Source organism: Puerhibacterium sp. TATVAM-FAB25 (assembly GCF_046535855.1).
In the GTDB taxonomy this organism is placed as follows: Bacteria; Actinomycetota; Actinomycetes; order Actinomycetales; family Cellulomonadaceae; genus Puerhibacterium; species Puerhibacterium variabilis_A.
In genome coordinates, this window is the sequence record NZ_JAXUAK010000003.1 from 229,632 (window position 1) to 286,804 (window position 57,173).

At 76.6% G+C, this 57,173-nt stretch carries 48 protein-coding genes and 1 tRNA gene (2 of these 49 cut by a window edge); 20 read left to right on the plus strand and 29 right to left on the minus strand.

From position 1 onward, the window contains the following. Positions 1–412 carry the 5' portion of an aldehyde dehydrogenase gene (gene adh / locus U5M74_RS05085; RefSeq protein ID WP_410906737.1) on the minus strand. Its footprint begins 1,112 nt before the window's first position, so the window shows 412 of its 1,524 coding nt (coding positions 1–412); the start codon lies at positions 410–412; its stop codon lies beyond the left edge, outside the window. 151 nt (positions 413–563) lie between these two features. After that, on the minus strand, positions 564–1,895 hold the full coding sequence (locus U5M74_RS05090; RefSeq protein WP_410906739.1) for a transcriptional regulator: 1,332 nt from the start codon (positions 1,893–1,895) through the stop codon (positions 564–566). Positions 1,896–2,156: 261 nt separating this feature from the next. Here U5M74_RS05090 and U5M74_RS05095 point away from each other — a divergent pair, with 261 nt between their 5' ends. Then, a complete protein-coding gene (locus tag U5M74_RS05095; RefSeq protein WP_410906740.1) occupies positions 2,157–3,074 on the plus strand; it encodes a sulfurtransferase in 918 nt (305 codons plus the stop codon). Between the two features lie 41 nt (positions 3,075–3,115). Next, complete coding sequence (locus tag U5M74_RS05100) at positions 3,116–3,577, plus strand: SufE family protein (protein ID WP_410906742.1); 462 nt, start codon at positions 3,116–3,118, stop codon at positions 3,575–3,577. 111 nt (positions 3,578–3,688) lie between these two features. Here U5M74_RS05100 and U5M74_RS05105 read toward each other — a convergent pair whose 3' ends face one another. The 4 genes from U5M74_RS05105 to eda all read right to left on the minus strand — a co-directional run bounded on the left by U5M74_RS05105 (position 3,689) and on the right by eda (position 7,086). After that, the gene (locus U5M74_RS05105) at positions 3,689–4,120 is read right to left on the minus strand and encodes a zf-TFIIB domain-containing protein (RefSeq protein ID WP_410906744.1); all 432 of its coding nucleotides are present in this window, start codon (positions 4,118–4,120) and stop codon (positions 3,689–3,691) included. Between the two features lie 104 nt (positions 4,121–4,224). Next, on the minus strand, positions 4,225–5,211 hold the full coding sequence (locus U5M74_RS05110; protein WP_410906746.1) for a bile acid:sodium symporter family protein: 987 nt from the start codon (positions 5,209–5,211) through the stop codon (positions 4,225–4,227). Positions 5,212–5,298: 87 nt separating this feature from the next. Then, entirely contained in the window at positions 5,299–6,405 is a 1,107-nt protein-coding gene (locus tag U5M74_RS05115; protein WP_410906748.1) for a PfkB family carbohydrate kinase, read from the minus strand. 3 nt (positions 6,406–6,408) lie between these two features. Next, positions 6,409–7,086 (minus strand): bifunctional 4-hydroxy-2-oxoglutarate aldolase/2-dehydro-3-deoxy-phosphogluconate aldolase, encoded by a 678-nt coding sequence (gene eda / locus U5M74_RS05120; RefSeq protein ID WP_410906750.1) that lies wholly within the window; start codon positions 7,084–7,086, stop codon positions 6,409–6,411. An 82-nt stretch (positions 7,087–7,168) separates the two neighbouring features. On the opposite strand from eda, the gene U5M74_RS05125 reads away from it, so the two are divergent. From U5M74_RS05125 to U5M74_RS05135, 3 genes are read left to right on the plus strand one after another with little or no spacing between them, the layout of a single operon-like run. Further along, on the plus strand, positions 7,169–7,945 hold the full coding sequence (locus tag U5M74_RS05125; RefSeq protein WP_410906752.1) for an IclR family transcriptional regulator: 777 nt from the start codon (positions 7,169–7,171) through the stop codon (positions 7,943–7,945). Next, on the plus strand, positions 7,942–8,337 hold the full coding sequence (locus U5M74_RS05130) for a universal stress protein (protein WP_410906754.1): 396 nt from the start codon (positions 7,942–7,944) through the stop codon (positions 8,335–8,337). Before U5M74_RS05125 ends, U5M74_RS05130 begins: the two co-directional genes overlap by 4 nt. A 52-nt stretch (positions 8,338–8,389) precedes the next feature. After that, positions 8,390–9,805 (plus strand): alanine/glycine:cation symporter family protein, encoded by a 1,416-nt coding sequence (locus tag U5M74_RS05135; protein ID WP_410906756.1) that lies wholly within the window; start codon positions 8,390–8,392, stop codon positions 9,803–9,805. A 75-nt stretch (positions 9,806–9,880) separates the two neighbouring features. Here the strand turns inward: U5M74_RS05135 and U5M74_RS05140 are convergent, their stop codons facing one another. The 5 genes from U5M74_RS05140 to U5M74_RS05160 all read right to left on the minus strand — a co-directional run bounded on the left by U5M74_RS05140 (position 9,881) and on the right by U5M74_RS05160 (position 15,330). Continuing rightward, positions 9,881–10,756, minus strand: coding sequence for an ABC transporter substrate-binding protein (locus U5M74_RS05140; RefSeq protein ID WP_410906758.1), 876 nt, complete (start codon positions 10,754–10,756; stop codon positions 9,881–9,883). A gap of 83 nt (positions 10,757–10,839) precedes the next feature. Beyond that, positions 10,840–11,334: a DUF1918 domain-containing protein gene (locus tag U5M74_RS05145; protein WP_410906760.1), complete on the minus strand. Its 495-nt coding sequence runs from the start codon at positions 11,332–11,334 to the stop codon at positions 10,840–10,842. 85 nt (positions 11,335–11,419) lie between these two features. Then, entirely contained in the window at positions 11,420–13,171 is a 1,752-nt protein-coding gene (locus U5M74_RS05150; RefSeq protein WP_410906762.1) for a putative bifunctional diguanylate cyclase/phosphodiesterase, read from the minus strand. A gap of 102 nt (positions 13,172–13,273) precedes the next feature. Beyond that, on the minus strand, positions 13,274–14,212 hold the full coding sequence (locus tag U5M74_RS05155; protein WP_410906764.1) for a sigma-70 family RNA polymerase sigma factor: 939 nt from the start codon (positions 14,210–14,212) through the stop codon (positions 13,274–13,276). Continuing rightward, positions 14,209–15,330, minus strand: a complete 1,122-nt coding sequence (locus U5M74_RS05160; protein ID WP_410906766.1) for an FAD-dependent oxidoreductase — start codon at positions 15,328–15,330, stop codon at positions 14,209–14,211. Before U5M74_RS05160 ends, U5M74_RS05155 begins: the two co-directional genes overlap by 4 nt. A gap of 202 nt (positions 15,331–15,532) precedes the next feature. Between U5M74_RS05160 and U5M74_RS05165 the strand changes: the two genes are divergently transcribed. After that, positions 15,533–15,715 (plus strand): antitoxin, encoded by a 183-nt coding sequence (locus U5M74_RS05165; RefSeq protein WP_410906768.1) that lies wholly within the window; start codon positions 15,533–15,535, stop codon positions 15,713–15,715. A 94-nt stretch (positions 15,716–15,809) separates the two neighbouring features. On the opposite strand, the gene U5M74_RS05170 is transcribed toward U5M74_RS05165, so the two are convergent. The 3 genes from U5M74_RS05170 to U5M74_RS05180 are packed head-to-tail and all read right to left on the minus strand — an operon-like array spanning position 15,810 to position 17,857. Then, a complete protein-coding gene (locus U5M74_RS05170; protein WP_410906770.1) occupies positions 15,810–16,433 on the minus strand; it encodes a hypothetical protein in 624 nt (207 codons plus the stop codon). Beyond that, positions 16,430–17,287, minus strand: a complete 858-nt coding sequence (locus U5M74_RS05175) for an NAD-dependent epimerase/dehydratase family protein (protein ID WP_410906772.1) — start codon at positions 17,285–17,287, stop codon at positions 16,430–16,432. The genes U5M74_RS05170 and U5M74_RS05175 overlap by 4 nt, the downstream gene beginning before the upstream one ends. Positions 17,288–17,335: 48 nt before the next feature. Continuing rightward, positions 17,336–17,857, minus strand: a complete 522-nt coding sequence (locus tag U5M74_RS05180; RefSeq protein ID WP_410906774.1) for a GtrA family protein — start codon at positions 17,855–17,857, stop codon at positions 17,336–17,338. Positions 17,858–18,350: 493 nt separating this feature from the next. Between U5M74_RS05180 and U5M74_RS05185 the strand changes: the two genes are divergently transcribed. Beyond that, a complete protein-coding gene (locus U5M74_RS05185) occupies positions 18,351–20,738 on the plus strand; it encodes an FUSC family protein (RefSeq protein ID WP_410906776.1) in 2,388 nt (795 codons plus the stop codon). Between the two features lie 103 nt (positions 20,739–20,841). On the opposite strand, the gene U5M74_RS05190 is transcribed toward U5M74_RS05185, so the two are convergent. The 3 genes from U5M74_RS05190 to U5M74_RS05200 all read right to left on the minus strand — a co-directional run bounded on the left by U5M74_RS05190 (position 20,842) and on the right by U5M74_RS05200 (position 25,650). Further along, positions 20,842–20,918, minus strand: a tRNA-Met gene (locus tag U5M74_RS05190). Between the two features lie 221 nt (positions 20,919–21,139). Further along, positions 21,140–24,166: a UPF0182 family protein gene (locus U5M74_RS05195; protein WP_410906778.1), complete on the minus strand. Its 3,027-nt coding sequence runs from the start codon at positions 24,164–24,166 to the stop codon at positions 21,140–21,142. A 344-nt stretch (positions 24,167–24,510) separates the two neighbouring features. Then, positions 24,511–25,650 carry a PDZ domain-containing protein gene (locus U5M74_RS05200; RefSeq protein WP_410906780.1) on the minus strand — a complete coding sequence of 380 codons (1,140 nt, stop codon included), beginning with the start codon at positions 25,648–25,650 and terminating at the stop codon, positions 24,511–24,513. Positions 25,651–25,798: 148 nt separating this feature from the next. Between U5M74_RS05200 and U5M74_RS05205 the strand changes: the two genes are divergently transcribed. Further along, positions 25,799–27,316 carry a zinc-dependent metalloprotease gene (locus U5M74_RS05205; RefSeq protein WP_410906781.1) on the plus strand — a complete coding sequence of 506 codons (1,518 nt, stop codon included), beginning with the start codon at positions 25,799–25,801 and terminating at the stop codon, positions 27,314–27,316. 32 nt (positions 27,317–27,348) lie between these two features. On the opposite strand, the gene U5M74_RS05210 is transcribed toward U5M74_RS05205, so the two are convergent. Next, on the minus strand, positions 27,349–27,954 hold the full coding sequence (locus U5M74_RS05210) for a M48 family metallopeptidase (protein ID WP_410906783.1): 606 nt from the start codon (positions 27,952–27,954) through the stop codon (positions 27,349–27,351). 171 nt (positions 27,955–28,125) lie between these two features. Here U5M74_RS05210 and U5M74_RS05215 point away from each other — a divergent pair, with 171 nt between their 5' ends. Further along, a complete protein-coding gene (locus tag U5M74_RS05215) occupies positions 28,126–29,214 on the plus strand; it encodes a ThiF family adenylyltransferase (RefSeq protein WP_410906785.1) in 1,089 nt (362 codons plus the stop codon). A gap of 3 nt (positions 29,215–29,217) precedes the next feature. On the opposite strand, the gene U5M74_RS05220 is transcribed toward U5M74_RS05215, so the two are convergent. The 3 genes from U5M74_RS05220 to U5M74_RS05230 form a co-directional block, all read right to left on the minus strand. Beyond that, on the minus strand, positions 29,218–29,625 hold the full coding sequence (locus U5M74_RS05220) for a WhiB family transcriptional regulator (RefSeq protein ID WP_410906880.1): 408 nt from the start codon (positions 29,623–29,625) through the stop codon (positions 29,218–29,220). A gap of 184 nt (positions 29,626–29,809) precedes the next feature. Continuing rightward, positions 29,810–30,034, minus strand: a complete 225-nt coding sequence (locus U5M74_RS05225; protein WP_410906787.1) for a hypothetical protein — start codon at positions 30,032–30,034, stop codon at positions 29,810–29,812. 145 nt (positions 30,035–30,179) lie between these two features. After that, positions 30,180–32,288: an ATP-dependent helicase gene (locus tag U5M74_RS05230; protein ID WP_410906789.1), complete on the minus strand. Its 2,109-nt coding sequence runs from the start codon at positions 32,286–32,288 to the stop codon at positions 30,180–30,182. 253 nt (positions 32,289–32,541) lie between these two features. Between U5M74_RS05230 and U5M74_RS05235 the strand changes: the two genes are divergently transcribed. Then, entirely contained in the window at positions 32,542–32,766 is a 225-nt protein-coding gene (locus U5M74_RS05235; RefSeq protein ID WP_069983276.1) for a mycoredoxin, read from the plus strand. Between the two features lie 95 nt (positions 32,767–32,861). Here the strand turns inward: U5M74_RS05235 and nudC are convergent, their stop codons facing one another. Beyond that, complete coding sequence (gene nudC / locus U5M74_RS05240) at positions 32,862–33,890, minus strand: NAD(+) diphosphatase (protein ID WP_410906791.1); 1,029 nt, start codon at positions 33,888–33,890, stop codon at positions 32,862–32,864. Positions 33,891–34,010: 120 nt separating this feature from the next. On the opposite strand from nudC, the gene U5M74_RS05245 reads away from it, so the two are divergent. After that, the gene (locus tag U5M74_RS05245) at positions 34,011–34,934 is read left to right on the plus strand and encodes a macrolide 2'-phosphotransferase (RefSeq protein WP_410906793.1); all 924 of its coding nucleotides are present in this window, start codon (positions 34,011–34,013) and stop codon (positions 34,932–34,934) included. 96 nt (positions 34,935–35,030) lie between these two features. On the opposite strand, the gene U5M74_RS05250 is transcribed toward U5M74_RS05245, so the two are convergent. Further along, entirely contained in the window at positions 35,031–38,447 is a 3,417-nt protein-coding gene (locus U5M74_RS05250; protein ID WP_410906882.1) for an ATP-dependent helicase, read from the minus strand. Between the two features lie 149 nt (positions 38,448–38,596). After that, positions 38,597–42,130, minus strand: a complete 3,534-nt coding sequence (locus tag U5M74_RS05255; RefSeq protein ID WP_410906795.1) for a PD-(D/E)XK nuclease family protein — start codon at positions 42,128–42,130, stop codon at positions 38,597–38,599. 258 nt (positions 42,131–42,388) lie between these two features. Here U5M74_RS05255 and U5M74_RS05260 point away from each other — a divergent pair, with 258 nt between their 5' ends. Continuing rightward, the gene (locus tag U5M74_RS05260; RefSeq protein ID WP_069983598.1) at positions 42,389–42,610 is read left to right on the plus strand and encodes a DUF3107 domain-containing protein; all 222 of its coding nucleotides are present in this window, start codon (positions 42,389–42,391) and stop codon (positions 42,608–42,610) included. A gap of 181 nt (positions 42,611–42,791) precedes the next feature. On the opposite strand, the gene U5M74_RS05265 is transcribed toward U5M74_RS05260, so the two are convergent. Continuing rightward, positions 42,792–43,511 carry a ferritin-like fold-containing protein gene (locus U5M74_RS05265; RefSeq protein WP_410906797.1) on the minus strand — a complete coding sequence of 240 codons (720 nt, stop codon included), beginning with the start codon at positions 43,509–43,511 and terminating at the stop codon, positions 42,792–42,794. A gap of 237 nt (positions 43,512–43,748) precedes the next feature. Here U5M74_RS05265 and U5M74_RS05270 point away from each other — a divergent pair, with 237 nt between their 5' ends. Both U5M74_RS05270 and U5M74_RS05275 read left to right on the plus strand, forming a co-directional pair. Beyond that, positions 43,749–45,389, plus strand: a complete 1,641-nt coding sequence (locus U5M74_RS05270) for a DEAD/DEAH box helicase (RefSeq protein ID WP_410906799.1) — start codon at positions 43,749–43,751, stop codon at positions 45,387–45,389. Positions 45,390–45,522: 133 nt separating this feature from the next. Then, positions 45,523–45,816 carry a DUF1905 domain-containing protein gene (locus U5M74_RS05275; RefSeq protein ID WP_410906801.1) on the plus strand — a complete coding sequence of 98 codons (294 nt, stop codon included), beginning with the start codon at positions 45,523–45,525 and terminating at the stop codon, positions 45,814–45,816. 35 nt (positions 45,817–45,851) lie between these two features. Here U5M74_RS05275 and U5M74_RS05280 read toward each other — a convergent pair whose 3' ends face one another. Beyond that, positions 45,852–46,487 (minus strand): MarC family protein, encoded by a 636-nt coding sequence (locus tag U5M74_RS05280; protein WP_069982294.1) that lies wholly within the window; start codon positions 46,485–46,487, stop codon positions 45,852–45,854. Beyond that, entirely contained in the window at positions 46,484–47,323 is an 840-nt protein-coding gene (locus U5M74_RS05285) for a PHP domain-containing protein (protein WP_410906803.1), read from the minus strand. Before U5M74_RS05285 ends, U5M74_RS05280 begins: the two co-directional genes overlap by 4 nt. Positions 47,324–47,432: 109 nt before the next feature. Between U5M74_RS05285 and U5M74_RS05290 the strand changes: the two genes are divergently transcribed. Together U5M74_RS05290 and U5M74_RS05295 are read left to right on the plus strand one after the other, a co-directional pair. Beyond that, the gene (locus tag U5M74_RS05290; protein ID WP_410906805.1) at positions 47,433–48,269 is read left to right on the plus strand and encodes an alpha/beta fold hydrolase; all 837 of its coding nucleotides are present in this window, start codon (positions 47,433–47,435) and stop codon (positions 48,267–48,269) included. A 69-nt stretch (positions 48,270–48,338) separates the two neighbouring features. Then, positions 48,339–50,018: an aminopeptidase P family protein gene (locus tag U5M74_RS05295; protein WP_410906806.1), complete on the plus strand. Its 1,680-nt coding sequence runs from the start codon at positions 48,339–48,341 to the stop codon at positions 50,016–50,018. Between the two features lie 471 nt (positions 50,019–50,489). On the opposite strand, the gene U5M74_RS05300 is transcribed toward U5M74_RS05295, so the two are convergent. Beyond that, the gene (locus U5M74_RS05300) at positions 50,490–51,383 is read right to left on the minus strand and encodes a general stress protein (RefSeq protein ID WP_410906808.1); all 894 of its coding nucleotides are present in this window, start codon (positions 51,381–51,383) and stop codon (positions 50,490–50,492) included. A gap of 150 nt (positions 51,384–51,533) precedes the next feature. On the opposite strand from U5M74_RS05300, the gene U5M74_RS05305 reads away from it, so the two are divergent. From U5M74_RS05305 to galK, 4 genes are all read left to right on the plus strand, one after another. Further along, positions 51,534–52,940 carry a magnesium transporter MgtE N-terminal domain-containing protein gene (locus U5M74_RS05305; protein WP_410906810.1) on the plus strand — a complete coding sequence of 469 codons (1,407 nt, stop codon included), beginning with the start codon at positions 51,534–51,536 and terminating at the stop codon, positions 52,938–52,940. 2 nt (positions 52,941–52,942) lie between these two features. Further along, entirely contained in the window at positions 52,943–53,455 is a 513-nt protein-coding gene (locus tag U5M74_RS05310) for a DUF1003 domain-containing protein (RefSeq protein ID WP_410906812.1), read from the plus strand. A gap of 53 nt (positions 53,456–53,508) precedes the next feature. Continuing rightward, positions 53,509–54,687, plus strand: coding sequence for an Mrp/NBP35 family ATP-binding protein (locus tag U5M74_RS05315; protein WP_410906814.1), 1,179 nt, complete (start codon positions 53,509–53,511; stop codon positions 54,685–54,687). Positions 54,688–54,838: 151 nt separating this feature from the next. After that, positions 54,839–56,095 carry a galactokinase gene (gene galK / locus U5M74_RS05320; protein ID WP_410906816.1) on the plus strand — a complete coding sequence of 419 codons (1,257 nt, stop codon included), beginning with the start codon at positions 54,839–54,841 and terminating at the stop codon, positions 56,093–56,095. An 80-nt stretch (positions 56,096–56,175) separates the two neighbouring features. Here the strand turns inward: galK and U5M74_RS05325 are convergent, their stop codons facing one another. Beyond that, on the minus strand, positions 56,176–57,173 hold the 3' portion of the coding sequence (locus U5M74_RS05325; RefSeq protein ID WP_410906818.1) for a Gfo/Idh/MocA family protein. 367 nt of this gene lie beyond the right edge of the window; 998 of the gene's 1,365 nt are visible here — the last part of the coding sequence; the start codon falls outside the window, past its right edge — the gene reads right to left on this strand; its stop codon occupies positions 56,176–56,178.

Below are 57,173 nucleotides of genomic sequence, written 5' to 3' on the forward strand. Positions count from 1 at the left end.
CCTCCTGGGCGCGGATCGCGCCGGCGAAGTAGCGGAAGTGGTCGATCGCCAGCGGGATGTCGGCGGCCAGCGTCTCGCGCACCGGCTTGCCGTTCTCCCAGGTCTCGGCGACCGCGATCTCCTCGAGGTGCGCCTCCATGCGGTCGGCGATCTTGTTCAGGATGTTCGCGCGCTCGGTGGGCGACGTGCGCCCCCACGCGCGGGCGGCGCCGTGCGCGGCGTCCAGGGCCCGCTCGATGTCCTCGGCGTTGCCGCGGGCCACCTCGGTGAAGGTCTGGCCGGTGATCGGCGTCGGGTTCTCGAAGTACTCCCCGCTCGCCGGCGGCACGTACTCCCCGCCGATCCAGTGGTCGTAGCGCGGCTTGTACTCGGCGATCGCCCCGGGCTGCCCGGGAGCTGCGTAGACGGTCATGCTGGCTGCCTCCTTGCAGTCGACGTCCGGCCGGCCGACGACGCCCGCCCCGTCCGGGATGCCGTCCGGGGCGTCGTCGCGCCGGGTGCGCTCACCGTACGGAGGGGCACGTTGCAACCCCGTTGCACGCCCGGGGCGACCGGCGGCGCGGTCAGCGCAGCAGCCGGTCGAGCACGTCGAGGTGGGCCCGCGCGCGCAGGGCCAGCGGGCTGCCCGGCGGCGCGAGCCGGGCCAGCCGGGCCCACGCCTCGTGGTCGTCGGCGCCGTCGTCGGTGCGCACCCACGCCTGCAGCACGCCGACCTCGCGGGAGGCGAGGACGGCGGCGCGCAGCTCGGCGGCGAGCTCGGCGCGCAGCCGCTCGACGCCGGGCGCGACCGAGCGCGGCAGCAGCGGCCCGGGGTACGCGGCGAGCGCGCGGCCGACGTCGCCGGCGGCGAGCGCCGCACGCACGTCGTCGGCGTCGGTGCGCGGGGACAGGGCGAGGCGGTAGGGCCGCGACTGCGCGAGCAGCGGGCCGGTGACGCGCCGCAGCCGCGACACCTCCGCGCGCACGCTGACGTCGGTGAGATCGCCGGGGTGCAGCAGGACGGCGAGCTCGTCCGCGGCGAGCCCGCGCGGGTGGGCGGCGAGCAGCACGAGGATCTCGGCGTGCCGCAGCGACAGCGGGCGCTCGCCGCCCGGCCCGCGCAGCACCGGGCGCGGCCCCAGGACGGCCAGCTCGACTCCCGGCCCGCCGAGGCCGCCGGCGGCGACCGCGCCGGACGCGCCCGGGCCGGCCCCGCCCGGCGCATGCCCCGTGCGCCGGGCCAGCTCGCGCTCGACGCCGGCCACGGTGGCCCGCACCAGCGACAGCACGACCCGCGACGCGGCAGCCCGCCCCCCGGTGACGTCCAGCACCCCGAGCAGCGACCCGTCGCGCAGGTCGCGGATCGGCGCGGCGGCGCAGCTGAGCCCCTGCACGGCGCGCGAGTAGTGCTCCGCCCCGATGACCTGCACCGGGCGGCGGGTGGCCAGCGCCGTGCCCGGCGCGTTGGTGCCCACCCGCTCCTCGCGCCACACCGCTCCCTCGACGAACCCGACCCGGTCCACGGCCGCGCGCGTGCGGCCGGCGCCCTCGACCCACATGAGCCGCCCGGCGTCGTCGGACACCGCGACCACCAGGCCGTCGTCGACGGCCGCCTCCACGAGCATGGAGCGCACCAGGGGCATGGCGCCGGCCAGCGGGTGGGCGGCGCGGTAGGCGTCGAGGTCGGCGGCGGGCAGGGTGAGCAGCGGGTCGGGGTCGTCCGGGTCGACGCCGGAGACGAGGCTGCGGCGCCACGAGGCCGCCACCACGGGGTCGACGCCCGCGGCGAGCTCGCCGGTGGCGAGGAACCGCTCGTGCGCGGCGCGCACCCAGCGGGGGTCACGCTGCACCGGGGGCGCGGGGTCGCGCGCGTCGTGCCGCCCGGGGGTGGTGCGGTGCTCGCCCGCGACCGCCATGCTGCCTCCTGACGTCGTCGTCCGGGGCTGTCGGTCGCCAGTGTATGCGCACGCCGGTGACCGGCGTCACACGGGCGCGGCCCGCCGGGTCACCAGCCGGCCGCGGCACGTCGCACCAGGTGACCGCGCCGGTCCTGCATGCTGAGATGTGCCCGCAGCCGGGAAGCCCACCGACCCCGATGTGGTTCGGTGAGAGGGAGCCCGACGGCGCGTCAGCGCGCGCCGGCGCTCGAGGACCTGAAGGACCACCAAGGAGGACGCATGCCCGCACCGCTCGACCCGACGCCGAGGCTCGCCGAGTACGCCCACCCCGAGCGCCTGGTGACCACGGCCTGGCTCGCGGAGCACCTCGACGACCCGGGCCTCGTGGTCGTCGAGTCGGACGAGGACGTGCTGCTCTACGAGACCGGCCACGTCCCCGGCGCGGTGAAGGTGGACTGGCACACCGAGCTGCAGCACCCCGTCGAGCGCGACTACCTCGACGGCGCCGGGTTCGCCGCCCTCATGAGCGCCAAGGGGATCGCGCGCGACACCACCGTGGTGCTCTACGGCGACAAGAACAACTGGTGGGCCGCGTACACCGCGTGGGTGTTCACGCTGTTCGGCCACGAGGACGTGCGGCTGCTCGACGGCGGCCGCAACCTCTGGACCGCCGAGGGCCGCCCGCTGGTGACCGACAAGCCCGAGCGCGAGGCCACCGACTACCCCGTCGTCGAGCGCGACGACCGCACCTTCCGCGCCTTCAAGGAGGACGTGCTGGCGCACCTCGGCCGCGGCCCGCTCGTCGACATCCGCTCGAACCCGGAGTACACGGGCGAGCGCATCGCCATCCCCGACTACCCCGAGGAGGGCGTGCTGCGCGGCGGCCACATCCCCACCGCCCGCAACGTCCCGTGGGCCACGGCGGTCGCCGCGGACGGCACGTACAAGCCGCGCGCGGAGCTCGAGGCGATCTACCAGGGCTCCCCCGCTGCGGGCGGGCTGGGCATCGCGGCCGACGACGCCGTCGTCACCTACTGCCGCATCGGCGAGCGCTCCAGCCACACCTGGTTCGCGCTGCACTTCCTGCTGGGCGTGGCGGACGTGCGCAACTACGACGGCTCGTGGACCGAGTGGGGCAACGCCGTGCGCGTGCCGATCGCCACCGGCACCCAGCCGGGCGAGGCGCCCGCGGCCTGAGGAAGAGCCCGAGGGAGAGCCCGAAGGAGAGACTGGAGACCATGAGCACCACCGAGACCACCACGTCCGAGCGGCTGCCCGCACCGCTGGCCGAGATCCGCGAGGACTTCCTCGCCCTGGGCGAGCGCGACCGGCTGCAGCTGCTGCTGGAGCTCGCCGGCGAGCTGCCCGACCTGCCGGCGCGGTACGCCGACGCGCCGGAGAAGCTCGAGCGGGTCCACGAGTGCCAGTCGCCCGTGTTCGCGTTCGCGGAGGTCGACGGCGACGGCGTGGTGCACTTCCACGCCACCGCGCCGGCCGAGGCGCCGACGACCCGCGGCTTCGCCTCGATCCTCGCCCAGGGCCTGACCGGTCTGACGGCGCAGCAGGTGCTCGACGTGCCGGAGGACTTCCCCCTCATGCTCGGCCTGACGAAGGCGGTGAGCCCGCTGCGCCTCAACGGCCTGGCCGGCATGCTCACCCGCGCCAAGCGGCAGGTGCGCGAGCAGCTCGCCGCGGCCTGAGGCGCGGGGACCGCGCCCGGTCCCCGCCGGTACGACGAGGGGCGCGCCCGTGCGGGCGCGCCCCTCGTCGCGTCGGCGGCCACCCCGCCGCCGCCCCTGCCGAGACGTCGCTCAGAAGTCGAAGAGGTCCCCGAGGAACGAGTCCTTCTTCTTGCGCCGCCGGTACTCGTCGTCGCGCCGGTAGCGGTCGTCGTAGCGCTTGTCGTAGCGACGCTCGTCGTAGCGCCGGTCGTCGTACCGCCGCTCGTCGTACCGCTTGTCGTCGTACCGCTTGTCGTCGTAGCGCCGGTAGTCGTCGCGGTCGCCGTACGACGGCGGCACCGGCGGCAGCGGGGAGACGGGCGCGCCGGGGACGACGGACGGCTCGGCGGGCCCTGCGGCCCCCCGCACCTCGGCGGCGATCTCGGCGTCCAGGGCGCGGTCGATGATCTTGTCGAGCTCGCCGCGGTCGAGCCACACCCCGCGGCACTGCGGGCAGTAGTCGATCTCCACGCCCTTGCGCTCGGACATCACCAGCACGGACTGGCAGCTGGGGCACTGCATGAGGGGGCTCCCGGGGGTCGCGTCCGGCACCTGACGTCCGTCCAACGCACGACGGCGGCCCCGGGTTCCGGCGGGCGCCGCCGAGGCGGCCACCCGGCGCGGGCTCAGCGGCGCAGCGCGAGCCGTCGGGCGATCACCGAGCAGACCACGAGCTGCAGCTGGTGGAACACGATCACCGGGACGGCGATGGTGCCGACCGCGGCGGCCGGGAACAGCGCGATCGCCATCGGCAGCCCGGTGGCGAGCGACTTCTTCGACCCGCACATGAGCAGCGCGACGCGGCGCTCGTCGTCCAGCCCGAGGCCCCGGCCGCCCCACCAGGTGGCCGCGAGCATCGCGGCGAGCAGCACGGCGGACACCCCGAGCAGCGCCACGACGGCCCACGGCGACATGTCGTCCCAGACGCCCTCGGCCGAGGCGTCGGCGACGGCGGAGAAGACGATGAGCAGGATCGTGCCGCGGTCGACGGCGAGCGTCAGCGGCCGGTGGGCGCGCACCCAGTCCCCCACCCAGCGCTGGAGCACCTGGCCGACGACGAACGGCAGCAGCAGCTGCAGCAGCACGCCGCCGATGCCGCCGATCCCGACGGCGGCCAGGTCGCCCGCGCCGCCCGACGAGCCGCCGCTGGTCATGAGCCACAGCGCCAGCAGCGGGGTGAGCACCATGCCGAGCGTGTTGGACACCGTGGCGCCGCAGATCGCGCCGGCGACGTCGCCGCGCGCCACGGAGGTGAACGCGACCGACGACTGCACCGTGGAGGGCAGCAGCCCGAGGTAGAGCACGCCGGCGGCCAGGCCCGCGCCGAGGAACGGCTCGCTGAGCACGGCGGCGACCCAGGCCAGGACGGGGAAGAGCACGAACGTGGCGGCGAGGATGCCGCCCTGCAGCCGCCAGTCGCGCAGGCCGCGCACCACGTCGCGGGTGGGCAGCCGGGCGCCGTAGAGGAGGAACAGCAGCACGACGGCGACGTCGCCGGCCACCCCCGTGACGTCGCGGACGCCCTCGGGGGCCGGGACCAGGAGGCCGACGAGCAGCACCACCACGATGGCGACGATGAACGGATCGACCCACTGGCCCACGACGCGACGCACGACTGGCGAGTCTAGGCCCGCGCGACGGCGCCGGCGCCCGCGCGGGCACCGGCGTCGTCGGGGGTCCGGCAGCGGCCGGCCGGGGCGTCAGCGCTGCACGCGCGCCGACCCGCCGCGGGCGAGCTTGGCGACCTCGGCCAGCGTCGCCGTCGTCGTGTCGCCCGGGGTCGTCATGGCCAGGGCGCCGTGCGCGGCGCCGAACTCGACGGCCTCCTGCAGGCTGTCGAGCTCCATGAGGCCGTACGCCAGGCCGGAGGCGAACGAGTCGCCGCCGCCCACGCGGTCGTAGATCTCCAGCGCGGGCCGGTGCGTGGCCTCGACGAAGCCCTCGGCGCGCGACCAGGCGATCGCGCCCCAGTCGTTGACCGTGGCGGTCCGCACGCCGCGCAGCGTCGTCGCGATGACCTGGAAGCTCGGGTACGACGCCGAGGCCTTCTCGATCATCGCGCGGAAGGCGCCGGTGTCCAGGTCGGTGAGGCTCTCGTCCACGCCCTCGACCTCGAAGCCGAGCGAGGCGGTGAAGTCCTCCTCGTTGCCGATCATCACGTCGACCAGGGACGCCAGGCGCTGGTTGACCTCCTGGGCGCGGGCCGGGCCGCCGATGCCCTTCCACAGCGACGGGCGGTAGTTGAGGTCGTAGGACACGACGGTGCCGTGCTTGCGCGCGGCGGTCATCGCCGCCTCGGCCACCGCGGCCGACGACTCCGACAGGGCGGCGAAGATGCCGCCGGTGTGGAACCAGCGCACGCCCTGGGAGAACAGCGCGTCCCAGTCGACGTCCTCGGGCTGCATCTGCGCGACCGCGGTGTTGCCGCGGTCGGAGACGCCCACGGCACCGCGCACGCCGAAGCCGCGCTCCGTGAAGTTCAGGCCGTTGCGCACGGTGCGCCCGATGCCGTCGTAGTCGCGCCACTGGATCCACGAGGTGTCCAGCCCGCCGGTGAGGACGAAGTCCTCGACCAGGCGCCCCACCTCGTTGTCCGCGAGGGCCGTGACGACGGCGCCGCGCAGGCCGAAGGCCCGGCGCAGGCCGCGCGCGACGTTGTACTCGCCGCCGCCCTCCCACACGTCGAACGTGCGGGTGGTGCGGATGCGGCGGTCGCCCGGGTCCAGGCGCAGCATGACCTCGCCGAGGGCGACGACGTCGTAGCGGCACTCGGCGGCCGGGCGGGTGGTGATCGACGGGTTGGTCACGGCTCAGACCTCCTGGCGGGCGGGGACGGCGACGGGCTCGCCGTCGCGCTGGGGGGCGGCGAGGGCCACGGCCTCGCGGGTGCGGCGGGTGATCTCGTCCCAGTCGCCGGCGGTGACGAGCGAGCGCTCGACCATCCAGGAGCCGCCCGCGGCGAGGACGGCCGGCAGGGCGAGGTAGTCGCCGAGGTTGGTGGCGCCGACGCCGCCGGTGGGCATGAACCGCACCCGCGGGAACGGCGCGCCGAGCGCCTTGATCGCGGCGGGGCCGCCGACGACGCCGGCCGGGAACAGCTTGACGACCTCGAGCCCGAGCGCGACGGCGCGCATGAGGTCGGACGCCGTGGCGACGCCCGGCAGGATCGGCACGCCGCGCTCCTGCGCCCGGCGCACGACCGGCTCGTGCAGGCCGGGCGAGACGAGGAACGTCGCGCCGGCGTCGACGACCTCGTCCACCTGCCGCTCGGTGACGACGGTGCCGGCGCCGACCAGCACGTCGGGGCGCTCGGCGGCGACGGCCGCCAGGGCGTCGAGCGCGCCGGGCAGGCGCAGGGTGATCTCGGCGACCGGCAGGCCGCCGGCCAGCAGGGCGTCGGCGAGCCGCAGCCCCTCCTCCGCGCCGTCGACGACGACGACGGGGACGATGCGCAGCGCGCCGATGCGCTCCAGGACGGGGGTGTCCATCGTGACTCCACTTCCTTGCGTTTCGCGATGGTGAACGTGTGTTGTATCGTGCGGAACGGACAGTAGCAGGAGGGAGCCGGCGATGACAGAGGCGAGCCCGATCGGGAGCGTCGACAAGGCGCTGACGACGCTGGACGCGCTCGCCCGGGCGGGCGCGGCGGGCGCGCCGCTGGCGGCGCTGGCGGACGAGGTCGGCGTGCACAAGACGACGCTGCACCGCACCCTCGCGGCCCTGCGCCACCGCGGCTACGCCGAGCAGACCCCCGACGGCCGGTACCGCCTCGGGGCCGCCGCCGTCGCGCTCGGCACCACCTACCTGCACGAGGAGAACCTGCCCGGGCTGCTCCGCCCCGCCCTGACCGCGCTGTGCGCCGAGGTGGGCGAGCTGGTGCACCTCGGGGCGCTGGCGGGGCGGGAGATCGTCTACCTCGACAAGGTCGAGCCGCAGCGCGCGGTGCGCGTGTGGTCCGCCGTCGGGCGCCACCGCCCCGCGGCGACGACGGCGCTCGGCCGCGCCTGGCTCGCCGCGCTGGAGGCGGCCACGGCGCCGCTCGACGCGGCCGAGCTCGCGCGGTACGCCGACGGCGTCACCTCGCCCGAGCGGCTGCGCCGCAGCCTCGACGCCGCCCACGACCGCGGCTTCGCCGAGGAGGACGAGGAGAACGAGGCGGGCATCGCCTGCGTCGCCGTCGCCGTCCTGCGCGCCGGGCGCCCCGTGGCCGCGGTGAGCATCACCGCGCCGGCCGAGCGCCTCGCGGGCGACGACCGGCGCGCGCGGGCCGTCGCCCTGCACGCGTCCGTGGCCGCCCTGCTCCCACCAGGCCTCTCGCTGGCCGGTCGTGAGAAGGTGAGCGCATGACGGTGCTCGTGGCCTGCAACACGTCCGCGCACGGCGAGGCCGCCCTGCGCGCCGGCATCGCCGAGGCGGTGCGACGGCGGCTCCCGCTCGCGGTGCTCGTCCTCGACCCGCCGCCCGGCGGCGAGGCCACCGTGCCGTCGCCGCTGGCCGAGGCGCTCGCCACGGTCCCGGAGGACGTGGTCGTCGAGTCGGTGACGTTCCGGCGCGAGGAGGACGAGCCGGCGGACGCGATCCTCGACGCGGTGGACGCGATCGCCGCCACGCTGGTGGTGGTCGGCTCGCGCAAGCGCTCGAGCGACGGCACCTTCATGATGGGCACGACGACGCAGCGGGTGCTGCTCGACGCCCCGGCCCCCGTGCTCGTCGTCAAGGACGTGTACGACACGCCCTGACCGCACGGGCGGTGTGGTGCCGGTCACGCCCCGAGGGTTACGGTGACCCGCCATGGAGAGACTTGCCGAGGCCGTCGCCACCGTGGGCTCCTTCGTCTGGGGCCCGTTCCTGCTCATCCCCCTGCTGCTCGGCACCGGCCTCTTCCTGACGATCCGGCTGCGCGGCGTGCAGTTCCGCAAGCTCGGGCCGGCCCTGCGCCTCGGCCTGCTGCAGCGCCGGGAGAAGGACCAGGGCGGGCAGGGCGACATCTCGCACTACCAGGCGCTCACCACGGCGCTGGCGGCCACCGTCGGCGTCGGCAACATCGCCGGCGTCGCCACCGCGATCGGCATCGGCGGCCCCGGGGCCCTGTTCTGGATGTGGGTCACCGGCCTGGTCGGCATGGCCTCCAAGTACTCCGAGGCGTTCCTCGGCTCGAAGTTCCGCGTCGTGGACGAGCGGGGCGAGCAGCGCGGCGGGCCGCAGGAGTACCTCAAGCGGGCCATCCCCGGACCGTTCGGCAAGGTGCTCGCGGTGACCTTCGCCGTCTTCGCCGCGCTGGCCGCGTTCGGCATCGGCAACATGACCCAGACCAACACGATCGCCCACTCCCTCGACGAGACGTTCGGGGTGCCGCCGCTGGTCTCGGGCGTCGTCATCGTGCTGTTCGTCGGCGTCGTGCTGCTGGGCGGGATCAAGCGCATCGGCGCCGTCACCGCCTCGTTCGTGCCGCTGATGATCCTGTTCTACGTCGTGGCGGGGCTGGTGGTCCTCGCCGCCAACGTCACCGCGATCCCCGACGCCCTGGCGCTCGTGTTCACCGACGCGTTCACGGGGACCGCCGCGACCGGCGGGTTCGTCGGCTCCACGGTGGCGATGGCCCTGCAGTTCGGCGTGGCCCGCGGGCTGTTCTCCAACGAGTCCGGGCTGGGCTCGGCCGCCATCGTGGCGGCCGCCGCCAAGACGCACCACCCCGTGCGCCAGGGCCTGGTGTCGATGACCCAGACCTTCATCGACACGATCATCGTCGTGTCCTTCACCGGCCTGGTCATCATCACCTCGGGCGCCTGGCAGTCGGACGCCGAGGGCGCTGCCATGACCGCGGAGGCGATGTCCAGCGGACCTCTGGCGTCCGTGGGCGCCGCCGTCGTGGCCGTCGCCGTCGTCTTCTTCGCGCTGTCCACCGTGATCGGGTGGGCGTACTACGGCGAGCGCTGCGCCACCACGCTGTTCGGGATCAGGGCCTCGTTCCCCTACCGCACCGTCTTCACGCTGGTGTGCCTCGTCGGCGCGCTGTGGGAGCTGGACGTGGTGTGGGGCGTGGCCGACGTCCTCAACGGCCTCATGGCCCTGCCGAACCTCGTCGGCCTGCTCGTGCTGTCGGGGCTGGTCGCCCGCGAGACCAAGGCGTACCTGGCGCGCGACCCGAAGCTGACCGACCCGCCGTCGGCGCTCGAGGACCACGCGCCGCTGGACGTCGGCCGCTGACGCGGCGGTCCCGGCGGCGGACTGCGCCCTGCGCGCCGCCCGCCGCCGGCCGGGCGACCCGGCCCGTCGGCCGGGTCAGCCGAGCTCGGGGATGTCGTCCGACCTGAGCCACTCGGTGCGCAGCTGCGCGAGGGTGCCGTCCGCCTCGAGCGCCTCCACGGCCTGCGACACGCACGGCGTCAGGGCCGAGCCCTCGTCCATGACCAGGCCGAGCTGCTCCGGCTCGCCGACGGTCGGCAGCGTGCCGACCACCTGCGTGCCGGGGAAGTACACGGTGGACGCGGCGACGCCCTGGTCGACGTCCATCACCATCGCGTCGACCTGCCCGGCCGACAGCGCCTGCATGCCGTCGCCCGCGGCGTTGAACGGCACCACCTCGACGGCGTCGCCCCACGCGGCCTCCGCGGCGTCGAGCGAGGTCTGGGCCGCGGTGACGCCCACCTTCGCGCCCTCGAGGTCCGCGAGGGACGCCGCGTCCGCGTACCGGCCGTCGTCCGCGACGATCACGCCCTGGCGGCTGGTCAGGTACGGGCTCGAGAAGTCGACCACCTGCTCGCGCTCGTCGGTGATCGTGGTCTGGTAGGCGGCGAGGTCGAACGGCTTCTCGGCCGGCGCGATGATCTGGTCGAAGGTGACGTCGGCCCACTCCACCGCGTCGCGCTCGTAGCCGAGCCGCTCGGCGACCGCATACACCAGGGCCGACTCGAAGCCCTCGCCGGAGTCCTTCTCCCCCACGTACCAGGGCTCGTAGGGGTCGCCGGCGCCCACCGTGAGCACGCCGTCGGTGAGCGTGGGCAGGGCGCCGGGCTCGCAGGTGGCGGAGGCCGACGGCGACGCGCCGGCGCCGCCGTCGGCGGTGCCGTCGGTGGTGCCGTCGGCCGAGCAGCCGGCGAGGGCGAGGGCCGAGGCCGCGGCGGCGACGAGCGGGGTGACGAGGCGGGAGGTGCGCATGGTCCGAGCCTAAGCGGCCGCGCCCGGCGCACGGCCGCTCGTCGCGCCGACCGTCATGCGGGCGCCGCGGGCCGGTGCGGCCGTCAGGCGTGCACGTGCCCCTGCACGCCCGTCGCCGCGGTGATGTCGCGCTCCGCCTGGCCCAGGAGGCTCTCGGCCAGCCGCCGCAGCGCCCGGCCGGCGGCGATCTCGTCGCCGACGACGGCGCTGTCGGCGTCGCCCGGGTCCTTGCGGGCCCGCCCCACCGAGCGCAGGCTGCCGACGTCGCCCGCGACGAGCGTGGCCTCCGCCGTGGTGCTCGGCCCGGACGCGACCATGGTCACCTGCACGTGCCACGTGCGGGTGTGCGGGTGCTCCACCGTCCGTCCGCCGGCGTCCTGCCCGCCCGCCGCCTCGCCGGGCTCGACCAGGGAGTCGCTGCCCGGGAACACGAGCGTCTCGTCGCCGGTGTCGCTCCACCGCACCCGGTACGGCGGCGCCCCGTCCGCGCCGCGCACCTCCGTGACCACGCCGTCGCGCACGGGGCCGCCCACGCGCCCCGACGCCTGCACGATCCGGTCTCCCACCGTGGCCCTCATCGTCGCCCCTCCGTCTCGTCGTCGAGTGGTCCGGACAGGTCCATCATGCGTCGGGACGCCTCGCGGCGGGAGGGCCGGCGAAGGGTCAGGACGCCGCCGCCTGCTCCAGGTCGGGCGCGGGCCGGGGCCGGCTGATGAGGTAGCCCTGGGCGGCGTCGCAGCCCAGCTCGCGCAGCCGCTCGAGCTGGGCGGCGCGCTCGACGCCCTCGGCCACCACGGTGAGCCCGATGGTGTGCGCGGCCCCGATCACGCCGGACAGCAGCTGGGCGTCGGCCTCGTCGGAGTCCAGCCGCGCGACGATGCTCTGGTCGATCTTCAGCGTGCTGACCGGCAGGCTGCGCAGCCGGCCGAGCGAGGAGTAGCCGACGCCGAAGTCGTCCAGGTGCACCGCCACGCCCGCGGCCTGCAGCCGCTGGAGCTGCTCCACCGCGAGGGGCAGGTCGGCGATGGCCGCCGTCTCGGTGACCTCCACCTGGAGCAGCCGCGGCGGGATCCCCGCCTCGGCCGTGGCGCGCAGCACCTGCTCGGTGAGCCCGGGCTCGGCGAGCTGCACCGGCGACACGTTGACCGACACCGCCCAGTCGCGGCCGTCGTCGTGCCAGGCCCGCGCCTGCGTGCACGCGGTGCGCAGCACCCAGGCGCCGAGGGCGTGGATCTGCCCGGTCTGCTCGGCGAGCGGGATCACCTCGGCCGGCGAGACCGTCCCCAGCTCCTCGTCGGTCCAGCGCAGCAGCGCCTCGACGGACTCGACCCGACCGGTGCGCAGGTCGAGCTGCGGCTGGTAGTGCAGCCGCAGGCCGCCGCCGTGGGTCAGGGCGTGGTTCAGCCGGCGCCGCAGGAGCGCACGACGGGTCGGCGCGCCCGCCTCCTCGACGGTCCGCAGCCGCCCGACGCGCGCCTTGCCGGCGCGCTTGGCGCGGAACATCGCGCGGTCGGCCCGCTGGAGCAGCTCGTCCAGCACGCCGAACACCGGCTCCTCGTCGTCGATCTCGCTGCCGACGGCCACCCCGACGCTGGCCGAGACCTGCACCCGGTGCTCGTCGACGACGAACCGTTCCTGCGCGGCGGCGGCGACGCGGTCGGCCACCGCCGTGGCGGCCACCTCGTCGACGTCGGTGAGCAGCACGGCGAACTCGTCCCCGCCGAGCCGGCCGAGCAGGTCCTGCGGGCGCACGCACGCGGCCAGCCGCTGCGCGAACACCACGAGCAGCTCGTCGCCGGCGCGGTGCCCGAGGGTGTCGTTGACCTCCTTGAACCCGTCGAGGTCCACGTACAGCACGGCCAGGCGCGACCGGTCGGCGCCGGCGGCGAGCAGGCCGGTGCCGTGCTCGTCGAGCATGCGCCGGTTGGGCAGCCCGGTCAGCGGGTCGCGCATGGCGATCTCCTGGAACACCAGGCCGATCTCGCGGAAGATCGCCGCGACCGACGCCGCTCCGGTGGAGCCGTCCGCGTGCAGCACGAGCACGTCGTCGTCGCGCAGCGCCTCGCGCTGGGTCAGCAGCACGCCCGCGACGTCGCGCAGCGGCAGGCCGGCGTCGACGCGCAGGCCGTCCGGCTCGACGATGTCGCCCACCACGGCGCGCGCGAGCAGCGCACGGCCGTAGCCGAGGCGGCCGCTGAGGTGCCGCTCGAGGGCGGCGCGGGTGAGCAGCACCGGCGCGTCGAGGCCGACGACCGCCACCGCGCGCAGCGCGGGCTGCTCGCGGAACGTGCGCCCGACGACGCTGACCGGGTCGTCCGCGCGCACCTGGGGGACGGGGTCGCTCAGCTCGCCGATCGTGCGGACGCGCTGGTCAGGGCCGAGAGCGCCGGCGCCGGAGGGCGAAGGGGAGGTCATGCCCCTGCTATCGGCACCGCGGGCGGGGAGTCGAGGCGCCGGCGGGTGAACATCGGGTGTCCGTCGGGCGTCGGGCCCCTCGGCGGGCGTCGGGCACGCCTGTCACGGCGTGCGGCCCGGCTGCGCGAGGCCGCCCAGCCGGGCCAGTTTGTGCGGGTTGCGCACCACGTAGAGCTCCTCGACCACCCCCGCCGCGACGGCGAACTGGAAGGCCGCGGTCACGGCGCCGTCCTCGACCGCCAGGGCCGCGAGCTCGCCGTTGAGGACGGCCGGCACCACGCGCGCGTCCTGCCCGCGCGTGCGGCGCAGGCCGAGCAGGAAGCGGACCACCGCCTCGGCCCCGAGGACCGGCCGGCGCGCCGCGCTGACCAGCCCGCCGCCGTCGACCGTGAGCACCGCGCCGGGTGCCAGCAGCGCGAGCAGCCCGTCGATGTCCCCGTCGCCCGCGGCGGCGAGGAACCGCTGCACGGTGCCGGCGTGCTGGGCCGGGTCGACGGCGAACCGCTCGCGGCGCTCCTGCACGCGCCGCCGCGCCCGGTGCACGGCCTGGCGCACCGTCGCCTCCTGCCCGTCGACGACCCGCGCGATCTCGGCGTAGGAGAAGCCGAAGACCTCGCGCAGCGCGTAGCAGACGCGCTCGTGCTCGCCGAGCGTCTGCAGCAGCACGAGCAGCGCCGCGGAGACCGCGTCGGCCTCGACGGCCCGCTCCTCCGGCCCCGGGCCGCCGGAGCCCGTGCTCCCGGTGCCCGCGCCGCCCGTGCCCGCGCCGCCCGTGCCCGCGCCGCCCGGCAGGGGCTCCGGCAGCCACGGGCCGACGTACTCCACGCGCCGCCGCTCGCTCGAGCGCAGCACGTCGAGGGAGCGGTTGGCCGCGACCCGTGCGAGGTAGGCGCGGGGCTCGTCGACGTCGCCGGACCGCCTCGCCCAGCGCTCGTAGACGTCCTGCACGACGTCGTCGGCGTCGGCGACCGAGCCCAGCAGGTCGTAGGCGACGGAGAAGACCAGCCCGCGGTGGCGCAGGAAGACGTCGTCGTCGCTCATCGGCGCGCGAGGTCCCGCGGCCCCGCCGGCCACCGGAAGGAGCCGGGACGCCGCGCCTCGCCCGCCAGCCACCGCAGCGTCTGGCGGCAGACGAGCTCCTTGACCGCGGCGGCGGGGCGGCCGCGCAGGCGCACGGCGCGGGCGGTGTCGTCGGGGCGCACGACCTGGATGATGCCATCGCCGCGGCCGAGGCTCACGCACTGCAGCGCGAACCCCGCGTCGAGCCGCTCCGCCGGGCGCCCGGCGACCGTCGCCAGCACCACGTCCGCCGCGTGCGCCCCCAGCGGCAGGGCGACGGCGCAGCCCATCCGCAGGTGCGCGCCGGCCGGGCCGGTGACGCGGACGCCGTCGCCCGCGCCGACCAGGCGCGGGTGCCCGGGCACGCGCAGGTCGCCCGCGACGAGCAGGCGCCCGGTGTCGTCGACCGGCAGGCCGCTGTCGGCGGCGAGCGACGCGCCCACGAACCCGTCGGCCCGCACGGTGAGGACGACGGGCGGCAGGGCCCGCTCCTCGCGGTGCACGGACACGCCGAGGCGGCGCAGCCGCGCCTCGACCACCTCGCCGCCGCGCGTGCCGAGCGCGCGGCCCACGCCGTCGCGGGCGAGCAGGTGCACCGCCAGGTCCGGGCGGCGCCCGCGCAGCTCGGCTGCCAGCTCGATGCCGGTGTGCCCCGCGCCGCGCACGAGCACGGCGGCACCGGACGGCAGCGCGGCGACCCGCTCGCGCGCCCGCGCCGCGGACTCGGCCGTGGCGACGTCGTGCCGCTCCGCGGCGCCCTCCCCCGCGCCGCCGGGGCCGCGCCGGCCCGTGGACCCCGCGGCGTACACGAGGTGGTCGAAGGCGAGCTCGCGGTCCGCCAGGCGCAGCCGCCCGCCGGCGTCGACCCGCACGGCGCGGCCGACCTCGAGCCGTACTGCCGGGTGCAGCAGCCTCGCGAACGGCACGGTGGGCAGCCCGCGCCCTCCGGCCGCGTGCTCGTGCAGCCGGATGCGCTCGACGAACTCGGGCCGCTCGTTGACCAGCACCACCTCGAGCGCCCCCGCCGAGCGTCCCGCCAGGCGGTTGGCCGCCATCACCCCGGCGTACCCGCCACCCACCACCACGACCTGCACCGTCATGTCTCCTCCTTCACCCGACCTCACCCACAGGACGGCTCGGCCGGTCGGTTCGTGACAGTGATCCGCGCCACAGGTGGAGCAGCCGGGCCCCGCGACCGGGTATCGCGCCGAGATGCGACCGCCCGCGACGGCCGGCAACCATGGGTGGGCACCGGCCCCCGACGGCCGGTGACGGCCCTGGACATCGACGAGAGGACGCACCGTGGGTATCGACGACCTGAAGAACAAGGCCTCGGACGCGCTGAGCAGCGACAAGGGCGAGAAGGCGTCGGACGCCGGCCTCGACAAGGCGGGCGACGCCGCCTCGAAGGCCACCGGCGGCAAGCACGACGAGCAGATCGACAAGGGCACCGACCAGGCGGACAAGCGCCTCGGCACCGAGTGACGACACCCGTCACCGCCCGACGCTGACGAGGGTCCGGACCGCGCGGTCCGGGCCTTCGCCGCGCTGACGAAGCTGGCCGCCCCTCGGTCCGGGCCTAGCAGGGGCCGCCGGTCAGCTCCCCGGCGCTGACCGGGTGGCCCGGCTCCGGGTCGACGATCACCCGCGTCACCTGCGTGATCGCCCGCATGCAGGCGTCCGACCGCGACCGGGGCGCGCCCGCGCCGCCGACCCACACGTCGAGCCAGGTGGACGCCCCGCGCGGGTAGCCGGCGTGGCACGGCCCGTCCTGGGGTCGCGGGCCGTCGCCGCAGGTGTCCTCGACGACGAGGTAGCGCCGCAGGCTGGGCACGTAGAACCGGGTGCCCGCCGGCCAGTCGAGCTCGTCCCGGTCGCCGATGATCGTGTGGCCGACCGCGACCGTGACGGGGTCGGCGTAGGTGCCGGTCCCGCCGGCCTCCTCGTGGACGACCGGGTGGGAGATCCCGGCGGACCCTGGTGGCGTGTTGTCCCAGTAGGAGTAGCCCGTGAGGTAGGCGGTGACGGTGCGCTCGCCGCCGGACCGCCGCGAGCCGGCCAGGCTGCCGACCGCGACGGCCGCGCCGACCACCACCACGAGGGTCGCGACGACCGCGAGACGTCCGCGCACGCGGGCTGAGTCCCCCGCCACCTCCCCCGGCACCTCCCCCGGCATCTCCCCCGGCACGGCCGTCCTGCTCACACCCGGTCGATCCAGCTGTGCTGCGGCTCGTACCCCAGCTCCTCGCGCGCCTTGCGGATGCTCAGCAGGGTGCTGCGCCCCGAGACGTCGCCGGTGACCGGGATCTCGGCGTAGCGGCCCGTGAGCACCGTGGAGTTGTCCGCGCGCAGCACCGTGTCGGCCGCGGCGATGATGAACACCTCGGCGCCGCGCCGGTCCGCCTGGAGCGCCCGCCGGACCGCCTGCGCGCCGTCGCGGGCGTCGATGTAGCCCCACAGGTTCCAGGCCCGCCGGCTCGGGTCGTCCTGCCACTCCTCGAAGCGGGCGTAGTCCTCGTCGGTCATGACGTTCGAGAACCGCAGGCCGATGAGCGACGCCTCCGGGTCCCACCGGGCGAAGTGCCGTGCCACCTCCTCGTCCACCGCCTTGCCCAGCGAGTAGCTCGACCCGGGCCGCACGGGCTGCTCCTCGTCGACGGGGAGGTACGGCGGCAGCTCGTCGAACGGCAGGCCGAGCAGCGTCTCGCTGGACGCCCAGACCACCTTGCGGACGCCCGCCGCCCGTGCGGCGGCGAGCACGTTGTACGTGGCCGCCGTGTTGTTCCGGAAGATCACCGCGTTCGGGGCGTTGCCGGGGGCCGGGATCGCACCCAGGTGGACGACCGCGTCGAAGGCGCCGCCCCGGTCGTCGGTGCGGCCCGCGACGGCCTCCAGGACCTGGCCGTGGTCGGCCAGGTCCACCACCGTGCTGGTGACGCCGGCCCGCGCGGGGACCGGCACGCGGTCCACGGCGTGCACCCCGTGGCCGTGCGCGACCAGGTCCTCCACCACGACGCGCCCGAGCTTGCCGGCCGCGCCGGTCACGAGAATCCTCATGCGCGCATCCTCGCGCCTCGGCCGGGCCGCGGCGCGCGGAGGCCGGCCTCAGGCGCGGGCGGGCTCGCGGCCCGCGGCAGGCCCGGCCCGCAGCACCCGCCGCATCACGAAGAAGTTGACCAGGCCCATGAGGCCGTTGACGGCGTAGACGAGCACGACGTTCCCGAGGCGGCCCGAGTGCGGCATCGCGTGCTGCCAGAGCGTCAGGGCCATCGTGCTCATCCCCATCCCCAGCAGCGCGGTGCCGCCGCCGGCCACCTGGCTGCGCCGCCAAGAGGCGGCGTGGGTGGCGCGGAAGGTGAACCCGCGGTGCAGGGCGCTGCCGGTCACGGTCGACACGGCGGTCGCCACGAGGTGCGCCGCCTGCGCCGAGACGGCCGGGGCCAGCCCGAGCGCACCGACGACGAGCCCGTAGAGGACGCTCGAGGCGACGCCGATCGCCCCGAAGCGCCAGCCCGCTCCGCGGGCGCGGGGCGTCGTGGGGTGCTGACGGGGGCCGCGAGCCGGCCCGGGAGTCGGTCCGGACGTCGGTGCGGAGGTCGTGGTCGCGACGGGTGCCTGGATGCTCACGGTCCTCTTCGGGTCACCGGGTCCGCGCGGGGGGCCGACGACCGGGGTCACGGGCTGGGGATCGGCGCAGCGCGACGCGGCGACGGCTGCGGTGTGCCACGGCACCCTCGCGCACCGACGACCGGCAGCGAGCCGGTGAGGGGGCGGGCGCCCGCGGGCGTGGTCGACGGCCCGGACCTGGGGGTCCGGCGTCGGCCGGTCGTGTCGCTGCTCGTCAGGAGGGCGCCACGGGCGCGTCGCGGTCGTCACGGTCGGACCACCGCGCGAGGCGGCGACGGTGGTGTCAACGGCTCACCGGGACCAGGCATTCCTGCTTCGCCCGCCCGGTGACGAGCCTCACTCGGTGGACAGCAGCGATCGCCCCGACGCCGCCGCCCGGCGTCCCTCGTCCCTGGATCGTGACGCGCCGGCGGTCCCGACGGCCAGGCCGGGCGGCGGCCCACCCCGTCACGGGGGTGGGCAGGGGGCCGACCGACCGGCAGAATCACAGTGGATGAGGTGGCTCGACTGGGCGCGACGACACGACCGCAACCTGGCGGCGTTGCGTCGGGCCGCCCGGGGCGCGCTGGTGATGCCGCTGGCGCTCTATCTCGGCCTGGAGGTCGTCGGCAACGAGCACCTCGCGCTGTTCGCGGTGTTCGGCTCGTTCGCCGTGCTGCTCCTGGCCGACTTCACCGGGCCGATGCCGCAGCGGCTGCAGGCCCAGGCGGCGCTCGGGGCGGCCGGCGTCGGGCTGGTGTGCCTCGGGACGCTGACCTCCGCGCACCCCTGGCTGGCCGCGGTCGGGATGCTGGCGGTGGGGCTGCCGATCCTCTTCGCCGGCGTCGTCAGCTCGATCCTCGCGAGCGCGACCCCGGCGCTGCTGCTGGCCTACGTCCTGCCGGCCTGCCTGCCGGCACCGGCGAGCGCGATCCCGGAGCGGATCGCCGGCTGGGGCCTCGCCGCCGGCCTCGGCCTGCTCGCGGTCGGGCTGCTGTGGCCGACGCCGACCACCGACCCGCTGCGCGAGCCCGCGGCCCGCTGTCTGCGGCTGATGGCGGCGCGGATCCGGGCGGAGGTCGCCTTCGCCGCGGGCGGGCCGGGCGCGCCCGGCCTCGCGCAGCGTGAGCGGGCGGTCGCGGCCTCGGACGCGGCGGCCGAGGAGCTCCGGCTGGCCTTTCTCGCCGCGCCGTACCGGCCGACGACGCTGAACACCGTCGACCGCGCCGTGGTGCGGCTGGCCGACGAGCTCGAGTGGTTGGCCCAGGCGGTGCAGCGCGGCCGGCCCACCGCAGCGGCCGCCCACCACGTCGACCCGGAGGTCAGCGCGGCCCAGCTCGCCACAGCCGACGTGCTCGGCCTGTCCGCCCGGGTGCTGCACGACCCCGCGGCCGGCAGCCGCGACCTCGAGGCCCGGGTCGCGGGCCTGCGCACCGCCGTCGAGGCCCTCGACGACCACGTCGTGAGCGCGCTGGCCGGGCGCGCCGAGGGCTGGGCCCGCACCGGCGCCGACACCGACACCGACACCGACACCGACGCCCGCGACCTCACGCTCACCGCGCTCGACCCGATGTTCCGCTCCCAGGAGCTCGCGTTCGGCGCCTGCCAGCTCGCGACGAACGTCGTGCTGGCCTCCGCGGCGTGGCGACGGACCTGGGCCGACCGGCTCCTGGGCCGCCAGCCCGCCGGGATCTCGTCCGGCTGGGCGGCGGCCGTCGAGCGCGGCTCGGCGCACCTGCGGCTGCGCTCGGTCTGGCTGCAGAACAGCGTGCGCGGCGCGGTCGGGCTCGCGCTCGCGGTGCTCGTCGCCGACAGCTCGGGCATCCAGCACGCGTTCTGGGTCGTCCTGGGCACGCTGTCGGTGCTGCGCTCCAACGCCCTCAGCACCGGGCAGCAGGCGCTGCGGGGCCTGCTCGGCACCGCGGTCGGGTTCGGGGTCGGCGGCCTGCTGGTGCGCCTGATCGGGACCGACGAGCCCGTGCTCTGGGCGGTGTTCCCGCTCGCGGTGCTGGTAGCGGGCTTCCTTCCGGCGGCGATCTCGTTCGCGGCCGGGCAGGCCGCGTTCACGGTCCTGGTGATGATCCTGTTCAACCTGCTCCAGCCGGCCGGCTGGCAGGTCGGGCTGGTGCGGGTCGAGGACGTCGCGCTCGGCTGCGGCGTCAGCCTGCTCGTCGGGCTGCTGTTCTGGCCGCGGGGCGCCGGAGCCGAGCTGCGTCGCGCGATCGCCGGGGCGTACGGCGACAGCATCCGCTACCTCGACGCCGCCGTCGGCTACGGGATGGCCTGCGGCGAGCGCGGGCCGGCCGCGGCACCACCGCCCACGATCGGCGCCACCGCCGCGTCCGCAGCGTCGCGCCGCCTCGACGACGCCTACCGCACCTACCTCACCGAGCGCGGAGCCAAGCCCTCCTCGCTGGCGAACGTGACCAGCCTGGTCAACGGTGTGGTCGGCGTGCGGCTGGTCGCCGACGCCGTCGTCGCGCTCTGGCAGCGCGACGGCGCCTCGGCCCCGGCGCCGCGACCGGCGGCCCGCCGCGGCATCGACGACGCCGCGCACCGGCTGGTCGGCTGGTACGACGCCCTGGCCCGCAGCCTGGTCGGCGACCGCACCGTCCCCGACCCGCTGGCCCCCGCCGCGCCGCCCGAGGGGCTGGTGGACGCGCTGCGCGGCGACCTGACCAGCGCGGATCCCGGCCGCACCGCCACCGCGGCCCGGCTGGTCTGGACCCACGACTATCTCGACGCGGTGCGCCGCTACCAGCGCGCGCTGGTCGAGCCGGCCCGTGAGGCGCAGCGGGCGGCCGACGCCCGGGACACGCGACGGTCTGGCTGGCTGCTGCCGCGCGAGCGCGGGGTCGTGCCGTCCGGACGCGGGACCACGCCGTCGGACGGCACCGGCTGAGGCGCCGACGCCCGCCGCAGCACCTGACCTGCACAGGAGACGACGAAGGCCCCCAGGGTGATCCCTGGGGGCCTTCGTCCAGACCTGCCTTCGCAGATCCGTCTGGTAGCGGGGGCAGGATTTGAACCTGCGACCTCTGGGTTATGAGCCCAGCGAGCTACCGAGCTGCTCCACCCCGCGTCGACTCCCTGAACATTACGCGACCCGGGCGCCGGACGCCAAATCGGTCATCTGTGACGCCCGACACCCCGCCCGACACCCCGGCCGACACTCCACCAGCTGCGGCGGCCCCGCGGGGCCCGCGGCCCAGGAGGACGGGGGCCGGAGACGCCGCGGGGCGGCCCCTCCTGGGACCGCCCCGCGGCGTCGGCCCGGCGCTCGGCCGGGCGGGCCTGCCGGCGTCAGCCGGCCGCGCCCTCCAGCTCGTCCTCGGCCGCGACGGCCGCCTCGAGCGCCGACTGCAGCCGCTCCTGCGCCTCGCCGTAGGCGGCGAAGTCGCCCTCCTGCAGCGCCGTCTGACCCTGCTGCAGGGCCTCGTTGGCGTCCTGGAGCGCAGCGTCCAGGCGGGCCCGGGCGTCGCCCGTCGGCGCGGGCGCCGGCTCCTGCGTCGTCGTCGGCTCCGGCGAGGGCTCCGGCTCCGTGGCGCCGCCGCCCTCGTCGACCGGCGCCGTGGGCGCCTCGTCCTCGGCATTGCCCTGCGCGTCGCCCGCGTCGGCGCCGGAGTCGCCGCCGAACACCTGGTCGAGCGCCTCGTCGAGCGTCTCGGCGTACCCGGTCTGGTCGCCGAACGCGACCAGCACGCGGCGCAGCAGCGGGAACTGCGTGCCGGTGGCCGACTGGATGTAGACCGGCTGCACGTACAGCAGACCGCCGCCCACCGGGAGCGTCAGCTGGTTGCCGCGCACCACCGACGACGAGCCGCGCTCGAGGATGTTGAGCTGCTCGGAGATCGTCGGGTTCGAGTCGAAGTTGTTCTGCACCTGGCCGGGGCCCGGCACCGTCAGGTCGCGCGGCAGCTCCAGCAGCCGCAGCCTGCCGTAGTCCGGCGACCTCTGGCCCGCCTCCGACCCGGCCTCCGCGTCGACCGCCAGGAAGCCGGTGAGGATCTGCCGGTTGGAGTTGCCGCCGGGGATGAAGGTGCTCGTCAGCGAGAACGCGGGGCTCTCCTGCCCGGGCATCTGCAGCGTCAGGTAGTACGGCGGCTGCAGCGGCGAGCTCTCGCCCGACTGCGTCGGGTCCGTGGGGTTGGCCCAGAAGTCCTGGCCGGAGAAGAACTGCTCGGCGTCGGTGACGTGGTAGTCGCGCAGCAGCGTGCGCTGCACCTTGAACAGGTCCTCCGGGTAGCGCAGGTGGCTCATCAGGTCGCCGGAGATCTCCGACATCGGCTCCACCGAGGTGGGGAAGACGCTCTGCCACGCCTTGAGGACCGGGTCGTTCGGCTCCCACGCGTAGAGGGTCACCGAGCCGTCGTAGGCGTCGACCGTGGCCTTCACCGAGTTGCGGATGTAGTTGACCTGCTCCGGCAGCTCGATCGGCGCGCCCTGCTGGGCGGCCAGCGTGAGGGAGTCCGTGACCGACTCCTGCAGCGGCGTCGACGTGGAGTACGGGTAGGCGTTCGACGTCGTGTAGGCGTCGACGATCCACTTGACGCGCCCGTCGACGACGGCCGGGTAGACGCGGTTGTCGAGCGTCAGCCACGGCGCCACCTTGGCCACGCGCTGCTGCGGGTCGCGGTCGTAGAGGATCTGCGACTCGTCGGTGACGCGGTCGGAGAACAGGATCTCCTGCGCGCCGAACTTCAGCGCGTACAGCACCTTGGCGGCGAGGTTGCCGATGCTGGGGCCGGCGGTGACCTCCTCGGTCGGGAAGGTGGTGTTGACCTGCCCGCCGCCCTCCTCGTCGTCGGCCTGGTAGTCGAGCTCCCACGGCTCCGCGTCGTCCGGGGCGCCGACGATCGAGTACGTCTCGGTGCTCGGGCTGAAGTAGATGCGCGGCTCGTACTCCTCCGCGCCGGTCAGCGCACCCTCGGTCGGGATGCCGCCCTCGAAGAACGCCGGCCGCCCGTCGGGCCCCGGCTGGTCGCCGTAGGCCGCCACGACGCCGTAGCCGTGCGTGAACACCGTGTGGTCGTTGACCCAGTTGCGCTGGTTGGCGCCCAGGCCGTCGAGGTTGAGCTCGCGGACCGCGATGACGGTGTCGCGCGACTCGCCGTCCACGGTGTAGCGGTCGACGGCGAGGTTGTCGGTGAAGTCGTAGTACTGCTTGTTCTGCTGCAGCTGGCGGAACGACGGGCTGACCACCTGCGGGTCGAGCAGGCGGATCGACGCCGCGGTCTCGGCGTCCTCGCGCAGCGCGCCCTGCTCGGCCTCGGTCGTCGCGTCGTACTGCTGGGTCTCGACGTCGTCGAGCGCGAACGCGGTGAGCGTCGAGTCGATGTTGCGCTGGATGAACTCCGCCTCGAGCTCCTGGGCGTTCGGCGTGACCTGGAAGCGCTGCACCACGGCCGGGTAGATGCCGCCGATGGCGACGGCCGAGACGACCATGAGGCCGACGCCGATCGCCGGCAGGCGCCAGTTGCCGCGGAACGCGGCGATGAGGAACAGCACGGCCACGAGGATCGCCACGCCGGCGAGGATCGCCTTGGACGGGATGACGGCGTGCACGTCGGAGTACGACGCGCCGTCGAACTTCTCGCCCGACGCCGTGAGCACGGAGTAGCGGTCCAGCCAGTAGTTGGCGGCCAGCAGCATCATGAACAGCGCGGCCAGGACGGCCAGGTGGATCCGCGCGGCGCGGGTGGTGCGGGGCGTGCCGGGCGGCACGGGGCCCACCCGCAGGCCGCCGTACAGGTAGTGGGTCACCAGCGCGGCGATGGCGGACACCACGACGACGGAGATCAGCAGCCCGACGGCGAAGCGCAGCGCCGGCAGCTGGAACACGTAGAACCCGTGGTCGATGCCGAACTGCGGGTCCTGCGTGCCGAACGGCTGGGAGTTGATCGCGAGCATCACGGTGCGCCACTGCGCGGACGCGGCGACGCCGGCGAAGAACCCGACGACGACGGGCGCGGCGATGGTGACGACGCGGCGCAGGGGCTCGACCGCCTCGCGGTACTGGTCGAGCGTGGCCTGCTCCGGCGTCGTCGGCGCGTAGACCGGGCGCGCCCGGTAGGCGGCCGAGAAGGACCAGTAGACGGGGCCGGCCATGAGGACGAACCCGATCGCGAACAGCACGGCGCGGGCGATCCACTGGGTCCACACCACGCGCTCGAACCCGAGTGCGTCGAACCACATCACCTCGGTCCAGAACTGGGCGAGGATCAGCACCGCGGCCACGACCGCCGCCAGCACCGCGACCGTGACGACGATCGGGCTGCGGCGGCGCCGTGACGACGGCGGTCCGGGACGACGGGGTGGGGCGAAGGACACGGGCACCTCACTCGGGGGCTTGCTCGGTTCGGACGGCCCGGCTCCGGCGGGGCACCTCGCGCGCGAGGCACCGCCGGACACAGGACCTCCCAGGGAAACGCCCCTGGTGGTTCCCAGGTTCCCACCGATCCCCCGCCAGGTCAGCCCCGACGGTCACGAACTCGTCACGATCTCGCCGCGGGCGGCCCTCGGCGCCCCGGGAAGGCGCCGTCCGGGAGGCGGGCAGCACGCCGTCGGGACGCCGCCGGACCGCCGGCGGGGCCCGGTCGGGGCGCTGCCTGGACTCCGTCCGGCGACGACGGCGCCGTCGGCGCCGCCGGACGACCGTCAGGACGGGACGACCGTCAGGAGCAGGTGGGCAGACCGTCGGCCTCGCCCGCGCCGATCGCCTCGATCGCGTCCCGCGCCTCGGCCAGCGAGGCGACCTTCACCACGCGCAGACCGTCGGGCACGGCGCCCACCACCTCCGGGCAGTTGTCGGCCGGCGCGAGGAACCAGTCGGCGCCGTCGCGCTCGGCGGCGCGCAGCTTCTGCACGATGCCGCCGATCCGCCCCACCGCACCGTCGACGTCGATGGTGCCCGTGCCGGCCACGACGGCGCCGGCCAGCTCGTCCTCGGGCGTGAGCTCGTCGACGATCGCCAGGGCGAACATCAGCCCGGCGCTCGGGCCGCCGACGTCCTCGATCTTGATCGTCACGTCGAGGGGGAAGTCGTAGTCGGCGGCGACGTAGACGCCCAGCGCCGCGCGCCCGTCGCCCTCCGTCGTCGTGACGGCCAGGTCCCGCTCCTGGCCGTCGCGCTCCACGCCGAGCACGACGTGGTCGCCCGGGGTCACACCGGACAGCAGGTCGAGCAGCTCGGCGTAGCTCGCCACGGCCTGCCCGTCGAGGCTGCGGATGACGTCGCCGGCGGCGACGACCTCCGCGGCCGGGGCGTCCTCGACCGCGCCCGCCACGGTGAGTGTCGCGGGCACGTCGTACCCCAGCTCGGTGAGGGCCGCGGCCGTGGCGGCCTCCTGGGAGCTGGTCATCTGGGCGGCGCTCTGCTCCTCCTGCTCCTCGCGCGTGACCTCCTGCGGGAAGACGACGGAGGCCGGCAGGGCGGCGCGCGCCGGGGACGCCCACGCGAGCAGCGCGTCCGCGGCGAAGACGTCGCTCACGGGGCCGCCGCCCACGGAGACCGTGGTCAGCCGCAGCTCGCCGGTCGACGGGTAGGTGGGCGCGCCCTCGACGTCGACCAGCTGCTCCTCGCGGACGTCGTCGCCCGTGCCGACCGTCTGGGTGCCGAGCGTGTCCTCCGTGGGGCCCGGCATGCGCACCGCGTACGCCGTCGGCAGCACCAGCGCGGCCGCGCCGAGCAAGGCCGTGGCCAGCGCGGACACCGCCAGGGTGACCGTGCGAGGGCTCGCCGGCGGCGCGGGGACGACGGCGGGCTCGGCGTCGTCCGGGAGCAGGGGCCTGAGGCCGTGGTCGGTGGACGTCACCGGCCCATCATCGCCGCTCGCTGCGCTGTGGGCGAAAGCCGGCACCGGCCGCCCCGGGCCGCCGTTGGCCTGGTTACGGTGAGTGACGACGGCGCGGGGAGCCCCGCCCGCGGCGCGCACGGCCGTCGACGACCCGAGGAGCACGCGAATGACCCCAGACCAGCCCGGAGACGGCGCCGACAACGAGCGCATGCTGCGCGAGATGCTGCAGCAGCTCTTCGGCGACCGCGCCGACGAGGTGCTCGCCCAGATGCGCGCCCAGGGCTTCGACCCCGCGGCGCTGGCCGGGGCCGGGATGCCCGACCCCGCGACGGTGCAGCAGGCCCTGGCCCAGGTGCAGCGCATGCTCGCCACCCCGGGCGACGGGCCGGTCAACACCGATGTGGCGCACGACCTGGCGCGCCAGGTGGCCGTCGCCGAGGGCGACCCGTCGCTCACCGGCGGCCAGGTCCGCGAGGTGACCGAGGCGCTCACCGTCGCCGAGCTGTGGCTCGACGCCGCGACCGGTCTGCCGCCGTCGGGCGGGCCGAAGCACGCCTGGAGCCGCTCCGAGTGGGTCGAGGCCACGCTGCCGGCGTGGAACGCGCTCGTGGCGCCGGTCGCCTCGTCCATGGCCGACGCCCTGGCCACCGTCCTGGCCGACCAGATGCCGGGCGGCATGGACCTGTCGATCGAGATGCCCGGCATGCCCGCCGGGGCGCTCGGCCCGCTCGGCGTCGGCGGCGGGCTGGGCGGCGGGCTCGGCGGGCTGGACCCCGCGCAGCTGCTGCGCCGCCTCGGGTCCGCCGTCTTCGGCATGCAGGTGGGGCACGCCGCGGGCACGCTCTCGCGCGAGGTGTTCGGCGCCACCGACGTCGGCCTCCCGCTGCTGCCCGGGCCGGGCACGGTGCTGCTGCCGAGCAACGTGGCCGCGTTCGCCGACGGCCTCGACGCCCCGGCGGACGAGGTGCGGCTGTTCCTCGCGCTGCGCGAGGCCGCGCACGCCCGGCTCTTCGCGCACGTGCCGTGGGTGCGGGCGCACCTGCTCGGCCTGGTGGAGCAGTACGCCCGGGGCATCACCATCGACCTCGACGCGCTCGAGCAGCAGGTCCGCGACGTCGACCCGTCCGACCCCGACGCGCTGCGCCGGGCGCTCGCGGGCGGCGGCGTGTTCGGCCTGCAGCCCACCGAGGACCAGAAGGCCACCCTGCTGCGGCTCGAGACCGCGCTCGCCCTCGTGGAGGGCTGGGTCGACGAGGTCACCGCGCAGGCCGCGCTGCCCCACCTGCCGCACGCCGTCGCGCTGCGCGAGATGCTGCGCCGCCGGCGCGCGGCCGGCGGCCCGGCGGAGCACACGTTCGCCTCGCTGGTCGGCCTCGAGCTGCGCCCGCGCCGCTCCCGCGACGCCGCCGCGCTGTTCTCCCGGGTCGCGCTCGCGGGCGGGACCGAGGGCCGCGACGCCGTCTGGGACCACCCCGACCTGCTGCCCGGACCCGTCGACCTCGACGACCCGGCGGGATACCTCGCGCGGCGCGAGGCGCAGTCCACGGCGCACCCCGACGTCGACGCGGCGCTCGCGCAGATCTTCGCCGCGGGCGACGCCGACGCCGGGGACGCGGGTGCGGCCGACGCGGGCGAGCCCGGCGCCGAGGGCCCGGACGGCGGATCGCCGGACCGGCAGGACTGACCGCCGGCGCCGGCGGGGCTCGCCGGCCGGTGCTAGCCGGCGGCGCCGGCGGGCGCCCGCCGCGCCCCGTCCCCGGCGAGCGACGGGGTCGGCCGGCCCGCGGCGTGCTCCGGCGGCAGGTCCGGGGCTGGTGCCTCCTGCCGGTACGCGACGCCGTCGAGGAACCCGCGCGCCCGGTCGGTGCGCGGGTAGCCCTCGAGCAGCCGCCAGAACTCCGGCCCGTGGCCAGGGTGCAGCAGGTGCGCCAGCTCGTGCAGCAGCACGTAGTCGATGACCCACGACGGCATGCCCTGCACGCGGGTGGAGATGCGGATCGAGCCGTCGACGAGGGTGCACGACCCCCACCGACGGCCCTGGTTGGCCGACCACCGCACGCTGGTCGGCCGCGCCCGGCCCTCGAGATACCGCTCGGACAGCTCGCGCGCCCGGGCCAGCAGCTCGTCGTCGGACGGGTGGCGCCGGCGCTCCTTGTCCTCGAGCCGGGCCAGCATCTTCGCGACCCACTCCTGCTCCTGCGCGTGCGAGAACCGCGCCGGGATGGCGATGATGGTGCGGTCCCCGTCGCGGTACGCGCTCACGGTCGCGGTGCGCCGCCGGCTGCGGCGCACCTCGACGACCGACCGCACGTCTCGGGCCACGTCACGACGGTAGCCGAGAACAGGGCGGATGTGGTGGTCACCACACCGTCCGGTTCCTCATGCACGTCCTCGTGAGCCTCGACCGCGGGCGCGTCCCCGCTCCCGTCGGCTCGCTCCCGGGCCTGTGGACGACGCCCGACGGGCCGGCGCCGCACCTGCGAGCCTGGCGGCATGCCCGACGTCCTGCCCGTGCGCGCCGGCTCGTCCGCCGCGACCGACCTCGACCGCGTGCGCCTGCGCCCCGGGACCGTGGTGCTCGACCGCGGCGACGGCGAGGTCCAGCTCGGCACGGACCCCCGGTGGGCGCTGCGCCTCGCCGGGCTGGACCGCGCCGAGGTGGCCTGGCTGCGGGACCTGGCCGCGCGCCGGCACGCCGGGCCCGCCGCGGCGGCCGCCCGGCACGGCGTGGCCGACGAGCGGCGCGACGAGATCGCCGCGGTGCTCCGGCGCGGCGGGTTCCTGCAGCGGCCGGGCGGCGCGGCCGACCACCGCGCCGAGACGGGCCCGGACGCCGGCACGGCGGACGCCCCCGTGCTGGGCGCGCTGCTGCCCGACGGCGGCGGGCTGGCCGTCGTGGCGGCGCGCGGCCGGCGGACCGCGGCCGTCGCCGGGCTGGGACGGCTGGGCGCGGCCGTGGCGCTGCACCTCGCCACGGCCGGGGTGGGCACGCTGGTCGCCGCGGACCGCTCCCCCGTCCAGGTCACCGACCTGGGGCTCGGCGGCTACGAGGCCGAGGACGTGGGCCGCCCGCGCGCGGAGGCGTTGCGCGAGCGGCTGCGCCGTGCGGCACCGCGGGCCCGGGTGCTCGACGACGGCACGCCGGAGGTGGCCGTGCTGGTGGAGTCGCGGGCGGCGGCGCCGGCGCGCTACGGGCGGCTGGTCGCCCAGGGAGTGGCGCACCTGCCGGTGGTGGTGCGCGAGGCCGACGTGGTCGTCGGGCCGTTCGTGCTGCCCGGGGTCACGGCGTGCGCGCGGTGCGCGGACCTGCGCCGGTCCGACGCCGACCCGGCGTGGCCGGCGCTCGCCGCGCAGCTGCGCGAGCTCGTGGAGGCGCCGCAGGAGACGACGCTGGCCGCGGCGGCGGCCGCGCTCGCGGCGGCGCAGGTGCTCGCGCACCTCGACGGGCTGCGGCCGGCGGCGGCCGGTGCGCTGCTCGAGGTCGCGCTCCCCGAGGCGGTGCCCCGGGCGGCGGCGCTGGGGCCGCACCCGCGGTGCGGGTGCACGACCCTCAGCCCGTCCGGCGGTCGCCGGGCGGGCTGAGGGTCAGGCGGCCGTGACCGCGTCGTCCGCCGCGGGTGCGGACGACGCGGGCTGCGCGACGCCGGCGGGCGCGGAGGGCGCGGTGGTGTCCGTCTTGCGCGGGCGGCCGCGGCCGCGCTTGCGGGCCACGACGACGCCGTCGACGAACACCTCGCCGCCCCACACGCCCCACGGCTCGGCGCGGTCGATCGCGCCGGCGAGGCAGCCGGCCTGCAGCGGGCAGGTACGGCACAGCGCCTTCGCCTGCTCGACCTGGGCGGTGTGCTCGGCGAACCAGAGCTCCGCGTCGTTCGTGCGGCAGGGCAGCATGGTGTCGAGCGCGGCCCGGTCGGCGTCGGCGGTGGCCAGGGGTTGGTGAGGAGTCCAGGCAGCGGTCCCGGGAGCCGTCTCCAGGTGCCGCTCGTCGAGCAGGTGTGCGAGTCGCACGGTGTCCTCCGTGAGGTCCTGTGGGATGAACGTCGGTTCTTGCGTCCAGGACCTGCGGTGGACCCCTGGTGGTGCCAGGGATCCGGAGGGCCGGCCTCGTGGGGCCGTTTCTTCGCCGGGAAGACGAAGGCCGCGGGTCCTGAGTGGACTCCGCGGCCTGGATCCGGTGCTAGACCGGTCTGACCCAGGGGACGGAGTCGGGTACGAGCGAGAGCGTGATATCGACGCGGCCGCCGCGAGCGCGCCGCGAGAAGGCAGACGTGTGCCGCTTGCCGGACTCACCGGCCGCGAGCAGGACGTCGCCGAACGGGCGCACACGGAAGCCGGCGGTCGCGGCAGCCTGCAGGGGCATGCCCGGGACGTTCGCCGACACGGTGCTGTTGAAGCTCTCCATCGCTGTACCCACCTCCTCACTCTGCTCGGGCGCCGGCCTCTCGGCCCGCACCCCTTCCGTCAGGGACTCCCCGAGCATAGACCGGCGCCCCTCAGCGGCCACATCTTTTTTCGAGGTTTTTTCTCGCGGGAGTTTTTTCGCCCGCTCAGCCCGCCGCCTGCGCCACGATCTCGAGGATCGTGGCGCCGTACCGGTCGATCTTCGCGGGGCCGATCCCGTTGACCCGGGCCAGCTGCGCCGTCGAGGTGGGGCGCACCTCCGCGATCGCGGCGAGGGTGGCGTCCGAGAGCACCGTGAACGCCGGCTTGTCGGTCTCGCTCGCCACCCCGCGGCGCCACTCGCGCAGCGCGTCGAAGAGGGCCTGGTCGTGCTCGCCGGTCAGCAGCTCGCGCGCCTGCCCCTTGCGGGCCCGCGGCGCGCGCGCCCGCCGGTCGGCCTCGTCGTCGGGCCACAGCCCGTCGAGGAACCGCGTGCGCTTGCGGCCGGCGCGGCCGCCGGGGTTGCGCGAGCGGGCGAACGAGACCTCGAGGTGCACCCGCGCGCGGGTGACGCCCACGTAGAGCAGGCGCCGCTCCTCGGCCACCGCGTCGTCGGTCTCCGCCAGGGAGATGGGCATCAGCCCCTCGCTCATGCCGGCCAGGAACACGGCGTCCCACTCCAGGCCCTTGGCGGCGTGCAGCGACGCGAGCGTGACCCCTTCCACCGTGGGGGCGTGCTGCGCCGAGGCGCGCTCCTCGAGCTCGGCCACCAGCGTGGCCATCGTGGCCGGTGCCTCGGGCGTGCCCGCCGCGGCCAGGTCGTCGGCGAGGGCCACGAGCGCCTGCATGGCGTCCCAGCGCTCGCGCGCCGCGCCGCGGGCGGCGGGCGGCTGGTCGGACCAGCCGGCCGAGGTCAGCACGTCGCGGACCTGCTCGGGCATCGGCACGTCGGGGTCCGACGACCGGGCGGCACCACGCAGCAGCACGACGGCGTCGCGCACCTCCTTGCGCTGGAAGAACCGCTCGCCGCCGCGGACCTGGTAGCCGATGCCGGCGTCGGCGAGCGCCGCCTCGAAGGCCTCCGACTGGGAGTTGGTCCGGTACAGCACGGCGATCTCGCTCGGCCGCACGCCCTGGGCGATCAGCCGCCCGGCGCGCGCGGCGATCCCCGCGGCCTCCGCCTCGTCGTCGTCGTACACCGTGAAGCTCGCCGGCGGGCCGGCCGGGCGCTGCGCGCGCAGCTCGAGCGCGCCGGAGACCCGGCCGCGGCGCAGCACCTCGTTGGCCAGGTGGACCACCTGCGGCGTGGAGCGGTAGTCGCGCACCAGGCGGATCTCCTGCGCACCCGCGAAGCGGCGGCGGAAGTCGAGCAGGTAGCGCGGCGTGGCGCCGGTGAAGGAGTAGATCGTCTGGGAGGGGTCACCGACGACGCACAGCTCCTTGCGGCCGCCGAGCCACTGGTCGAGCAGGAACTGCTGCAGCGGCGAGACGTCCTGGTACTCGTCCACGACGAAGTGCCGGTACTGGCTGCGCACCTCCTCGGCCACGGCGCGGTTCTCGGCGAGGATCCCGGCGAGGATCTGCAGCACGTCCTCGAAGTCGATGACCCCGCGCTCGTTCTTGACGTCCTCGTAGGCGGTGGCCAGGCGGGCCACGGTCTGCAGGTCGTAGCCGGCCGGGGCGGGCCGCCCCTCGGTCGACGCGCGCTGCTCGTAGTCGTCCGGCGCGACGAGGGAGACCTTGGCCCACTCGATCTCGCTGGCCAGGTCGCGCACGGCCACCCGGTCGACGCTCATCCCCAGCCGGCGGGCGGCCTCCGCCACCGCCGGGGCCTTGTACTCCATGATCCGCGAGGGCGCGCCGCCGATCACGCGGGGCCAGAAGTACGACAGCTGCCGCAGGGCGGCGGCGTGGAACGTGCGCGCCTGCACGCCGGCGACGCCGAGCTGGCGCAGCCGTGTGCGCATCTCCCCCGCGGCACGCGCCGTGAACGTCACGGCGAGGACCGACGTCGGCTTGTACACGCCGGTGCGCACGCCGTAGGCGATGCGGTGGGTGATCGCCCGGGTCTTGCCCGTGCCCGCGCCGGCGAGCACGCAGACCGGGCCGGTGAGCGCCAGCGCCACCTCGCGCTGCTCCGGGTCGAGCGCCTCGAGGATCGCGTCGGGTGACGTCGGCGCCGCCACCAGCGACGACGGCGCGGACGACGGCGCGGACGACCGCGGGGACGGGGTGGGCATAGCGGGGACCGCCGGCGTGTTGGTCTGCGTGGACATCGGTGCGATTCTTGCAGCCGGTCCCGACACGGGCCCCGCGTCGTGCACAGTCCCCGCCGGGCGCAGCACGGCGCGCCGGGCGCCCGCCGTCACCCCGAGACAGTCCAGGAGGACCCGCATGACCACGTCGACCACGCAGCCGACCACGCAGCCGACCGGCCAGCCGGACGCGCAGCCCGCCGCCCAGCCCGCCACCCAGCCCGCCACCCAGCCCGCCGCCCAGCCCGCACTGCCCGCGCCGGGCACCGTCACGATGTACTCGACGACGTGGTGCGGCTACTGCCGGCGGCTGCGGACGCAGCTCGACTCCGAGGGCATCGGCTACCAGGTGATCGACATCGAGGAGCAGCCGGAGACCGCGGCCTTCGTCGAGCAGGTCAACGGCGGCAACCGCACGGTGCCGACCGTCGTCTACCCGGACGGCAGCGCCGCGACGAACCCGTCGCTGCAGGACGTCAAGGCGGCGCTCGGCCGCTGACCCTCCCCGTCGTAGGTACACCGTCGTAGGTGCAGGACACGCCGTGCGGACCGAGATCCGCACGGCGTGTCCGTACTCATGACGGCGCCAGGGCGTCAGTCCGGCAGGCGCCCGCGGTACCACTCCTCGATGAGCGCCCGGGCGATCGACAGCCGCCCGGGCAGCAGCACCTCGCCGGCCTCCACCGCGCCGAGCAGGTCGTCGCGCGTGAACCACCGGGCGTCGGTGAGCTCCACCTCGTCGACCCGCGGGGGCAGGCCGGTGCCGGCGACGCGGGCGTGGAAGCCGAGCATCAGCGAGGCCGGGAACGGCCACGACTGCGAGCCCCGGTAGACGACGTCGCCCGGGCCGTCGGCGACCACCAGACGCGCCTCCTCGGCGACCTCGCGGCGCACGGCCTGCTCGAGGCTCTCCCCGGGCTCGACGAACCCGGCCAGCGTCGAGAACCGGCCCTCGGGCCAGTGCGCGGCGTGGCCCAGCAGGATGCGGTCGGCGTCGTCGACGACCGCCATGATCACCGCCGGGTCGGTCCGTGGGTAGAGCTCCCGGTCCTCGACCGGGCACCGGCGCACCCACCCGGTCAGCGCCGGCTCGGTGGCGGCCCCGCAGCGCGGGCAGAAGGCGTGCACGGCGTGCCAGTTCGCCAGGGCCACCGCCTCGGTGGCCAGGCCCTGCTCCAGGGCGTCGAGGGCCTCCAGGCGGCGCAGCCCGAGCCAGGCGCTCGGCGCCGGCAGGCCGAGCGCCTCGGGCGCCGGCTCCGCGCCCGAGCCTGGGCCCCTGTCGGCAGCGGGCAGCACGAGCGCCAGGTAGGACGTGCCGGCGTGCTCGCCGAGATAGGTCCAGAGCGGGGCGCCGAGCGGCGCGGCGCCCTCGGCGGCGCCCGCGCCCGACGGGGCGGCGGCCTCCGCGGCCGCCCGGAGCGCCGCGGGCGCGACCAGCGCCAGGTCCGCGCCGTCGGGCGTCGCCGCGACCCGGTCGCCCAGCAGGACCAGGGCCCGCGCGCCGGGGTCCGCCAGCAGGCGGTCCAGGAGGTCGGCCTCCGTGCGGTGGTCGGCGGCGCGGTCGTGCAGGGCGCGGGCGAGGGGCAGGTCGAGGGCGGGGACCGGGTCGAGGGGGATGCTCACGTGCCGACCGTAACCCTCGGCACCGGTCTCCCCCGGCGGACGACCGCCCCCGGGCGGCACCGTGCCGACACGCGGCCGCTCCGGTCCCGGGCACCCCGCCGCCGCGGTTACGGTGGGCGGGTGCCACGCTCACCGCTCGCCCTGGCGGCGCTCTCGACCGCGGCCGTGCCGGGCCTGGACGCCCGCGCCGTCCGCCCGGTCGACGCGCCCGGCGACTACGACGTCGCCGTGGTGACCGCGGCTGACGGCACGTCGTGGGAGGTGCGCGCCCCGCGGACGACGATGGCCGGCGCGGCGCTGGAGGCCGAGGTCGAGCTCCTCGAGGGGCTGCACCGCTACCACGACGCCGGCGTGCTGCCCTTCGCGGTGCCGCGCGTCGCGGGGTCGGCGACCCTGCCCGAGGGCGGGCGCGCCGTGGTGCACCCGCACATCGCCGGCGCCCCGCTGGACATCGAGTCCCTCACGCCCGGTCCCGGGCTCGCGGCCGACCTCGGCCGCACGATCGCCGCGATCCACGAGGTGCCGCCGAGCGTGGTGGAGTCGTGCGGGATGCCGTCGTACACGGTCGCGGAGTACCGCGACCGGCGGCTGGCCGAGCTCGACGAGGCGGCCGCGACCGGCCGCGTGCCGGCCGCCCTGCTGCGACGCTGGGAGGCCGCGCTCGAGGACGTGGCGCTGTGGCGGTTCCAGCCCGTCGTCGTGCACGGCGACCTGGCGGCCGAGCAGGTGCTCGTCCTGGGCGGCCGGGTCGCGGCCATCACCGGCTGGTCGGACGCCCGCGTGGCCGACCCGGCCGACGACCTGGCCTGGCTGCTGGTGGCGGCCCCGCCCGAGGCGGTCGACTCGATCATGGAGGCCTACCAGCTGCGCCGCACCGAGCTGCACGACTCGCGGCTGGTCGACCGGGCGCTGCTCGTCGGGGAGCTGGCGCTCGCCCGGTGGCTGCTGCACGGGGTGCGCCACGACCTGCCCGACGTCGTCGAGGACGCCGTGGCGATGCTGGCCGACCTGGACGAGGCCACCCGCGAGGACGACACCGCCTGAGGCGGAGGTGCCGCGGAGGGTGGGGGCCGAGGGACGAGGCACCCGCCCGGAGCAGAGCCGCAGCCTCGGGCGGCGACAGGCACCGCCTGACCTTCCTCAGCGGCCCACGATGAGCGCCTCCAGCTCGTCCTCGTCGAGCAGCCGCCGCGGCCGCGCCGTCTCCCCCGTGGCGACGTAGCAGAACGCGGCGCTCACCTTCTCGACCGGCAGGCCGGTCCACCGCGACCAGGCGAGCCGGTAGACGGCGAGCTGCACCTCGCGGGCCGCCTGCGCGGTGGCGTCGGCGGGCGGCCGGCCGGTCTTCCAGTCCACGACGACGACCGCGCCCGGGCCCCCGTCGGGGTCGGGGAACACCGCGTCGATGCGCGAACGGAGCATGACCCCGGCGACCGGGGTCTCCACGTCCTGCTCGACGGCGACCGGCGTGCGCCCCGCCCACTCCGAGGCGAGGAACCGCTCGCGCAGCTCCTCGAGCTCGACGTCGCCCGGCAGCTCCGCGTCCTCGGCGCCGGGCAGGTCCTCCACGTCCACCAGCGACGACGACGTGAAGTACTGCTCGACCCAGGCGTGGAACCGGGTGCCGCGCCGCGCGTGCACCGTGGGCTGGGACGGCACCGGGCGGCGCAGCTGGAGCGCGAACTCCTCGCGGTCGGTGGCGAGCCGCACCAGGCCGGAGGCCGACACGTGCGCGGGCAGCTCGACCTCCTGGCCGACCCGCTCGGCACGCTCGGTCAGCAGCATCCGGGCGAGCTCGACGAGGTCGTGCCCGGCCGTGTCGCGCAGCACGCCGGACGGAGCGGTGAGGGCACCGGGCCCGACGCCGGGGCGCGCGGCCGCCGCCGCGTCCACGAGCGCGGCCGTGGCGCGCAGCACCTGCCGCGGCGAGCCCGCGCCGCCGTCGTCGGGCGCCGGCCAGGCGGCGGTCACCTCCTCGGCGTCGCGCGGGTTGAGGTCCGCGAGGTCCGGCGCGGCCGACCAGCCGTCGGCGTCGACCAGCCCCGCCTCGACCAGCTCCGCGAGGAACGGCGACACGCGCCGCGGCTTGCTGCCGGTGCCCCACCAGTGGGCGGTCAGCAGCAGCTCGCGCCGGGCGCGGGTGAAGGCCACGTACGCCAGGCGGCGCTCCTCCGCCAGGACGTGCTCGCCGCAGGCGGCGCGGAACTCCTCGCGCCGGACCATGAGGTCCTTGGTGTCGGCGGCGAGGTCCCAGCGGAACGACGGCAGGTCCTCGGCGTCGCCGCGCAGCCCGTACGGCAGCGCGCCGGGGCTGCTGAGCCAGCCGCTGTCCGCGCGGCCGCCGTTCGGCGACTCGGCGAGGGTCGGGAAGACGCCGTCGACGAGGCCGGGCACGGCGACGACGTCCCACTCGAGGCCCTTGGCGGCGTGCGCGGTGATGACCTGGACCGCGTCCGGGTCCGGCTCCCGCACCGGCATGTCGAGGCCGCGCTCCTGGTCCTGGGCCACGCCGAGCCAGGCGAGGAACGCGCCGAGCGTGGCGACGTCGGCCGACTGGGCGAACGTGGCGGCGACGTCGCGGAACGCGTCGAGGTGCTCGCGGCCGCGCAGGCTGACGCGGTCGCCGGCGCCCGGCACGAGGGTGGCGAGCGCGTCGGCGGTGGCCGCCTCGACGTCCAGCCCCAGCGCGCGCTCGGCCTGCACCACCAGCTCGGGCAGCGACAGGTACGTCAGCCCGCGCAGCCCGCGCAGCAGCCGGGCGAGCGCCGTGAGGCGCGCGTGGCCGGCCGGGGTCAGCACGCGCCCGTCGCGGGCGGGCCGGCCGGGGGCGGGCAGGTCGTCGAGGGCGTCGACGATCGAGCGGTGGTCGACGACGTCGCCCTCGATCACCGGGTCGTCGAGCTCGTCGACGGCGTCGAGGGCCTGCGGGTCGATCGACTCGGGCCCGCCGGCCGCGCCCGGCCCGGCCGGCGCGTCCTGCCGGGCGAGGTCGTGCGCCCACGAGCCGAGGGCGTGCAGGTCGGCCGCGCCGAGGTTGACGCGCGGGCCGGTGAGCAGCCGCACCAGCGAGTCGCCGCGGGAGGGGTCGTGCACCGCCTCGAGCAGCGCGACCACGTCGACCACCTCCGGGGTGGACAGCAGCCCGCCGAGGCCGACGACCTCCACGGGCAGGCCCCGCTTGCGCAGCGCCACCTCGACGGCGGGGAACTGCGAGCGGGCGCGGCACAGCACCGCGGCCGTCGTCCGCCCGTCGGGGTGGGAGCCGGGGCGCCACCGGGCGGCGACGAACTCCGCGACCGCCTCGGCCTCCTCCTCCAGCGTGGTGGCCACGTGGGCGGCGACGCGGCCGTCACCCGCGCCCGGGCGCAGCGCCAGCGGCGGCACCTCGACGGTCGTCGGGCCGGACGCCGCCGTGCGCAGCGGCGCGGCCGCCACGTTGGCGGCGTCGAGCACGGCGCGGTCGTTGCGCCAGGACGTCGACAGGTTGAGCACGCCGGCCGGGGCGCCGTCCGCCCGCCGGAACCGGTCGGGGAAGCGCGCGAGCCCCGACGCCGAGGCGCCGCGCCAGCCGTAGATGGACTGGTGCGGGTCGCCCACCGCCGTGACGGCGTGGCCGCCGCCGAACAGCCCCGCGAGCAGCTCGACCTGGGCGTAGGAGGTGTCCTGGTACTCGTCCAGCAGCACGACGCGGTAGCGCGCCCGCTCCGCGGCGCCGACCGCGGGCACCGAGCGGGCGAGCTCGGCGCCGAAGGCGATCTGGTCGCCGAAGTCGATGGCGTCGGCCGTGCGCTTGCGGCGCCGGTACTCCTCCACGAGGTCCAGCAGGCGCCGGCGCTCGGCGAGGTCGCGGACCAGCTTCTCCACCTCGGCCGTGCGCTTGCGCTGCCGCGGCCCCAGCGGCAGCGCCTCGAGCCGTTCGAGGACGTCGTCGAGCCAGGCGCGGGCGTCGTCGACCGGCACGAGGTGCTCGCCCAGCTCGCCGGACAGGGCGATGACGCCCCCGACGACGCCGGACACCGCCCGGTCGGTGCCGAGGTCGCCGTCCCAGGACTCGACGAGCTGCGCGGCGAGCTGCCACTGGTTCGCCTCGCCCAGCAGCCGGGAGCCGGGCTCGACGCCGAGCCGCAGCCCGTGGTCGGTGACCAGCGAGGCGGCGTAGGCGTTGTAGGTGGCCACGGTGGGCCGGGCCAGGAGGTCCAGGCTCGACGCCGCCCGCCCGAGCTCGCGGTTGACCTGGGCGAGCCGCTGCTGGACGCGCTGCTGCAGCTCGCCGGCGGCCTTGCGGGTGAACGTCAGGCCGAGCACCTGCTCGGGCTGCACCAGCCCGTTGGCGATCAGCCACACCACGCGCGAGGCCATGGTCTCGGTCTTGCCGGACCCGGCGCCGGCCACCACGAGCGTCGGCTCGAGCGGCGCCTCGATGACGGCCACCTGCTCGTCGGTCGGCTCCGGCCGGCGGATCAGGCGCGCGATCTCCCGCGCCGACAGGCGCGGGGCGGGCCGGGCGCCGGCCGGGGGCACCACGGCCAGCGGGCCGGCCGGCGCGTCCCCGGGCAGCTCGAGCGCGGACCAGTCGGGCACGGCGCGCGGGGCGGCCGGCGACCCGAGGTCGAGCGCCAGGTCGAGCGCCAGGTCGAGCGCCTCGAGGTCCGGGCGGGCCACGCCGTCGGCGGCGTCGTCGGACGCGGGGTCCAGCGGGGACGTGCTCACGCGATCACGCTCCGTCCTTCGGGCTGCAGCGGGCACGAGCGGCGCACCGGGCACATCGCGCACAGGTCGTTGGGATGGGCGTCGAAGCGGGCCGCGGCCATGGTGCCGGCGGCGCCCTCGACCAGGGCGCGGGCCCAGCTCGACCCGTCGGGCTCCGGGCGCAGCGCGCCCTGCTCCCGCACGGTCGGGGCGACCGTGGGGGTGCCGACGTAGACGAGCTGCGCCCCGGCGCTGCGGATGCCCTCGGGCAGGTCCAGCGCGCCGCCCTCGACGGCGAGCTGGTACGCGCCGAGCTGCGGGTGCTCGGCGGAGTCGGCCTTGCTCGGCGCGCTGCGGCCGGTCTTGAGGTCGGCCACGACCACCGCGCCGTCGCCCGCCGCCTCCACGCGGTCGATCTTGCCGCGCAGCCGGGCCCGGCCCACCTCGAGGTCGAACTCCGCCTCGACCAGCAGCGGCTCCCCCGCCGCGGCGAGGTACGCGGCGAGCCGCTCGACCATCCGCTCGGCCCGCCGGCGCAGCTGGCGCGACGGCCAGCCGTCGGGCAGGGCGAGCTGCGGCCAGCGCCGGTCCAGCTCGGCGCGCAGCTCGGCGAGCGAGCCGCGCGGCAGGTCCTCGGCGATGGCGTGCACGAGCGTGCCGAGCGTCTGGTGCGTGGCGTCGGGCTTGGTGCCGCCGGCCGCCTCGAGCGACCAGCGCACGGCGCAGGTGGTGACGGTCTCCACCTTCGACGGCGACACCGGCACCGTGGCGTCCGGCGCCCACAGGGGCGCCTCGCTCGACGCCGCCGCGACGCCGTACCAGGTGCGCGGGTCGGCCTCCGGCACGCCGGCGGCGGCGAGGTCGGCCAGCAGCACGGCCGCGACGGCGGCCGGGTCGTGCGGGGCGTCGACCGACGGCACCGCGACCGACGGCACCGCGACCGACGGCGAGCCGTCCGACCTCGCGCCGCCGTCGGCGGCCACCGCGCCGACGAGCGCCGCGCGGGCCGTGGCCACCACCCCGCGCAGGTCGAGCGGCGCCCCCACGGTGACGCGCCGGTCGTCCATCTCCTCGTCGTCGCCGGGCGGCGCGACGAGGTCGCAGAAGACGCTCGGCGCCTCCTCGGCGTCCTCCACGGCGGTGACGAGCAGCCGGCGCCGGGCGCGCGAGGTGGCCACGGCGAACGACCGCAGCTCGTCGGCCAGCACCTGCGCACGCGCCTCCGGGCCGAGGCCGCGCGCGTCGTCGGAGCGGCCCGCGAGCAGCTCGACCAGCGCCTGCGAGCCGAGCAGGGAGTCGCGCAGGCGCAGGTCGGGCCACACGCCGTCCTGCACGCCCACCACGACGACGAAGTCCCACTCCCGGCCCGCGGCACCGGCCGGCGTGAGCGCCTCGACGGCGCGGACGCCGGTGGCCGAGGCGGCGAGCGAGTCGGCGGGCAGGTCCTGCGAGCCCAGGTAGTCGACGAACGCGGCGACCGGCGCGCCGGGCATGCGGTCGACGTACGTCTCGGCGGCGCGGAACAGCGCCAGCACGGCGTCGAGGTCGCGGTCGGCGCGCACGCCCGCGGGCCCGCCCGCGAGCGCCGCGTCCCGCCACCGCTCGGCCAGCCCGGTGGCGGCCCAGACGGCCCACAGCACGGTCTGGGCCGTGGCGCCGGGCTCCTGCACGGCCTGCCGCCCGGCGGCCAGCACGCGGGCGACCGACACCGGGCCGCGGCGCACGGCCGGCGGCAGCGTCTGCGCGCGGGCGGGGTCGCCCAGCGCCTCGACCAGCAGCGCGTCGGAGGTGCGCCCGCCGCCGCCCGCGAGCTCCTCGGCCCGCAGGGCGCGGCGCAGGCGGCGCAGCGCCACGGCGTCGAGCCCGCCGACCGGCGAGGTGAGCAGCAGCGCCGCGGTGCCGGGGTCGAGCAGCGGGAACGGCGACACGTCCCCGCCCGTGAGGTCCGGCGGCAGCGCGCCGTCGTCGTCCGCGCCGCGGGCCGCCGCGCCCTCGACGTCCGCGCCCTCGACGTCCGCGCCCTCGACGTCCGCGCCCTCGACCGGCTCGCGCTCGCTCCGGTCCGTCTCCTCGGGGCCGTCCGCCGCGCCGGCGCACACGCGCAGGGCGGCCAGCAGCGGCGCGACCGCCGGCTCGTCGCGCAGCGGCACGTCGGAGCCGAGCAGGGCCACGGGCACCGAGGCCGCGACGAGGTCGCGGCGCAGGGACGCCAGCCGGTCGCCCGAGCGGGCGACGACGGCCATGCGCTCCCACGGCGTGCCGTGCAGCAGGTGCTCGGCGCGCAGCTCGCGCGCCACGTACGCGGCCTCCTGCGCGAGGCCGGGGAGCACGGCGACGCGCACGCCGGACGGAGGCGGGTCGGCGACGCCGGGGCCCGGCGCCTCGGCGGCCGCGGCGTCGACACCACCGTCGCTCCCGCCGCCCTCCGCGGGCCGCGGCGCCGCGCCGCGGTGCAGCGCGCCCGACACGGTCGCGATGCGCGTGGTCACGGTGCGGGTGACCTCCCGCAGCGCCGCCGGCTGCCGCCACGCCGTGCCCAGCACGACGACGTCGGCGCCGAACGCGCCGACCGCCCCTGGCCGCGCGGGCGCGGCGGCACGGCCGACGAGCCCCGGCGTCGCGCCGCGGAAGCCCTGCACGGCGGAGTCCGGGTCGGCCAGCAGCACCAGCCGCGCCCCGGCGTCGTGCAGCACGTGCAGCAGCCGCGCCGTGGCGACCGTGGCCTCCTGGTAGTCGTCGACGACGACGAGGTCCCACGCCGGGCGGGGCACGCCGGGCACCTCGTCCTCCCACGCCTGCAGCGCCTGCGCCGCCTCGTCGACCACGGCGGCCGGGTCGTACCGCGCGCCGGAGTCGGGCGTGCCGACGCGCAGCGTCGTCACGTCGAGGTACTCCTCGTACAGATGGGCGGCCATCACCCACTCGTCGCGGCCGTGGCGCCGGCCCAGCTCGGCGAGGTCCGCCGGGCCCAGGCCGCGCTCGGCGGCGCGCATCAGCAGGTCGCGCAGCTCCTGGCGCAGGCCGCGCAGCCCGAGCGACTCCGCCGGCAGGCCCGCCGGGAGCTCCAGGGGCGTGCCGTCCCCGGCGAGGTGGCCGGCGAGCAGCTCGGCCAGCACCAGGTCCTGCTCGGGGCCGGACACGAGCGTCGGCGACGGCTCGCCGAGCGCCATGGCGCGCGTGCGCAGCACGGCGAACGCCGCCGACGCCGCGGTGCGCACCATGGGGGCGCCGATCGTGCGGCCGGACGCCGCGGCGACGCGGTCGCGCAGCCGGGCCGCCGAGCGGCGCGAGGCCGACAGCACGAGCACCCGCGACGGCTCCAGCCCGCCGGCGGTGAGGGCCTCGACGGCGACCGCGGTCGCGACCGTGGTGCGGCCCGTGCCCGGCGCGCCGACGACGAGCGTGACGGGCCGCTCGGCCGCTGCCTCGACGGCGGCGCGCTGCGTCGCGTCGAGCGTGACGTCGTCGGCCGCGCCCTGCCGCGGCGGCACGAGCCGGGGGGCGGGCGCGCGCCTCCCGAGGGGGCCGGGCGGGGCGGAGATCGTCGTCACGCGCAGTATCCGATCACGTCCCACCGACACGGCCGCACGCGCGCCCGGGCGGCGCGCTGCAGCATCCCCAGGGCACCCCGAGGGCACCCCGAGGGCACGCCCGGCGGCCGTCCCCGCTCCTCGCGCGGCACCCGCCGGATCGGCCCTCGGCGAAACCGCCGCGCCCGGCAGGGGCGCCGCGCGACGCGCTGACTAGGATCGACCCCGCCCCTGGCCACTCGCGCTCAGCACACCCGGGCGCCCACCGAAGGAGTCACCGTGGAAGTCACGATCGGCGTGCAGAACCACCCGCGCGAGCTGGTGCTCGAGGTCGAGGAGACGGCCGACCAGGTCGCCGCGGCCGTCAAGAGCGCCCTGTCCGACGGCGTGCTGGAGCTGACCGACTCGCGCGGCCGACGCGTGGTCGTCCCGACGGCGACGCTCGCGTACGTCGAGGTCGGGCCCGAGGAGCAGCGCCGCGTGGGCTTCGGCTCGCTCTGACGCGCGCTCACCGCGCCCGACCGCAGGCCCGCCCGGGACGTCCGGGTGGGCCTGCGGTGTCTCGGCGACGTCCCACGACGTCGGTGCGGCGCCCTCACGACGGCCCGGCGACCGCGCCTCGTTCAGGGTGGGAGGCTTAGGGGCGGGAGGCTCAGGCGTGGGAGGCTCAGGGGTGGGAGGCTCAGGCCGCGAGGCCCATGCGGTCCATGCGGCGGGTGTGCTCGGCCGTGAGCTCGCTCAGCACCCACGCGGTCACGTCGACGCCCGCCGCGTCCTGCTGCTGGAAGCGTCGCGCGGCCTCGCGCGCCAGGCCCGCCAGCGCCGGGCGCTCCGCCAGCAGCGTCTGCGCGAGCGTCAGCGACTCCCCCACCACGCGCCGGCCCCACAGCGCCAGGCGGGACGCGAGCACCGCGTCGGCCTGCGCGGCGCCGCGCACCAGCACGGTTGCGGCGTCGTCCTGCTCCCGCTCGCGGTCGGTGACGCCGATGGCGGCGCCGACGGCGGCCGCGTCCTGCGCGGGCAGCCCGCGCGCCAGCAGGCGGCACAGGTCGCCGGCGACGCCGTGCCCCACCACGCCCTTGAGCAGGCCCTCCCACCATGACGACGGGGGCGTGCGCTCGTCGAACGGGTCCAGGACGTGCCGGAACGGCTCCATGAGCGTCAGGTCGTCCGCGCCCTGCGCGGTGCCCACCGCGAGGAGCTCCTCCTGCCGGCGCAGCACCCGGCCGGCCACCCGGGCCAGCTGCTGCGCGCCCGCCAGGTCGGGGGCCCCGACCGCGTGCGCCGCCAGCAGCCCGAACGTCCGCAGCTCGACGTAGGCGGCGAGGCCCACGAGCTCCGCCAGGGCGCCGTCGCGCGCGCCCGCCGTCGTCGGCCCCGTGCTGCTGCGCTCGTCGCTCACGCGGCCAGGATACGGTCGCCTCGGGTCCCGTCGCGTAGGATGGCGCCGTACCACGGTTGCCCGGTCGTCACGTGCAGACCACCCGCGGCGGCCCGGGCACGGCTCGCGCCGCGACCGGCCAGCCCCGCGACGTTCCTTCCGCGATCGGCTGCCGTCCACCCGGTGCGGTGCGCCGACGCCGGCGGCAAGCCGCCGCGCGCTCGCCGCGCCCCGCGCCGACAACCGACCGAGGGCACAGTGACCACCACAGAAGACTTCGCCGCGGAGCAGACCGCGACCACCGTGAGCGCCATCCAGGCGCAGGACGTCTCGTTCGCCGACTTCGGCGTCCGCCCCGAGATCGTCGAGGCGCTCGCCGCGGTGGGCATCACCCACCCGTTCCCGATCCAGGCGATGACGCTGCCGGTCGCGCTGCAGGGCCACGACATCATCGGCCAGGCCAAGACGGGCACCGGCAAGACGCTCGGCTTCGGCGTCCCGCTGCTGCACCGCGTCGTCGCCCCCGGCGAGCCGGGCTTCGACGAGCTGCCCGCGCCGGGCAAGCCGCAGGCGATCGTCGTCGCGCCGACCCGCGAGCTCGCCGTCCAGGTCGCCAACGACCTGGCGACGGCGTCGAAGAAGCGCTCGGTGCGCATCGTGCAGATCTACGGCGGCCGCGCCTACGAGCCGCAGATCGAGGCGCTCCAGCAGGGCGTCGAGGTCGTCGTCGGCACCCCGGGTCGCATGGTCGACCTGCTCAACCAGGGCCACCTCAACCTCACGCGCGCCGCCACCGTGGTGCTCGACGAGGCGGACGAGATGCTGGACCTGGGCTTCCTGCCCGACGTCGAGCGGATCCTGTCCCGCACGCCGGCCAAGCGCCACACCATGCTGTTCTCCGCGACGATGCCCGGCCCGGTCGTGTCCATGGCGCGCCGCTACATGACGCAGCCCACGCACATCCGCGCCGCCGAGCCGGACGACGAGGGCCAGACCGTCAAGAACATCACGCAGTTCGTCTACCGGGCGCACGCCCTGGACAAGATCGAGGTGCTCGCCCGCCTGCTGCAGGCCGAGGGCCGCGGCCGGACCATCGTGTTCGCCCGGACCAAGCGCACCGCGGCCAAGGTGTCCGACGAGCTGCGCGAGCGCGGCTTCGCCGCCGGCGCCATCCACGGCGACCTCGGTCAGGGCGCCCGCGAGCAGGCCCTGCGCGCGTTCCGGCACGGCAAGATCGACGTGCTCGTCGCCACCGACGTCGCCGCGCGCGGCATCGACGTCGAGGACGTCACGCACGTCGTGAACTACCAGTGCCCCGAGGACGAGCGCACCTACCTGCACCGCGTGGGCCGCACCGGTCGCGCCGGCAACACGGGCACCGCCGTGACGTTCGTCGACTGGGACGACGTGCCGCGCTGGTCGCTCATCGACAAGGCGCTCGGTCTCGGCATGCCCGAGCCGGTCGAGACCTACTCGACGTCGCCGCACCTGTTCGCCGACCTGCACATCCCCGAGGGCACCAAGGGCCGCCTGCCGCAGGAGAAGCGGGTGCTCGAGGGCCTGGAGGGCGAGGAGCTCGAGGACCTCGGCGAGACCGGCAAGCGCCACACGCCGCGCGGCGAGCGCGACGGCGGTCGTGGCGGGCGTGACGGCGGCCGCGGTGGCCGCGAGCGCTCCGGCGAGGGGCGCGAGGGCGGCCGCTCGCGCGGCGGCCGGGGCGGTCGCCGCGACGGCGAGCGCCGCGAGCGCCCCCAGGACGGCGCGCCGGCCGCGGCCCCGGCGGCCGAGGCCGCCGACGGCGCGACGGCGGAGGGCAAGTCCGACGGCGCCCCGCGCCGTCGCCGCCGCACGCGGCGCCGCACCGGCGGCGAGCAGCAGGCCGCCCCGCAGGCCGACTGACCCGCGGCCGGCCCGCCGGCACCACCGACGACGCCCCGCTCCCGACCAGGAGCGGGGCGTCGTCGTCCCGCGAGGCGCTCTCGCCCGGCTCGTCGTCGGCGCCGTCGTCGGCGCCACGCGCTAGCGTGATGGCGTGCGCCTGACCTTCACCGCGCCGCTGTGGCGCTGGAGCTCGCGGAGCGACTCGTGGTGGTTCGTCACCGTGCCGCCCGAGCAGTCCGACGAGCTCGCGGAGCTGCCGCTGCCGCCCCGCGGCTTCGGCTCGATCAAGGTGACCGCCACCGTCGGTGCCACCACCTGGTCGACGTCGGTGTTCCCGAGCGACGAGCAGCGCGGCTACGTGCTGCCGGTGAAGCGGGCGGTGCGCGTCGCGGAGGGCGTCCCCGACGGCGGCACGGTGACCGTCACGCTCGAGCCGGTGCGCTGAGCGGCGCCGGCCGGGCCGGGTCGGGTCAGGCCGGGTCAGGCCGTCCGGACGAACTCGGTGACGGCCGTGGCGATCATCTGCACGGCGATCGCCGCGAGCAGCAGGCCGGCGATGCGGGTCACGAGCGTGACGCCGGACTCGCGCAGCACGCGCTGGATGACGCCGGCGAACCGCATCGCCAGCCAGGTGCACACGTGCACCAGCACGATCGCCAGGGCGATCGCCACCCAGTGCGCGACGATCGACTCGCCGGAGGCGACCCGCTGCTGGACGAACACCATGGTGGCGACGATGACGCCGGGCCCCGCGAGCAGCGGCGTGCCGAGCGGCACGAGCGCGACGTTCACCGAGCCGCCCTTGGCGGGCTCCGGCTCCTCGGCCTTGCCGGTGAGCAGCTCGAGCGCGACCAGGAGCAGCAGCAGGCCGCCGGAGGCCTGCAGCGCGGGCAGCGAGATGCCCATGTAGTGCAGCAGCTGCTGGCCGAAGATCGCGAAGACGACGATCACGCCGAACGCCACGAGGATCGCCTGGCGCGCGGCGCGGGCGCGCTGCCGGGCGTCCATCCGGGAGGTGAGGGCGAGGAAGACCGGGATCGTGCCCGGGGGGTCCATGATGACGAACAGGGTCACGAAGACCTCGGTGAACAGCGCGATGTCGATCAGGCTGCTCACGGGCGGATCACGTCCAACAGTCCTTGCTCCTCGATGACGGCCAGGGATTCGGGGGACGTCGTATTCTCGCCCAGCCGGTTGGGCTTGCCCGCACCGTGGTAGTCGCTCGACCCCGTGACCAGCAGCCCGAGGGCCCGGGCGAGGTCGCGCAGCCGGTCGCGCGTGGCGGCGTCGTGGTCGCGGTGGTCGACCTCCAGCCCGGCCAGGCCCGCGGCGGCCATCTCCTCGATCGTGCGCTCGGGCACGACCCGGCCGCGGGCGACGGCGCCCGGGTGCGCGAAGACGGGCACGCCCCCGGCGGCCCGGACGGCGCGGACGGTGGCCACGGCGTCGGGCGCGTGGTGCGGCACGTAGTAGCGGGTGCCGGCCTGCAGCACCGTCGCGAACGCCTCGTCGCGCGAGGCGACGACGCCCGCGGTCACGAGCGCGTCGGCGATGTGCGGCCGGCCGATCGTGGCGTCGGGCCCGGTGTGCGCGAGCACGTCCTCCCAGGTGACCGGGAAGTCCTCGGCGAGCAGGTCGACCATGCGCCGCGCCCGCGTCAGGCGCGACGAGCGGGTCACGTCCATCTCGGCCACGAGGTCGGGGTGCGTGGGGTCCTGCAGGTAGCTGAGCAGGTGCACGCTGACGCCGTCGGCGCGCGTGGAGATCTCGGTGCCCCGCACGAGCGCCACCCCGTGCCGCTGCGCCGCCTCGGCGGCCTCCGTCCAGCCGGCCGTGGTGTCGTGGTCGGTGAGCGCGACGACGGCGAGGCCCGCCGCGGCGGCGTCGGCCACCACCCGCGCCGGCGCATCGGTTCCGTCGGACGCCGACGAGTGGGTGTGCAGGTCGATCACCCGGACAGTGTAGGGAGTGAAGGGCGCCCGACCTGCGGGCACAGAGGCTTCACCGCATCCGACCCAGGGCCCCGTCGCGTGCCCCCGGTGGCCGCGCGACGATCACAGGATGAACGACCTGCGGCTCACCTCGCCGGGCGACGTCCCGGCATCCCGGCGGGGCGGGACGCCCGCCGTCGTCTTCGTGCACGGCATGCGCACCTCGTCGCACATCTGGGACGCCCAGCTCGACCACGTGCGCGCCCGCGGCCACGACGCCCTCGCGGTGGACCTGCCCGCGCACGGGGCCCTGCGCGACGAGCGGTTCAGCATGCGCCGGGCGTACGACGTGCTCGACGAGGCGGTCGCGTCGTTCGGGACCGACCGGCGGGTGGCGGTCGTCGGCCTGAGCCTGGGCGGGTACACGACGCTGGCGTGGACGGCCCGCCGCTCCGCGCGGGGCCAGACCGCCGACCTCGCAGGGATCGTCGCCGTCGGCTGCTCGTCCGACCCCAAGGGCAAGCCGGTCGCGCTGTACCGCACGCTCGCGGACGCCGCCGTCACGGGGTCGCAGGCGGCCCGACGGCGGTCGTCGGCCGCGGCGACGTGGTGGCGCTCGGCGGTGCTGGGCGGGCGCTCCCGGCCGGGCGGCGCGGACGTGCAGGCGCTGATCGGCGGGGCGGACGACGCCGGGCCCTTCCGCCCCGGCTGGCAGGTGGTCACCGACTCCCTGTCGCACCTGGCGGGCCGCTCGTCCGTGGCGAACCTGCGCGCCACGCGCGTGCCCGTGTGGCTGGTCAACGGGTCGCGCGACCGGCTGCGCCTCGAGGAGCAGCGCCACCTGCAGGCCGCCTACCGCGGGGCCCTCGTCGTCGTCCCGGGGGCCGGGCACGACGTCAACACCGACGCGCCCGAGGCGTTCAACCGGGTGCTGGACCGGGCGCTGCGCACGTTCGAGCAGCCCTGACCCCTGCCGGCGCGGCACGGCAGAGGCATGCCTGCCGGGCGCTTGCCCCGCGGTGGGAGACTGGACGCCATGAGCGACGCCGAGACCACGCCTACGTCCGAGCTGCCCACGTCGGAGCTGCCCACGTCCGAGCTGCCCACGTCGGAGCTGCCCCCCGCGGACCAGCCCGCCGGCGAGGCCGACGCCCTCGAGCAGCGGGGCGACAACCGCTCCCACCGGCCGAGCTCGAAGGCGTTCGTCGAGTTCATCACCTCCGGCTGGGCGCCCCGCGCCGACCTCGGCATCGAGCCCTCCCGCGCGGTCCCGTTCACCGCGGCCCGCCGCGCCCGGCTCGCGGCGCAGTTCCCCGGCGCCCGCCTGGTGGTCCCCGCCGGCACGCTCAAGACCCGCTCGAACGACACCGACTACCGGTTCCGCCCGCACTCGGCGTTCGCCCACCTCACCGGCCTGGGCACCGACCAGGAGCCGGACGCCGTGCTCGTGCTGCACCCGGTCGAGCCGGGCACCGGCGACCCGGGCGCCGACGGCACGCGCGGCGACCACCACGCCGTCCTCTACGTGCGCCCGCTCGCGGCGCGCGACACCGAGGAGTTCTACGCCGACTCGCGCTACGGCGAGTTCTGGGTCGGTGCCCGCCCGACGCTCGAGGACGTCACCACGCTCACCGGCATCGAGGCGCGGCACGTCGACGAGCTGCGCGACGGCCTGGCCAAGGACGTGGGCGCCGGCGTGACCCTGCTCGTGGTGCTCGGCGCCGACGAGGGCGTCGAGACGCTGGTCGAGGCGATCCGCGCCGAGGCCGGCGTCGACACGGTCGACGCCGAGGCCGCCGACGTGCGCGCCGCCACCGGCGAGGCCGCGGCCGCGCCGGAGCTGTCGGACGCCAAGCTCGTGGAGGCCGCCAGCGAGCTGCGGCTCGTCAAGGACGAGCTCGAGGTCGAGCACATGCGCGAGGCCGTGGCCCGCACGATCGAGGGCTTCGAGGCGGTCGTGCGGAACCTGCCCCGCGCCGTCGCGCACCGCCGCGGCGAGCGCGTCATCGAGACCACCTTCGACGGCCACGCCCGCCTCGAGGGCAACACCGTCGGCTACGAGACGATCGCCGCCGCCGGCGAGCACGCCACCACGCTGCACTGGATCACCAACGACGGCGTCGTGCGCGAGGGCGAGCTGGTGCTCGTGGACGCCGGCGTCGAGGTCGACGCGCTGTACACCGCCGACGTCACGCGCACGCTGCCGGTGACCGGGACGTTCACCGAGACCCAGCGCCGCATCTACAGCGCGGTGCTCGACGCCGCCGACGCGGCGTTCGCCGTCGCCGTGCCGGGCAACCGCTTCCGCGACGTGCACGCCGCGGCGATGGAGGTCATCGCGGCGCGCCTCGAGGAGTGGGGCCTGCTGCCCGACGGCGTCACGGCCGAGGTGGCGCTCACCCCGGAGGGCCAGCAGCACCGCCGGTGGATGGTGCACGGCACCTCCCACCACCTGGGCCTCGACGTGCACGACTGCGCCCAGGCCCGCCGGGAGATGTACCAGGACGCCGTGATCGAGCCGGGCATGGTGTTCACCATCGAGCCGGGCCTGTACTTCAAGTCCGACGACCTGGCCGTGCCCGAGGAGTACCGCGGCATCGGCGTGCGCATCGAGGACGACGTGCTGGTCACCGCCGACGGCAACGAGAACCTCTCCGCGGCGCTGCCCCGCCGCCCCGAGGACGTCGAGGCCTGGATGGCGCGCCTGCTGGGCTGAGCCCCGCGGCGCCCTGGCGCCCGTCGGTCGGCCTCCTGGTCCGGCCGACGCATGTTCGCTCGCGCTGTCCCTCCCGCCGTCACGGCAGCGGCAGGAGCGGGTCGACCCGCATCGCCCTGCGCACGCTCGCCGGGAAGCGCGCCGCGGCCCGGGCCACCGCGGCGTCGACGTCCCGGGCGTCGCCCGCGGTGAGCCGTACGGGGTTCGCCCCGGCTTCCCGGACACCTGTGGACGCAGCCGGGCACGGTGCGGTGCGCCGGGCGAGCGCGCCCAGGAAGACCCCCGAGACGAGTGCGGCAGCTTGTCGCGAGCTCGGCACCCCGTGGTGCCGAGGTCGCGACGAGCTGCCGAGGTCGCGAGAGGCAGCGGGTGCCGAGGCCGCGGCGAACCGCCGTCCTGGTCAGGGGGCGGAGCCGGAGCACCCCCGCGCCGCCGCGCGGGCCGGTGGCGCCACCTCGCGCCCGGGCGACCTCAGTCGCGGGGGCGCGGGTCGTCGTCGACCGGCGGGCGCGGCGACGCCGGCTGCTGCGGCGGCACGGCGTAAGGGTCGACGGGCGCCTGCGGCTGCTGCCCCGGCTGCTGGCCCTCCGGGCCGGCGGCCGGCGGCGCCGGCGGGACCGGCTGCGCGGGGGTGGCGGGCTGGCCCTGCTGCTGGCCCTGCTGCGGGCCCTGCTGCTGGCCCTGCTGCGGGCCCTGCCCGGGCTGGCCGGGCTGCGTCGTCGGCAGCATCGCGCCGTACCGCGGCTCGCCGGTCGGCGTCGTCCAGCGCGGGTCCGGAGCCCGCGGCGCGGGCGCGGCCGGCGTCCCCGGGGCCTGCGCGCCGGCGACCGTCGCGCCGGCGGCCGCCGGCGCCCCGACCCGGACGCCCGAGCGCGCCCGGCCCAGCCCGCTGGGCGAGCGCACGAGCAGCGCCCTCGCGTCGCCGGCCGCCTCGGTCGCGCAGAGGATCGCGTAGGCCGAGGCGACGATCTGCGACGACGACGTGAAGTCGCGGCGCCCGCCGGTGAACGCGTACGACAGCACCGAGAACAGCAGGCCGAAGCCCGCACCGAGCGCGATGCCGACGAAGATGACGGCGCTGGCGCCCTGCGAGAAGAGCGACAGCAGCAGGCCGACGAACAGACCGAACCAGGCGCCGGACATCGCCCCCGCGAGCGCCACGCGCCCGTAGGTGAGCCGCCCGGTGACCCGCTCCACCATCTTGAGGTCGGTGCCGACGATGGTGACGTGCTCGACCGGGAACTTGTTGTCGGCCAGGAAGTCGACCGCCTGCTGGGCCTCGAGGTAGGTGTCGTAGGCGGCCACCTCGTCACCCTTGGGCGGGGTGGGCACGCGCGGCGCGGGCTGGGGTCGGCTGAAGCTCATGGCGCCAGTATCCCGACAACGTCCGGGGGGCACCACCGGCGACGCGCGGGACCTGCGACGGAGCCTGCGACGGAACCGGCGGGGGCAGGACCAGGCCCGACGGTGGTGACACGCCAGGTCCGGGGCCGCGTCGCCGCGTAGTGTGACCGTGTGAGCGCCGGTACCCGAGTCTTCGTCGCCCGCCTGGCCGGGACGCAGGTCTTCGACCCCATCGGCGATCTCGTCGGGCGGGTGCGCGACGTCGTCGTGCTGGTGCGCGCCAAGGGCGCCCCGCGCGTGGTCGGCCTCGTGGTGGAGGTGCCGGGCCGGCGGCGGGTGTTCCTGCCGATGACGCGCGTGACCACCATCGACAGCGGCCAGGTCATCTCCACCGGCCTGCTCAACATGCGCCGGTTCGAGCAGCGCGCCATGGAGTCGCTCGTGCTCGGCGAGCTGCTGGACCGCACGGTCACCTTCAAGGACGGCTCCGGCGACGCGATCGTGGAGGACCTCGCCATCGCGCGGCAGCGGTCGGGCGACTGGCTGGTCGACCAGCTGTTCGTGCGCCGCAAGCCGGCCGGCAAGAGCACGCTGGGCCTGCGCCGGCGCGGGGCGACGCTGGTGGTGCCGGTGGACGCGGTGACCGGGCTCGCGACGGCGGAGCAGACGCAGGGCGCCGCCCGCCTGCTGGAGGCGTACGAGGACCTGCGCGCCGCCGACCTCGCCGACGTGCTGCACGAGCTGGGCGGCTCCCGTCGGCTGGAGGTGGCCACGGCCCTCGACAACGAGCGCCTGGCCGACGTGCTCGAGGAGCTGCCCGAGGACGACCAGGTGGCCATCCTCTCCGGCCTCGACACCGGGCGCGCCGCCGACGTGCTCGAGGCGATGCAGCCCGACGACGCCGCGGACCTGCTGCACGAGCTGCCGGACGCCCAGGCGGCCGAGCTGCTCGAGCTCATGGAGCCGGAGGAGGCGCGCGACGTGCGCCGCCTGCTGGCGTACGCCGAGGACACGGCCGGCGGCCTCATGACGACGGAGCCGGTGATCCTGGGCCCCGAGACGACGATCGCCACGGCGCTCGCGCAGATCCGCAAGCAGGACCTGCCGCCCGCCCTGGCCTCGGTGGTGTTCGTGGTGCGCCCGCCGCTGGAGACGCCGACGGGCCGGTTCCTCGGGGTCGCGCACTTCCAGCGGCTGCTGCGCGAGCCGGCGCACGCCGCCGTCGGCTCCGTGCTCGACACGGACACCGAGTGGCTGACGGCCGACGCGCCGCTGGGCCGCATCACGCGCCTGCTGGCGGCGTACGACCTGCTGGCGCTGCCGGTGCTCGACGACGAGAAGCGCCTGCTCGGGGCGGTGTCGGTGGACGACGTGCTCGACCACATGCTGCCCGACGACTGGCGCGAGTCGGACGACGAGGGGCTGGCGGAGGAGCGGGTCGAGGACCGGGGCCGGACGCCGGACCGCGGGCCGGCGCAGGGCGCCGGCCGCAGGGCCGACCAGCAGGCAGGCCAGCAAGCCGGCCGGCGAGCCGACCAGAAGGCGGGTCAGAGGACCGACCAGAAGGCAGGGAGGTGACCGTGGCGGACAGGCTCGACACCCCGAAGGAGAACCGCCGCACGCTCATCCCCCGCTTCCAGGTGGACCAGGACGCGGTCGGCAAGGCCACCGAGGGGATCGCCCGGTTCCTGGGCACGCCGCGGTTCCTCATCTACCTCACGGCGTTCTGCGCGCTGTGGATCGCCTGGAACACGCTGGCGCCGAAGCACCTGCAGTTCGACCAGGCCGCGCTGGGGTTCACGGCGCTGACGCTCATGCTGTCGCTGCAGGCGTCGTACGCGGCGCCGCTGATCCTGCTCGCGCAGAACCGGCAGGACGACCGCGACCGCGTGCTCGCCGAGCAGGACCGCCAGCGCGCCGAGCGCAACCTCGCCGACACCGAGTACCTCGCCCGCGAGATGGCCGCCCTGCGGCTGGCGCTGAGCGAGGTGGCGACGCGCGACTTCGTCCGCTCCGAGATCCGCAACCTGCTCGAGGAGCTCGAGGAGCAGCGCCAGCAGGAGAGCCAGGACCGCGAGGCCGAGGCGTCCTGACGGCGGTGCCGCCGGCCCGCCGGGAGCCGGTGGCGCCGCCGTAGGATCGGAGCATGCCCGCTCCCCTCGCCGACCGCGTGCGCGCGGCCCTCGCCACCGTCGTCGACCCGGAGATCCGCCGCCCCATCACGGACCTGGGGATGGTGCGCTCGATCGACGTCGAGGGCGAGGTCGGTGCCGAGGTCGAGGGCGACGCCGACGCCGCGGGATCCGCCGGCGGTGCGCGCGTGACCGTGGGCGTGGACCTCACCGTGGCCGCCTGCCCGATGCGCGGCACGCTCGTGCGGGACGTCACCGCGGCGGTGGAGGCGCTCGACGGCGTGGCCGGCGCCACCGTCGAGCTCGGCGTCATGACGCCGGAGCAGCGCCAGGAGCTGCGCGCCCGGCTGCGCGGCGGCACGGGCGACCCGGTCATCCCGTTCGCCCAGCCCGGATCGCTGACCAAGGTGTACGCGATCGCGTCGGGCAAGGGCGGCGTCGGCAAGTCGTCGGTGACGGCGAACCTCGCGGTCGCGCTGGCGGCCGACGGGCTGAACGTCGGGGTCGTGGACGCCGACATCTACGGCTTCTCCATCCCCCGCATGCTCGGCGTGGACCGCCAGCCCACGCGCGTCGACTCCATGCTGCTGCCCCCGATCGCCCACGGCGTCAAGGTGGTCTCGATCGGCATGTTCGTACCGGCCGGGCAGCCCGTCGTGTGGCGCGGGCCGATGCTGCACCGCGCGCTCGAGCAGTTCCTCGCCGACGTGTTCTGGGGCGACCTCGACGTGCTGCTGCTCGACCTGCCGCCCGGCACGGGCGACATCGCGATCTCGGTGGCGCAGCTGCTGCCGAGCAGCGAGATCGTCGTCGTCACCACGCCGCAGGCCGCCGCGGCGGAGGTGGCCGAGCGCGCAGGGTCCGTCGCCACGCAGACGCACCAGCGGGTCGTGGGCGTGGTGGAGAACATGTCGTGGCTCGAGCAGCCGGACGGCTCGCGGCTCGAGGTGTTCGGCAGCGGCGGCGGCGAGCGGGTGGCCGCGTCGCTGGGCGCCGCGCTCGGCACGGACGTGCCGCTGCTGGGCCAGGTGCCGCTCGACCCGGTGCTGCGGCAGGCGGGCGACGACGGCACGCCCGTCGTCCTGGCCGCGCCGGACTCCCCCGGCGCCGTGGTGCTGCGCGACGTGGCCCGGTCGCTGGGGGCGCGCAGGCGCGGGCTGGCCGGGCTGCGGCTGGGCGTGCAGCCGGTCTGACGCGCTCGCGGCACGGGCTCGCGCCGCACCCTCGCGCACCGCGATACTGGGACCCGAACCGCACGCGGCCGGCCCCCTCCACGACCCTTCGTGGACCCGTCACGGGCACCCGGAGGCACGCCGCACCCGACCCCACGACGAGGTGACCCGCATGACCGAGCCCCAGTGGCTGCCCGCCTGGACCGCCGAGGAGGGCGCGCGCCGCGTGCGCGAGCTGTTCTCCCGGACCTTCGCCGACGACCAGGGCGGCATCGCCGTCGCGGCGGAGCCCGACGGGGCGTGGTCGGCGCCGGGGCGCGTGAACCTCATCGGCGAGCACACCGACTACAACGCCGGGTTGTGCCTGCCCACCGCGCTCCCCCACCGCACGTACGTGGCGCTGCGCCTGCGCGACGACGACCTCGTGCGCGTCGCCTCGGCCCAGACCGAGGAGCCGTGGGAGCTGCGCCTGCGCGACGTCGTGCCGGGCGAGGTCAAGGGCTGGGGCGCCTACGTGGCCGGCGTCGCCTGGGCGCTGCAGCAGGCCGGGCACGCCGTGCGCGGGTTCGACGCCGTGGTGGACTCGTGCGTGCCGTTCGGCGCGTCGCTGTCCAGCTCCGCCGCGCTCGAGTGCGCGTTCGCCGTCGCGCTGGACGACCTGCTCGGCCTCGGGCTCGCCGACCACGACGCCGGCCGCGTCGAGCTCGTCGCCGCCTGCATCCGCGCGGAGAACGAGATCGCCGGGGCCGCCACGGGCGGCCTCGACCAGGCCGCGGCCCTGCGCTCGCACCCGGGCCACGCGCTGCTGCTCGACTGCCGCCCCGAGCTCACGGCGCTGGAGAACGCGACCCCCATCCCGTTCGACCTCGCCGCCGCCGGCCTCGAGCTGCTCGTCATCGACACCCGCGCCCCGCACCAGCTCGTCGACGGCCAGTACGCCGCCCGGCGCGCGTCGTGCGAGGAGGCCGCCGGGCTGCTGGACGTGCCGAACCTGCGCGCGATCACCCCCGAGGGCCTCGACGCGGCCCTCGAAGAGCTCGCCCCGCACGACGAGGACGGCCTGCTGCGCCGGCGCGTGCGCCACGTGGTCACCGAGACGGCGCGCACGGCCGAGTTCGCCGCGCTGGTGCGCGACGGCCGGGTCGACGAGGTGGGCCCGCTCATGGTCGCGTCGCACGCCTCGCTGCGCGACGACTACGAGGTCACGGTCCGCGAGACCGACCTGTCGGTCGACGCCTCCCTCGCGGCCGGCGCGCTCGGGGCGCGCATGACCGGCGGCGGGTTCGGCGGCTCGACGATCGCGCTCGTGCGGGCCGACGAGGTCGGGGCGGTCGCCGCCGGGATCCATGCGGCGTTCGCGGACGCCGGGCTCACCGCGCCGGCCTTCCTCCAGGCCCCGCCGTCGGCTTCCGCGGGCCGCGACGCCTGAGCGTTCCCGGGCCGGCGGCTACGCCGGCCCGGGGCGCCACGGTGCGCCGGCGTCGCCGTCACGGCGCCGCCGGCGCACCGTCAGAGCTCGACGCCGAGGCCCAGGTCGGCCAGCCGGACCGGCTCGCCCGTCTCCAGCGACCGGTTGCCGGCGTAGCCCACCCCCGACGCGCGCAGCCCGTCGACGAGCCCGGCCGCGCGGCGCAGCGGGTCGGGCTCCGTCCGGCCGCGGAAGACGTCGCTGAGCAGCAGGGCGTCGCCGCCGCCGTGGCCGCCCGCGGACTCGACGACGGGCCGCTCCCGCGCGCGCTCCCAGTGCCGCTGGACCACCAGCCGCGCGCCGTTCGGCCGCACGGCGTCGGCGCCGGACGCCTCGGTGAAGCTCGGGTCGAGCACGGCCTTGCCGCCCGCACCGAACACCACGGAGCCGCTCTCGACGACCTCGAGCTCGGCCCGGCCCAGCGATCCGTTGACCACCACGCGGTAGCCCTCCCACGGCGCGTACGCCACCAGCGAGTAGGTCAGCACCGGCCCGCCGGCGTACTCGACGACCAGGCCCAGGGTGTCCTCGGTGGTGATGCCCGGGTCGAAGACGTCGCGGTCGCGCACGTAGCCGTCGACAGCGCGGGCCTCGGGCCCGTACAGCGCCGACAGGTACGGGTCGCCGTCGACGTCGAGGCGCCACGGGTTCACGCCCCGCTCGACCAGGGCCCGCTCCCCCGCCGTCGGCTCGTACCCGCGGGCGTGCGCCGCGTCGTCGCCGTAGAACCGCCGCCCGCCGCTGGCGAAGACGCGCTCGGGGACGGCGTCGATCCACCAGCCGACCAGGTCGAAGTGGTGGCTGGACTTGTGCACGAGCAGCCCGCCGTTGTTCACCTTCTCGCGGTGCCAGCGGCGGAAGTAGTCGGCGCCGTGCACGGTGTCCAGCGCCCACTCGAAGTGCACGGACAGCACCCGCCCGATCTCGCCGGCCGCGATGACCTCGCGCAGGGCGGCGTTGCGCGGCGCGTACCGGTAGTTGAACGTCATCGTCAGGTCGCGGCCGGTCTCGGCGACCGCGTCGGCGATCTGCCGCGCCT

Coding starts and splice junctions, on each gene's coding strand:
- U5M74_RS05090 (WP_410906739.1), bottom strand. CDS start 1,895: ATGGCGGTCGCGGGCGAGCACCGCACCACCCCCGGGCGGCACGACGCG.
- U5M74_RS05095 (WP_410906740.1), top strand. CDS start 2,157: ATGCCCGCACCGCTCGACCCGACGCCGAGGCTCGCCGAGTACGCCCAC.
- U5M74_RS05100 (WP_410906742.1), top strand. CDS start 3,116: ATGAGCACCACCGAGACCACCACGTCCGAGCGGCTGCCCGCACCGCTG.
- U5M74_RS05105 (WP_410906744.1), bottom strand. CDS start 4,120: ATGCAGTGCCCCAGCTGCCAGTCCGTGCTGGTGATGTCCGAGCGCAAG.
- eda (WP_410906750.1), bottom strand. CDS start 7,086: ATGGACACCCCCGTCCTGGAGCGCATCGGCGCGCTGCGCATCGTCCCC.
- U5M74_RS05125 (WP_410906752.1), top strand. CDS start 7,169: ATGACAGAGGCGAGCCCGATCGGGAGCGTCGACAAGGCGCTGACGACG.
- U5M74_RS05130 (WP_410906754.1), top strand. CDS start 7,942: ATGACGGTGCTCGTGGCCTGCAACACGTCCGCGCACGGCGAGGCCGCC.
- U5M74_RS05135 (WP_410906756.1), top strand. CDS start 8,390: ATGGAGAGACTTGCCGAGGCCGTCGCCACCGTGGGCTCCTTCGTCTGG.
- U5M74_RS05140 (WP_410906758.1), bottom strand. CDS start 10,756: ATGCGCACCTCCCGCCTCGTCACCCCGCTCGTCGCCGCCGCGGCCTCG.
- U5M74_RS05145 (WP_410906760.1), bottom strand. CDS start 11,334: ATGAGGGCCACGGTGGGAGACCGGATCGTGCAGGCGTCGGGGCGCGTG.
- U5M74_RS05150 (WP_410906762.1), bottom strand. CDS start 13,171: ATGACCTCCCCTTCGCCCTCCGGCGCCGGCGCTCTCGGCCCTGACCAG.
- U5M74_RS05155 (WP_410906764.1), bottom strand. CDS start 14,212: ATGAGCGACGACGACGTCTTCCTGCGCCACCGCGGGCTGGTCTTCTCC.
- U5M74_RS05160 (WP_410906766.1), bottom strand. CDS start 15,330: ATGACGGTGCAGGTCGTGGTGGTGGGTGGCGGGTACGCCGGGGTGATG.
- U5M74_RS05175 (WP_410906772.1), bottom strand. CDS start 17,287: ATGAGGATTCTCGTGACCGGCGCGGCCGGCAAGCTCGGGCGCGTCGTG.
- U5M74_RS05185 (WP_410906776.1), top strand. CDS start 18,351: ATGAGGTGGCTCGACTGGGCGCGACGACACGACCGCAACCTGGCGGCG.
- U5M74_RS05205 (WP_410906781.1), top strand. CDS start 25,799: ATGACCCCAGACCAGCCCGGAGACGGCGCCGACAACGAGCGCATGCTG.
- U5M74_RS05215 (WP_410906785.1), top strand. CDS start 28,126: ATGCCCGACGTCCTGCCCGTGCGCGCCGGCTCGTCCGCCGCGACCGAC.
- U5M74_RS05225 (WP_410906787.1), bottom strand. CDS start 30,034: ATGGAGAGCTTCAACAGCACCGTGTCGGCGAACGTCCCGGGCATGCCC.
- U5M74_RS05230 (WP_410906789.1), bottom strand. CDS start 32,288: ATGTCCACGCAGACCAACACGCCGGCGGTCCCCGCTATGCCCACCCCG.
- U5M74_RS05235 (WP_069983276.1), top strand. CDS start 32,542: ATGTACTCGACGACGTGGTGCGGCTACTGCCGGCGGCTGCGGACGCAG.
- U5M74_RS05290 (WP_410906805.1), top strand. CDS start 47,433: ATGAACGACCTGCGGCTCACCTCGCCGGGCGACGTCCCGGCATCCCGG.
- U5M74_RS05295 (WP_410906806.1), top strand. CDS start 48,339: ATGAGCGACGCCGAGACCACGCCTACGTCCGAGCTGCCCACGTCGGAG.
- U5M74_RS05300 (WP_410906808.1), bottom strand. CDS start 51,383: ATGAGCTTCAGCCGACCCCAGCCCGCGCCGCGCGTGCCCACCCCGCCC.
- U5M74_RS05315 (WP_410906814.1), top strand. CDS start 53,509: ATGCCCGCTCCCCTCGCCGACCGCGTGCGCGCGGCCCTCGCCACCGTC.
- galK (WP_410906816.1), top strand. CDS start 54,839: ATGACCGAGCCCCAGTGGCTGCCCGCCTGGACCGCCGAGGAGGGCGCG.